The 57,671-nt window shown below is 42.1% G+C and carries 50 protein-coding genes and 1 other RNA gene (1 of these 51 running past the window's edge); 12 read left to right on the forward strand and 39 right to left on the reverse strand.

The genetic code is table 11. The annotated features are described in order from the left end of the window. The coding region (locus tag ACLGGR_RS09890; RefSeq protein WP_410973001.1) for a BclA C-terminal domain-containing protein at window positions 1–968 on the forward strand (968 nt) is incomplete at its 5' end. A gap of 20 nt (window positions 969–988) precedes the next feature. On the opposite strand, the gene ACLGGR_RS09895 is transcribed toward ACLGGR_RS09890, so the two are convergent. The 7 genes from ACLGGR_RS09895 to gltB all read right to left on the reverse strand — a co-directional run bounded on the left by ACLGGR_RS09895 (window position 989) and on the right by gltB (window position 12,660). Next, entirely contained in the window at window positions 989–1,549 is a 561-nt protein-coding gene (locus ACLGGR_RS09895) for a CatB-related O-acetyltransferase (protein ID WP_410973002.1), read from the reverse strand. Between the two features lie 64 nt (window positions 1,550–1,613). Continuing rightward, entirely contained in the window at window positions 1,614–2,981 is a 1,368-nt protein-coding gene (locus tag ACLGGR_RS09900) for an MATE family efflux transporter (protein WP_251216715.1), read from the reverse strand. 25 nt (window positions 2,982–3,006) lie between these two features. Next, a complete protein-coding gene (dacB, locus tag ACLGGR_RS09905) occupies window positions 3,007–4,491 on the reverse strand; it encodes a D-alanyl-D-alanine carboxypeptidase/D-alanyl-D-alanine endopeptidase (RefSeq protein ID WP_410973003.1) in 1,485 nt (494 codons plus the stop codon). Between the two features lie 126 nt (window positions 4,492–4,617). Continuing rightward, entirely contained in the window at window positions 4,618–5,604 is a 987-nt protein-coding gene (locus ACLGGR_RS09910) for a pectinesterase family protein (protein ID WP_323650720.1), read from the reverse strand. Window positions 5,605–5,692: 88 nt separating this feature from the next. After that, window positions 5,693–6,394, reverse strand: coding sequence for a DUF421 domain-containing protein (locus ACLGGR_RS09915; RefSeq protein WP_323650718.1), 702 nt, complete (start codon window positions 6,392–6,394; stop codon window positions 5,693–5,695). Between the two features lie 193 nt (window positions 6,395–6,587). After that, window positions 6,588–8,072: a glutamate synthase small subunit gene (gene gltD, locus ACLGGR_RS09920; protein WP_039179183.1), complete on the reverse strand. Its 1,485-nt coding sequence runs from the start codon at window positions 8,070–8,072 to the stop codon at window positions 6,588–6,590. A gap of 16 nt (window positions 8,073–8,088) precedes the next feature. Continuing rightward, window positions 8,089–12,660, reverse strand: coding sequence for a glutamate synthase large subunit (gene gltB, locus ACLGGR_RS09925; RefSeq protein WP_272510993.1), 4,572 nt, complete (start codon window positions 12,658–12,660; stop codon window positions 8,089–8,091). Between the two features lie 153 nt (window positions 12,661–12,813). Here gltB and gltC point away from each other — a divergent pair, with 153 nt between their 5' ends. The 3 genes from gltC to ACLGGR_RS09940 all read left to right on the forward strand — a co-directional run bounded on the left by gltC (window position 12,814) and on the right by ACLGGR_RS09940 (window position 17,370). After that, complete coding sequence (gltC, locus tag ACLGGR_RS09930) at window positions 12,814–13,716, forward strand: glutamate biosynthesis transcriptional regulator GltC (RefSeq protein WP_034280677.1); 903 nt, start codon at window positions 12,814–12,816, stop codon at window positions 13,714–13,716. Between the two features lie 94 nt (window positions 13,717–13,810). Continuing rightward, a complete protein-coding gene (locus tag ACLGGR_RS09935) occupies window positions 13,811–15,544 on the forward strand; it encodes an ABC transporter ATP-binding protein (protein WP_410973004.1) in 1,734 nt (577 codons plus the stop codon). Then, window positions 15,541–17,370 carry an ABC transporter ATP-binding protein gene (locus ACLGGR_RS09940; RefSeq protein ID WP_410973005.1) on the forward strand — a complete coding sequence of 610 codons (1,830 nt, stop codon included), beginning with the start codon at window positions 15,541–15,543 and terminating at the stop codon, window positions 17,368–17,370. Before ACLGGR_RS09935 ends, ACLGGR_RS09940 begins: the two co-directional genes overlap by 4 nt. Window positions 17,371–17,418: 48 nt before the next feature. On the opposite strand, the gene ACLGGR_RS09945 is transcribed toward ACLGGR_RS09940, so the two are convergent. The 7 genes from ACLGGR_RS09945 to proC all read right to left on the reverse strand — a co-directional run bounded on the left by ACLGGR_RS09945 (window position 17,419) and on the right by proC (window position 24,337). Then, window positions 17,419–17,661 carry a GyrI-like domain-containing protein gene (locus ACLGGR_RS09945; RefSeq protein ID WP_410973006.1) on the reverse strand — a complete coding sequence of 81 codons (243 nt, stop codon included), beginning with the start codon at window positions 17,659–17,661 and terminating at the stop codon, window positions 17,419–17,421. A 31-nt stretch (window positions 17,662–17,692) separates the two neighbouring features. Beyond that, entirely contained in the window at window positions 17,693–17,824 is a 132-nt protein-coding gene (locus tag ACLGGR_RS09950; RefSeq protein ID WP_285846217.1) for a hypothetical protein, read from the reverse strand. A 375-nt stretch (window positions 17,825–18,199) separates the two neighbouring features. Further along, entirely contained in the window at window positions 18,200–19,150 is a 951-nt protein-coding gene (locus tag ACLGGR_RS09955) for an oxidoreductase (protein WP_410973007.1), read from the reverse strand. A 154-nt stretch (window positions 19,151–19,304) separates the two neighbouring features. Further along, complete coding sequence (locus ACLGGR_RS09960; RefSeq protein ID WP_410973008.1) at window positions 19,305–19,964, reverse strand: SDR family NAD(P)-dependent oxidoreductase; 660 nt, start codon at window positions 19,962–19,964, stop codon at window positions 19,305–19,307. A gap of 1,141 nt (window positions 19,965–21,105) precedes the next feature. Further along, window positions 21,106–22,374, reverse strand: coding sequence for a glutamate-5-semialdehyde dehydrogenase (locus tag ACLGGR_RS09965; RefSeq protein WP_410973009.1), 1,269 nt, complete (start codon window positions 22,372–22,374; stop codon window positions 21,106–21,108). A gap of 19 nt (window positions 22,375–22,393) precedes the next feature. After that, a complete protein-coding gene (proB, locus tag ACLGGR_RS09970) occupies window positions 22,394–23,512 on the reverse strand; it encodes a glutamate 5-kinase (RefSeq protein ID WP_410973010.1) in 1,119 nt (372 codons plus the stop codon). A 27-nt stretch (window positions 23,513–23,539) separates the two neighbouring features. Continuing rightward, on the reverse strand, window positions 23,540–24,337 hold the full coding sequence (proC, locus tag ACLGGR_RS09975) for a pyrroline-5-carboxylate reductase (RefSeq protein ID WP_410973011.1): 798 nt from the start codon (window positions 24,335–24,337) through the stop codon (window positions 23,540–23,542). Between the two features lie 470 nt (window positions 24,338–24,807). Between proC and ACLGGR_RS09980 the strand changes: the two genes are divergently transcribed. Then, on the forward strand, window positions 24,808–26,004 hold the full coding sequence (locus ACLGGR_RS09980; protein ID WP_410973012.1) for a cytochrome P450: 1,197 nt from the start codon (window positions 24,808–24,810) through the stop codon (window positions 26,002–26,004). A gap of 130 nt (window positions 26,005–26,134) precedes the next feature. After that, a complete protein-coding gene (locus tag ACLGGR_RS09985; RefSeq protein ID WP_410973013.1) occupies window positions 26,135–28,177 on the forward strand; it encodes a molybdopterin oxidoreductase family protein in 2,043 nt (680 codons plus the stop codon). Between the two features lie 41 nt (window positions 28,178–28,218). Here the strand turns inward: ACLGGR_RS09985 and ACLGGR_RS09990 are convergent, their stop codons facing one another. The 3 genes from ACLGGR_RS09990 to xylA all read right to left on the reverse strand — a co-directional run bounded on the left by ACLGGR_RS09990 (window position 28,219) and on the right by xylA (window position 31,862). Further along, entirely contained in the window at window positions 28,219–28,902 is a 684-nt protein-coding gene (locus ACLGGR_RS09990; protein ID WP_410973014.1) for a glycoside hydrolase family 11 protein, read from the reverse strand. A gap of 87 nt (window positions 28,903–28,989) precedes the next feature. Continuing rightward, on the reverse strand, window positions 28,990–30,489 hold the full coding sequence (gene xylB / locus ACLGGR_RS09995; protein WP_410973015.1) for a xylulokinase: 1,500 nt from the start codon (window positions 30,487–30,489) through the stop codon (window positions 28,990–28,992). Window positions 30,490–30,524: 35 nt separating this feature from the next. Further along, the gene (xylA, locus tag ACLGGR_RS10000; protein ID WP_251216698.1) at window positions 30,525–31,862 is read right to left on the reverse strand and encodes a xylose isomerase; all 1,338 of its coding nucleotides are present in this window, start codon (window positions 31,860–31,862) and stop codon (window positions 30,525–30,527) included. 211 nt (window positions 31,863–32,073) lie between these two features. On the opposite strand from xylA, the gene xylR reads away from it, so the two are divergent. Next, a complete protein-coding gene (gene xylR, locus ACLGGR_RS10005; protein ID WP_410973016.1) occupies window positions 32,074–33,234 on the forward strand; it encodes a transcriptional repressor XylR in 1,161 nt (386 codons plus the stop codon). Window positions 33,235–33,282: 48 nt separating this feature from the next. Here xylR and ACLGGR_RS10010 read toward each other — a convergent pair whose 3' ends face one another. From ACLGGR_RS10010 to csaA, 3 genes are all read right to left on the reverse strand, one after another. Next, a complete protein-coding gene (locus ACLGGR_RS10010; RefSeq protein ID WP_410973017.1) occupies window positions 33,283–34,890 on the reverse strand; it encodes a glycoside hydrolase family 43 protein in 1,608 nt (535 codons plus the stop codon). 24 nt (window positions 34,891–34,914) lie between these two features. Then, entirely contained in the window at window positions 34,915–36,306 is a 1,392-nt protein-coding gene (locus tag ACLGGR_RS10015; RefSeq protein ID WP_142945769.1) for an MFS transporter, read from the reverse strand. A 514-nt stretch (window positions 36,307–36,820) separates the two neighbouring features. Continuing rightward, the gene (gene csaA, locus ACLGGR_RS10020; protein WP_041109443.1) at window positions 36,821–37,153 is read right to left on the reverse strand and encodes a chaperone CsaA; all 333 of its coding nucleotides are present in this window, start codon (window positions 37,151–37,153) and stop codon (window positions 36,821–36,823) included. Between the two features lie 242 nt (window positions 37,154–37,395). Here csaA and ACLGGR_RS10025 point away from each other — a divergent pair, with 242 nt between their 5' ends. Further along, window positions 37,396–37,875: a site-2 protease family protein gene (locus ACLGGR_RS10025; RefSeq protein WP_041109445.1), complete on the forward strand. Its 480-nt coding sequence runs from the start codon at window positions 37,396–37,398 to the stop codon at window positions 37,873–37,875. Here ACLGGR_RS10025 and ACLGGR_RS10030 read toward each other — a convergent pair. From ACLGGR_RS10030 to ACLGGR_RS10060, 7 genes are all read right to left on the reverse strand, one after another. Beyond that, complete coding sequence (locus tag ACLGGR_RS10030; RefSeq protein WP_410973018.1) at window positions 37,865–39,496, reverse strand: YndJ family protein; 1,632 nt, start codon at window positions 39,494–39,496, stop codon at window positions 37,865–37,867. The genes ACLGGR_RS10025 and ACLGGR_RS10030 overlap by 11 nt on opposite strands. Then, window positions 39,489–40,097, reverse strand: a complete 609-nt coding sequence (locus ACLGGR_RS10035; protein WP_410973019.1) for a DUF4166 domain-containing protein — start codon at window positions 40,095–40,097, stop codon at window positions 39,489–39,491. Before ACLGGR_RS10035 ends, ACLGGR_RS10030 begins: the two co-directional genes overlap by 8 nt. Next, window positions 40,060–40,941 (reverse strand): hypothetical protein, encoded by an 882-nt coding sequence (locus ACLGGR_RS10040; RefSeq protein ID WP_323650681.1) that lies wholly within the window; start codon window positions 40,939–40,941, stop codon window positions 40,060–40,062. The genes ACLGGR_RS10035 and ACLGGR_RS10040 overlap by 38 nt, the downstream gene beginning before the upstream one ends. Window positions 40,942–41,089: 148 nt before the next feature. Continuing rightward, a complete protein-coding gene (locus ACLGGR_RS10045) occupies window positions 41,090–41,662 on the reverse strand; it encodes a TetR/AcrR family transcriptional regulator (protein WP_410973020.1) in 573 nt (190 codons plus the stop codon). Between the two features lie 3 nt (window positions 41,663–41,665). After that, entirely contained in the window at window positions 41,666–42,385 is a 720-nt protein-coding gene (locus ACLGGR_RS10050) for an MBL fold metallo-hydrolase (RefSeq protein WP_410973021.1), read from the reverse strand. Between the two features lie 36 nt (window positions 42,386–42,421). Continuing rightward, window positions 42,422–42,895 carry a GyrI-like domain-containing protein gene (locus ACLGGR_RS10055; protein ID WP_142945775.1) on the reverse strand — a complete coding sequence of 158 codons (474 nt, stop codon included), beginning with the start codon at window positions 42,893–42,895 and terminating at the stop codon, window positions 42,422–42,424. A gap of 54 nt (window positions 42,896–42,949) precedes the next feature. Further along, complete coding sequence (locus tag ACLGGR_RS10060) at window positions 42,950–43,882, reverse strand: helix-turn-helix transcriptional regulator (protein ID WP_410973022.1); 933 nt, start codon at window positions 43,880–43,882, stop codon at window positions 42,950–42,952. Window positions 43,883–43,999: 117 nt separating this feature from the next. Here ACLGGR_RS10060 and ACLGGR_RS10065 point away from each other — a divergent pair, with 117 nt between their 5' ends. After that, window positions 44,000–44,524 (forward strand): CcdC protein domain-containing protein, encoded by a 525-nt coding sequence (locus ACLGGR_RS10065; RefSeq protein ID WP_120208079.1) that lies wholly within the window; start codon window positions 44,000–44,002, stop codon window positions 44,522–44,524. Window positions 44,525–44,555: 31 nt separating this feature from the next. Here ACLGGR_RS10065 and czrA read toward each other — a convergent pair whose 3' ends face one another. Beyond that, window positions 44,556–44,885 carry a Zn(II)-responsive metalloregulatory transcriptional repressor CzrA gene (gene czrA / locus ACLGGR_RS10070; RefSeq protein WP_024422670.1) on the reverse strand — a complete coding sequence of 110 codons (330 nt, stop codon included), beginning with the start codon at window positions 44,883–44,885 and terminating at the stop codon, window positions 44,556–44,558. Window positions 44,886–45,071: 186 nt separating this feature from the next. Between czrA and ACLGGR_RS10075 the strand changes: the two genes are divergently transcribed. Next, window positions 45,072–46,397, forward strand: coding sequence for an APC family permease (locus tag ACLGGR_RS10075; RefSeq protein WP_410973023.1), 1,326 nt, complete (start codon window positions 45,072–45,074; stop codon window positions 46,395–46,397). 97 nt (window positions 46,398–46,494) lie between these two features. Next, complete coding sequence (locus ACLGGR_RS10080) at window positions 46,495–47,157, forward strand: lysozyme family protein (protein WP_142945778.1); 663 nt, start codon at window positions 46,495–46,497, stop codon at window positions 47,155–47,157. A gap of 34 nt (window positions 47,158–47,191) precedes the next feature. Here the strand turns inward: ACLGGR_RS10080 and prpB are convergent, their stop codons facing one another. The 4 genes from prpB to ACLGGR_RS10100 form a co-directional block, all read right to left on the reverse strand. Then, on the reverse strand, window positions 47,192–48,109 hold the full coding sequence (gene prpB / locus ACLGGR_RS10085) for a methylisocitrate lyase (RefSeq protein WP_410973024.1): 918 nt from the start codon (window positions 48,107–48,109) through the stop codon (window positions 47,192–47,194). 12 nt (window positions 48,110–48,121) lie between these two features. Further along, complete coding sequence (locus ACLGGR_RS10090; RefSeq protein WP_410973025.1) at window positions 48,122–49,558, reverse strand: bifunctional 2-methylcitrate dehydratase/aconitate hydratase; 1,437 nt, start codon at window positions 49,556–49,558, stop codon at window positions 48,122–48,124. Between the two features lie 2 nt (window positions 49,559–49,560). Further along, window positions 49,561–50,703 carry a citrate synthase gene (mmgD, locus tag ACLGGR_RS10095; protein ID WP_410973026.1) on the reverse strand — a complete coding sequence of 381 codons (1,143 nt, stop codon included), beginning with the start codon at window positions 50,701–50,703 and terminating at the stop codon, window positions 49,561–49,563. A 168-nt stretch (window positions 50,704–50,871) separates the two neighbouring features. Then, complete coding sequence (locus ACLGGR_RS10100) at window positions 50,872–51,411, reverse strand: DUF420 domain-containing protein (protein WP_024422676.1); 540 nt, start codon at window positions 51,409–51,411, stop codon at window positions 50,872–50,874. A 198-nt stretch (window positions 51,412–51,609) separates the two neighbouring features. Between ACLGGR_RS10100 and ACLGGR_RS10105 the strand changes: the two genes are divergently transcribed. Next, window positions 51,610–52,122 (forward strand): GNAT family N-acetyltransferase, encoded by a 513-nt coding sequence (locus tag ACLGGR_RS10105; RefSeq protein ID WP_251216686.1) that lies wholly within the window; start codon window positions 51,610–51,612, stop codon window positions 52,120–52,122. Between the two features lie 153 nt (window positions 52,123–52,275). On the opposite strand, the gene ACLGGR_RS10110 is transcribed toward ACLGGR_RS10105, so the two are convergent. The 7 genes from ACLGGR_RS10110 to ACLGGR_RS10140 form a co-directional block, all read right to left on the reverse strand. Beyond that, a complete protein-coding gene (locus tag ACLGGR_RS10110) occupies window positions 52,276–53,097 on the reverse strand; it encodes a LysM peptidoglycan-binding and 3D domain-containing protein (RefSeq protein WP_323650662.1) in 822 nt (273 codons plus the stop codon). Between the two features lie 234 nt (window positions 53,098–53,331). Continuing rightward, window positions 53,332–55,134: a DNA helicase RecQ gene (gene recQ / locus ACLGGR_RS10115; protein ID WP_142945785.1), complete on the reverse strand. Its 1,803-nt coding sequence runs from the start codon at window positions 55,132–55,134 to the stop codon at window positions 53,332–53,334. Between the two features lie 133 nt (window positions 55,135–55,267). Continuing rightward, window positions 55,268–55,453: non-coding RNA, 6S RNA (gene ssrS / locus ACLGGR_RS10120), on the reverse strand. Window positions 55,454–55,585: 132 nt separating this feature from the next. Then, window positions 55,586–56,086 (reverse strand): TraR/DksA family transcriptional regulator, encoded by a 501-nt coding sequence (locus tag ACLGGR_RS10125; RefSeq protein ID WP_034280603.1) that lies wholly within the window; start codon window positions 56,084–56,086, stop codon window positions 55,586–55,588. A gap of 92 nt (window positions 56,087–56,178) precedes the next feature. Then, window positions 56,179–56,826 (reverse strand): SDR family oxidoreductase, encoded by a 648-nt coding sequence (locus ACLGGR_RS10130; RefSeq protein WP_410973027.1) that lies wholly within the window; start codon window positions 56,824–56,826, stop codon window positions 56,179–56,181. A 175-nt stretch (window positions 56,827–57,001) separates the two neighbouring features. Next, window positions 57,002–57,340, reverse strand: coding sequence for a PH domain-containing protein (locus ACLGGR_RS10135; protein WP_024422682.1), 339 nt, complete (start codon window positions 57,338–57,340; stop codon window positions 57,002–57,004). Window positions 57,341–57,619: 279 nt separating this feature from the next. Continuing rightward, window positions 57,620–57,671, reverse strand: the final stretch of a protein-coding gene (locus tag ACLGGR_RS10140; protein WP_080769829.1) for a DUF4025 domain-containing protein. It continues 86 nt past the right edge of the window; 52 of the gene's 138 nt are visible here — the last part of the coding sequence; the start codon falls outside the window, past its right edge; the stop codon is at window positions 57,620–57,622.

A 57,671-nucleotide genomic window follows, 5' to 3' on the forward strand; every position in this document is an offset into this window, starting at 1 on the left:
CCGGGGCAACCGGCATCACTGGAGCTACTGGACCTACTGGTGTGACGGGTATTACTGGAGCTACCGGTCCTACTGGCGCTACAGGTATCACTGGTTCTACTGGACCAACGGGTGCCACCGGTATTACTGGAGATACTGGTCCTACCGGCGCAACGGGTATTACTGGAGATACTGGTTCTACTGGTGCCACCGGTATTACTGGAGCTGCTGGTCCTACCGGCGCAACAGGTATCACTGGAGATACCGGTCCTACTGGTGTGACGGGTATCACTGGATCAACTGGACCTACCGGGGCAACGGGTATCACTGGAGCTACTGGTTCTACCGGAGCTACCGGTCCTACCGGGGCAACGGGCATCACTGGGGCTACTGGTCCAACTGGTGTGACGGGTATTACTGGTGCCACCGGTATCACTGGAGCTACTGGTCCTACCGGCGCCACGGGGATCACTGGAGCTACCGGACCTACTGGCGCAACGGGTATTACTGGAGCTACTGGTCCTACTGGCGTGACAGGTGTTACTGGTGTCACTGGAGCTACTGGAACAGGTGGTTTTACAGATACAGCACTTTATGCTGCTAATAGTTCTGGCCCAACCATCGTTACTGTAGCAGGAGGAACGAATATTCCTTTGCCGAACTTTCAAAACATTACTGGCTTTACGGTAAACGGCACAAACACTGTTTTTACCGTTCTGGAAACTGGTAAATACTACATTACGTATCAAGTCAATACAACTACAGCTCTTTTAGTTAATACACGTTTGCTTTTAAATGGAGCAACCGCTGTGTCTGGTTCTGTTCAATCACCTGTTATTTCCACTTCACTTATTAACAATACTTTAATCGTCAATTTAACAGCAGGAAGTACCATTTCACTGCAGTTTTTCGGGACAGTTGTCACAGCTGTTTTAGTTGGCGGGGCTGGTGCTGCAGGTGCTACTTTGACCATCATACGGCTCAGCTAAAATAAAAAAGAAAGGCTTTTTCAGCCTTTCTTTTTTATGTCTTCTATTACATTTATACAATGTTCAATATCATGAGATTGCAAAAGGTGAAAAATAGATTGAATGATTGTAAACTCTAAATTCCACCATTCTAATAACTGCAGTTTTTCGATTATTTCGGATGAAAATCGATATTTCATGAGCTGCTGCGGATTTCCTGCGGCAATTGCATATGGCGGCACATCTTTTGTAATCACACTATTTGCTCCGATTACGGCTCCGTTGCCTATACATACTCCGGACATAATCGTCGCACCATATCCAATCCATACGTCATGTCCAATATGAACATCCCCCTTCGATTTGGGGTGTCCTTTAATATGTGCAGCTTCTTTGAAAATTTGATTAAACGGATACGTTGTGACCCAATCTGTACGGTGTTCCCCACCTAGAAAAATTTTCACTTCGTTTGCGATGGAACAAAACTTCCCAATATGTAATGTCGTTCCTTCCCCCCACGTCAGCACTTGGAAATCTGGCCCGGCATAAGAAAAGTCACCGATATTGTGCGAGCTCATTTCACTTCTTTGATTCAAAAACATAGAAGATCCGGCCTCCTTAAAAGTGATAGATCTTCGTATGTATATGCTGCTTTACGCCTTCACATTATGATTGAACAAGCGCTACAATCTGTTTTTTCTTCCATACGAGCTGATAGTAGCTGTATTGGAGGAGTAAGTTCACAAAGAAAGCTGCAGGGTAGCCAATCCATATTCCTTTAATGCCAAGGGATGTATAGTGTGATAGTACATAAGCGACTGGTACTTCTACAAGCCAAATGGAACAAATACTAAAGATCGTCGGCCATAGAACCGTCCCGCTTGCTCTCATTGTGGCTGCAACAATTTGGGCCGTTCCAAAAATGAGATAGCTCCATAATGTAATGACGACCAAACTATAGGCGATGTCTATCGTCTCAGGATCTGTTAAAAAAATTGATAAAATCTGCGGCGCAAAAATATAAACGAAAATAATGATACATCCGCCTATGGCGAAGTTAAGACCTAACCCAATTTTAATGACATCTTTCAGTCGATTCATATTTCCTGCACCAATGAATTGTGCTGCAAAGATCGAGACCGCAATGCCAAGACTCACTGCCGGCATCTGCACATAACTTACGACTTGATTGACAACACCATAGGCAGCTGTCGCCTGTGATCCATAATCGTTGACAAAAGAAATCACAGCAATTTCTGATAAAGAAATGAGGATCATATTAATGCTTGATGGGATACTGAGCTTTAATAACGTTTTTAATAGATCCCCTTTCATCAATAAATGCTTTCTCACCGATGCATCAATGCGAAGCGGATGCTTTGTCTTATATAAATAGATATGTAGAATGACAAACGTCACAATTGTTGAAATCACAGAAGCATACGCAGCGCCGTATAAGCCGAACGCCGGCAGTCCCAACCATCCAAATAATAAAATGGGCAGCATCAAAATATTCGTTGCCGTACTAATCATTAAGAAATAAAATGGCGTTTTCGAATCCCCTGTCCCTCGCAAGAAGGTCGTATATACAAAATAAAGAAATAAGATCGGCATTGAGATGAATAGAATTCTAGCATAGCCCGCACTTTCCTCCACGATATTTGCGGGTGTTCCCATGAGGTTTAAGATATCTGTTGCGAAAAAACCTCCAATGATCGCTAAAGATACCCCGATCAAAAAAGTGAATGAAAGCGTTGTTCCAATAATTTCTTTTAATTTCTGTTCATTTTTTGCTCCATACGCTTGTCCAATAAGGATCGAGCTTCCCGATCCAATTCCAATGGAAAAAGAAACGAGTAAAAAGAAAAGCGGAAAGAATGCAGAAATGGCAGCTACTGCATCCTCTCCAATCCATCTTCCGACAAGAACAATGGACACTAATTGTCCGATCGATTGCAAAATATTACTTAGCAAAAGCGGGATGAGAAAAATGGACATGGTTTTTACTAAAGATTGATTATTATCTAACGTCATGATGGTTCTCCTTCTCTCTCTAAATCTAAAGATTCTCAGCTAATATGCTGACAATACGGTCTTCTATCTCTTTCCCTTTTTCGTCATCAACAAGGTGATTAAATAAGATGGAAAAAGCGAGCGTTTTTCCGCCCTGCGTGTCAATATATCCAGAAAGTGTGCTGACCGTTGTTAACGACCCTGTTTTTGCACGTACTTTTTCTAGTGTAGCTGGTTCCTTCAATCTGTTCCTTAACGTTCCCCCCACCATTCGTTCACTTGCCCCTGCTAAAGGGAGCGCATGTTCATAGGTTTTAAACCATTTTTCCTTTTGAATGTTTGTCAAAAATAAAGTGAACTGGTTAGCAGAGACAAGGTTAATAGGTGATATGCCCGATCCGTCACGCAGCACTGCAAGCGAAGGATCGATGCCAAACGCAGGAAGCCGTTCATTCATGACGTCCAGACCCGCTTCAAAGCTCCCTTTGTTCTTCACTTTTTTCCCAAGTTCCTTTAGCAAAATTTCTGCATGGGTATTGTTGCTTAATTTCATCATAGGAACAAGCAGCTCTGATAATGGCATCGATGTATGGGAGGCAATTTTTTTGGCTTTTTTAGGAACTTGTTTTGATTTCAGCGGTCCCTTTACTTGAATCCCTTCCGCCTTTAACGCTCGTTTCATTAAGTCTAAAGCATAGGCGGACGGATCCCATAAAGCTACCCATTGTTTAGATGAGCTTGCTTTAACCGGAATGGTCCCAGTCAACGTAATCTTGTTGGTTCCGTGAGAGCGCTTAAAAGAGATTTTCTTTTTTCCGCCTTCTGGAACTGTTTTCACTTGATTGATGACTTGAGCGACATCCGTCTTCGGGATCATATCATAGGCGGCTTTCTGTCCTGCTTTTTTCCCTGGTTTTACTTCGAGAATGACGGTCCCTGCATCATAATCTTGATTCGGTGAAGCCGTGAGAGCAGAAATTTGTGCCCCGTAATATTGGTCCTCATCACTCCAAGGCAGATCAATGGAATATCTCGTGTCATCAAACCAAGTGTCATCTGCTGCAAGCTGTCCGCGAATGGTATGTATTCCGGCCTTTTTGACTTGTTTGGCGAGTGCTGCAAAATCCTCCTCTAATAAAGTCGGATCGCCGGTGCCGCGAAGATAAAGGCTGCCATGTAGCGTTTTCTTTTGAATGGAACCATCCATCCAGATGTCTGTAGGGAAAGTGTGTGTTTCTCCAAGTATATCAAGTGCGATGGCTGATGTGAGCAGTTTCATATTAGAAGCAGGAGTAAGACGGATATCGGCTTGATGTTCATAAAGAAGAGAGGTGTCAGAAGTATCGCGGACGCTGATGCCAGAGATCGCGCCGTCTAAATCAGGTGCTGTTCGTATGAATTCGTCTAAAGCTGTGATCCATTGAAGTGAATCGTCACGAGCTTTGAGTTGTTCATCTTTCGCTGAAAAAGGGAGAAATAAAATCGACAGGATACATATTTGTAAAAACAAAAGCTGTGAAAAACGCTTCACGCAATCCCTCCTTTTTGTTGCAGCCAATTTTAGAAGAATATGTTCATTATACACAAAAGAACGTTTGTTCTCAAAGGTTTTTTAAACAGAAAAGTCAGCTTTCTTTGACGAAAACTGACAAGCCCTTTACCTCTTTTCTGGATTCCAGCCATCAGCTCCGCCAAGAACAGCCTGAACTGTGATTTGACTTGCTTCATTTTGGGTTAAAATGGTTGACCATTTCACACGGTTTGCTGGACTGCTTCCCGCTCCTGTCGATCCAAATTCTTTGTACCTGGCCGTTCTTTCGTTGTCACGGTTATCCCAGTTATGCCATCCCTCTGCTTTCACATGATCATCCATTTTTGTATGAAGGAATGTTACAGCTGAATGAGGTCTCCACGGACGTCCTAAATAAACCGATTGCGCAGCTGCCGTCCCCTTTTTCAGCGTAGAGTCCATGAATACATAGCCGTACCTTTGCGCTTCTGTTGTGGATGCTGCAGTAATATACCCATTTCCAAGGCTTTTTATTTCAGCTCTTTTAAACACAGCTGTGGCTGATCCAAAAATAAAATCGACCGTGCCCTCAATATAGCAGTTTTCATAATATTGCCGCCCTGTGCCTGTTGCATAAAGCGTATCTTGATAGCCTAACACACGTATTTGTTTGAACACAGCCCGGTCGCCAGACACATACAGCGCAACTGCCTGACCAGCATGTCTGCCAGCTGTATTTTGAAAGGTGATATTTTCTGCATAAAAATCGTTTGCACGAATCATTGTGCTTGAGCTATTGGTTGTACTCCCAGTGCTTGCATTTGTATCATCATACGTAAGGATCGTGTTGTGCTGATTTTCGCCAATAAAGGATACGTGTGGTTTATTTTGCGGAAGCAATATTTTTTCTTTATATACACCATTTTTAATATAGATCGTTGTTCGTTGTTGATTGTTTGCTGGAATCGCATCAATGGCAGACTGAACGGTGCGGTATGTCCCGCTTCCCTTTTGATCAACGACAAAGACGCGGTTTGTTTCATACTGATGCCCAGCTTCTGCTGCTTGAAGTGAAGCGGATTCAAAAAGAAAGAAAGACAAGACCATGACCACCCATACGTTTCTATATTTCATCACATATCTCCTCCTCATTTTGTGAACGTTTTCATCAAACATTCTTTTTGATCCTATTCCATACACGCACAAAAAAACACCCACGTTTTTATGTTGTGGATGTTTTTTTAGACTTTTCATATTGCATCGCATAAATCCCTTCATTTTCAATCCATTCACAAAATAGAACGTCTCGATAAGAGGAAATATGCTGCTTTTTTAATTGCTCAGTCAGCCAGGATTCATCAAAACCGGCTTCTTGTAGGTCTTTTTTTAACATTTCGCCGTCAATAATAAACGTTCTAGGCAATTTGACTTCTTTTCCCTTCACGTTCACATCTTCTGCTGTGGCTGGTGCGTATTTCATTTTCGGAAGAACGCTGACAGAGCCGTCCGTTTCCAAAATGGCGTATTCAATTTCATTCAGGGCAAAATGACCTTTTGCGCGAACCAGTGTCTGCAGCTGATTGATATCAAGCATATTCTTCTTCAGCCGATTGTAGCGAATCTTCCCCTTATCAATCACAAGAGTAGGTCTTCCTTCTAATAAAGCGCGAATGGATTTAAAGCGCTGTGAAAGCCATTCAACTGTATAAATGAGAACGCCCCATACCGCAACAGCAAATAAAATTTGCAGAATATTGACTTTTGGATCAAAAATGGCGTTTCCGACCATTTCGCCTAAGATCAGCGCAGAAATAAAATCAAACGGCGTGATTTGTGCAAATTGTGTTTTTCCTAATAATTTTGTAATCAAAAATAAAGCGAAAAATCCGATTAAGAGCTCAGTCAAAATACTAACGTACGGCACAAAGATTCCTTCCTTTCTAGCTGCATTTATATACAGCATATACAGGAAAGGAAGGATCTAAACGTTTCCGTCTCTTCAACCCATGTGTCGTACGTATTCACGCATTCTTAATAGTTCTATCTCCAATTCATAAAAAGCCATGACCACACGTTGGTCATGGCTTTTCTATATATTGTAACACCCTTTGTTTGACCTATTTTGGCAGAACCGAACTCCCCATTAAATAACGGTCTACCTCGTGCGCCACTTGTCTGCCTTCATTAATTGCCCAGACAATCAAGCTTTGCCCGCGTCGTGCATCTCCCGCTGCAAATACGCCTTCTACATTTGTTGTATATTCCCCATATTTTGCGTCAATGCGATTGTTTTTGCTGTCCACGCCAAAGTGTTTCACAAGCGGCTGTTCAGTTCCCTCAAAACCAATTGCAATAAAGACGAGCTGAGCAGGCCATACCTTCTCTGTCCCTGGAATCTCATGAAATTCAAACTTCCCTTGTTCGTTTTTCACCTTTTCCATTTGAATGGTATGAAGCTCTTTTAATTTTCCATTTTTATCTGCCACAATTTTTGTGGTTTGAATTGAATATTGACGCGGATCTTCTCCGAATTTTGCTTGTGCTTCTTCATAAGCATAATCCAGTGAGAAGACATAAGGCTGTTCTGGCCACATGTTATCCCCTACACGTGTATCCGGAAGCTTTGGATGCTTCCCGAATTGAACAACACTTTTTGCTTTTTGGCGAAGTGCAGTTGCAACGCAGTCTGCACCTGTATCCCCTCCGCCAATCACAATCACGTCTTTTCCTTTTGCATCAATGAAGTTTTTGTCTTTAAATCCTGAATCAAGCATGCTTTTCGTTGCAAGTGTTAAATAATCCATCGCAAGGTGAATTCCTTTTGCTTCCCGGCCTTCAATCAACAGGTCACGCTGCTTTTGTGCACCTGTACAAAGGATAACCGCATCAAACTGCTCTTTCAGTTCGTCGGCGGTGATATCCACGCCGATTTCTGTGTTCGTCACAAAGTCAATACCTTCTTGTCTTAGAAGTTTGACTCTTCGCTCGACCACTTCTTTGTCGAGCTTCATATTTGGAATCCCGTATGTCAGCAGTCCGCCAAGACGGTCAGAACGCTCGAACACTGTTACAGCGTGCCCTGCCTGGTTTAATTGATCAGCACTTGCAAGTCCTGCTGGTCCTGAGCCGACAATGGCAATTTTCTTTCCTGTACGGCTTGAAGGGATTCTTGGTGTGATCCATCCATTTTCAAAGCCTTTATCAATGATCGTGCGTTCGATATTTTTAATCGAAACAGCTGGGTCATTGATAGCGACTGTACATGACCCTTCACAAGGCGCAGGACATACTCTCCCAGTAAACTCAGGAAAATTATTTGTTTTTTGCAGTCTTTCAAGAGCTTCTTTCCATCTCCCGCGATAGACAAGATCATTCCACTCTGGAATTAAATTGTAGATCGGGCAGCCAGACACGCCGCCCCTGATCTCCATTCCAATTTGACAAAACGGTGTTCCGCAATCCATACATCTTGCGCCCTGCTTCTTCAATACGTCATCTGTATAAGGAGCTGAATATTCTTTCCAGTCATTTTGACGAGTGAGAGGGTCACGTTCATTTGGCTTTTCTCTTTTATATTCCATAAAACCTGTTGCTTTGCCCATTGTCCTCTCCCCTTTCTTAATGAGCGAGGGCTGCTTTTTGCCCGTTTGCCGTTTCTTGATTTTTCGGTTTTGTGTTTGCTTCAAAGGCAAACATCACCGCTTCTTCATGACTGAGGCCCGCTTGTTTTTGTTCTTCAATGCTTTGAAGCATCATTTTGTAATTTCTCGGAATGACTTTGATGAATTGATCCTTTTCTTGCTCCCAGTTTTCAAGAAGTGCTGCTGCTTTTGAGCTGTTTGTATAATCAAGGTGTTCCTTGATCATTTGCTTTACTTCTAGTTCTTCTTCATGATCTGTAAGCTTTTCAAACATGATCATTTCCATGTTACACATTCTTTTGAACTGTTTTGCATCCGATGTATGGATGTAAGCCACACCGCCAGACATACCTGCACCAAAGTTTTTCCCAACGTCTCCTAAAATGACGACACGTCCGCCAGTCATGTATTCACACCCGTGATCTCCGATTCCTTCAACAACCACATGTACACCTGAATTACGAACAGCAAATCGTTCACCAGCACGCCCGTTAATATAAGCTTTTCCGCTAGTTGCACCGTAAAATGCGACGTTACCTACAATGACGTTTTCATGTCCATTTTGTACAAAGTGATCAGACGTTTTGACAGCAATTTTGCCTCCAGAGAGTCCTTTGCCGATATAGTCATTTGAATCACCTGTTAAATAGAGAGACATGCCTTTTGGCACAAATGCGCCAAAGCTTTGTCCAGCTGAACCAGTGAATCTTAGTGTGATTGTATCCTCTGGCAAGCCCTCTTCCCCGTAGCGCTTAGACACTTCACTGCCAGTAATGGTTCCGGCCACACGGTTAATATTGCGAATGTTCAATGATAGATCAACCGGTGTTTGATGATTCAGCGCTTCTTGCACATAAGGAAGGATTTCATTCATATCTAGCGATTCATCAATTTTATGATTTTGTGGTGTTCTGAATGTCCGCGCTCCTTCTGGCTGATAAAGCAGTGTTTCAAGGTTTAGCTGCCCTGCTTTCCAGTGAGCTTTTGCTCGTTCACTGACCGCTAGGACATCCGTGCGTCCGATTAATTCATCCATTGATGTAAAGCCGAGTTCCGCTAAGATTTCTCTTACTTCCTCTGCAATAAACATCATAAAGTTCACAATGTGATCAGGGTTACCCATGAATTTTTTGCGAAGCTCTGGATTTTGTGTGGCAACACCGACTGGGCAAGTATCTAAATGACATGCTCTCATCATCACACAGCCCAGCACGACAAGTGGAGCTGTCGCAAAGCCATACTCTTCTGCTCCTAAAATCGCAGCCATCACAACATCGCGGCCAGTCATTAACTTTCCGTCTGTTTCAAGAACGACTCTCTCGCGAAGACCGTTTAACACAAGGGTTTGATGCGCCTCTGCCAATCCAAGCTCCCAAGGAAGTCCTGTGTGTTTAATACTCGTTTTCGGTGAAGCTCCTGTACCGCCATCATAACCACTGATGACAATGACATCCGCAGTTCCTTTTGCTACACCTGCTGCAATCGTACCAACGCCGGCTTTAGATACAAGCTTGACACTGATGCGTGCATCACGGTTCGCATTTTTCAAATCATGAATCAGCTGTGCCAAATCCTCAATGGAATAAATATCATGATGCGGCGGTGGTGAAATCAATCCGACACCTGGCGTAGAACCACGTACATCGGCCACCCAAGGATACACTTTATTTCCTGGCAGCTGTCCGCCTTCTCCCGGCTTTGCTCCTTGCGCCATTTTAATTTGCAGTTCATCTGCATTGACCAAGTAATGACTTTTCACACCAAATCGGCCAGAAGCGATTTGTTTAATTGCACTTCTGCGGTCATCACCATGTTCATCTACTGTAAAGCGGGCAGGATCTTCTCCGCCTTCTCCGCTGTTACTTTTACCGCCAATTCGGTTCATCGCAATCGCAAGTGCCTCATGCGCTTCTTTACTTAAAGACCCAAATGACATGGCACCTGTCTTAAAGCGGCGCACGATGGATTCAGCAGATTCAACCTCTTCCAGACGGACCGGCTTTTGTTTTGGCTGAAATGCAAACAAATTTCTAAGGAAGCCGATTCTTTCTTCGTCCGCTGCCTTTGTATATTGTTTAAATAGATCGTAATCTTCATTACGGCATGCCCACTGGAGCGTATGGATCGTTTTTGGGTTAAAAGCATGGTGTTCTCCATCTTTTCTCCACTGGAATTCACTGCCTGATTCAAGCGTCTGGTCAGTTGCTGCTTGATACCCTGCTTCATGGCGAAGTTTTGCCTCATGAGCAATGGTGTCAAGATCAATCCCGCCAAGCTGAGAAGCTGTTCCTGTGAAATACTCTTGAATGACGTCTTCACTAATCCCAACTGCTTCAAAGATTTGCGCGCCTCTATAGCTCTGCACAGTGGAAATCCCCACTTTGGACATGACTTTGACGACACCTTCTGTCACGCTTTTACCAAACTTTGTAACAGCTTCATCAAAGCTGATTGAAATCGCTTCGTCTGCAATCAGCTGTTTATACGTTTCATAGACAAGGTAAGGGTGAATCGCATCTGCCCCGTAGCCAATCAGTGCGGCAAAATGATGGACCTCTCTCACCTCTCCAGATTCAACGATCAAACTAACCTTTGTCCGCAGGCCTTGACGCACAAGATGCTGATGAAGTGCACTTAGCGCAAGAAGTGGTGGAATCGGTACTTTTTGTTCTGTCATTTCACGATCTGAAAGGATTAATAAAGAGACACCTTCTCTAATCGCTTTTTCCGCCTCTTCAAACATCGCATCAAGTCCGCGCTTTAAATCATCGGTGAAAAGTGTATGAATCGTTTTGCTTTTAAAGGCATTATGAACAATCGTTTTCAAGCCGTTAAATTGTCCGCTCGTTAAGACCGGTGTATAAAGTTTAATTCTTCGGCATGAATATTCATTTGGATGTAAAATATCGCCTTCGGCACCTAACCAAGTCATGGTTGATGTCACGAGCTGCTCACGAATGGCATCAATCGGCGGGTTCGTGACTTGTGCAAACAGCTGCTTAAAATAATGAAAAAGAGACTGAGCACGATCAGATAACACAGCAAGCGGTGTGTCACTTCCCATTGAACCGATTGGGTCCTTGCCTTCCTCTAGTAAAGGAATTAAATACTTTTGAATGTCTTCGTACGTATAATGGAACGCACGCTGACGTGTCAATAAATCATCCATTATACTAGAATTTTCTGAATTTTCTTCCGAGCGATTGACGTGGACCATTTCTTCATCGAGCCATTTTTGATAAGGAAGTTCATTCGCAATGGTCGATTTCACTTCTTCGTCAGAAATAATTCGTCCTTCTTCTAAATCAATGAGCAGCATTTTGCCAGGCTCAAGACGATCTTTGTACTTAACATCTTCTTCATTTGTGTCGATTACGCCAACCTCAGATGAGAAAATGATATGATCATCATTAGTGACATAGTATCTTGCCGGTCTTAATCCGTTTCGGTCTAAGATGGCCCCAATTTGTTTGCCGTCCGTAAAGGAAATGGCTGTTGGTCCATCCCACGGCTCCATGAGAGAACTATGGTATTCATAAAATGCCCGTTTCTCTTTCGACATGTGCGTGTTTTCCGTCCAAGGCTCAGGAATCAGCATCATTGCTGTATGAGCAGGTGTACGGCCTGCAAGCACAAAGAATTCAAAGGCATTGTCTAAAATGGATGAATCACTTCCGTCTGCATTCAGCACTGGCAAAATCTTGTCTAAGTCGTCTCCGAAGGCTTCAGATACGAATTGTTGTTCTCTTGCTCTCATCCAATTGATATTTCCTCTTAATGTGTTGATTTCTCCGTTGTGAATTAAGTAACGGTTTGGATGGGCTCTTTCCCATGTAGGAAATGTATTTGTACTAAATCTTGAATGAACAAGTGAAAATGCAGAAACAAATGTTTCATCCTGTAGATCAAGATAAAAAGCATCGACTTGATCTGATGTTAAAAGCCCTTTGTATACGATGGTTTGGCTCGAGAGACTGACAAAGTAAAATTGTTTTTCCTCTCTTGTTCCCCAGTTCTCAGCCTGTTTACGAATGACATATAATTTTCGTTCAAATGACAAACGGTCTGTGATGTTGTCGTTTGCTCCGATAAAGACCTGTCTCACAACCGGACAGCTCTTCGCTGCAACAGTACCAATTTTTCCGGCATCGACAGGAACCGTTCTCCAGCCAATTAATGTTTGACCTTCTTGTTTAATGAACCCGTTGATTTTTTGTTCGATGGCTTGACGTGTTTTTTCGTCATCATCTTTTGAAAAGAAGACCATTCCTACCCCGTAACGGCCTTTTTCAGGAAGTGCAAATTCTTTGCAGTTCTTTCTAAAGAAAGCGTCTGGCAGCTGTACCATTAAACCGGCACCATCACCTGTATACGGATCACTGCCTTGCCCGCCGCGGTGATCAAGCTGGCACAGCATTTGTAATCCCTTTTTGACGATGCTATGTGTCGCCTCCCCTTTTAAATGGGCGTACAGTCCAATTCCACATGCATCATGTTCAAATTCAGGACGGTAGAGACCTTGTGGTTGTGGTAGTTGATTATAAGTCATCGTTTCTCTCCCCCGTTTAAAAGATCCGTTTTTACACAGTAATAAAATCTCACAAACTCTGTAACTTATTTTAAGTTTTCAAATTGATATAAACAATATATAATTTAGATCAAAACAATCTCTTTTTGAGATAGATGGGTGTGAAGTGCAAAGATGGAGCTTCGTCAGTTACGTTATTTTGTAGAAGTCGCAGACCGTGAACATGTGTCAGAAGCGGCTGAAAACTTACATGTTGCCCAATCTGCCATCAGCCGGCAGATTGCGAATTTAGAAGAAGAACTTGGAGTGGCCTTATTCGAACGAGAAGGACGAAATATCAAATTAACGAAGATCGGCAGACAATTTTTAGATCATGTCAGAACTGCACTAAAAGCCATTGATTATGCGAAAGAGCAAATTGATGAATACCTAGATCCGCACAAAGGAACGGTGAATATTGGATTTCCTACAAGTCTAGCAAGTCAAGTGCTCCCATCTGTTATCTCCGCCTTTAAGCAGGAATATCCAGAGGTCGATTTTTTACTTCGTCAAGGATCCTATAAATTTCTCATTGAAGCGGTCAAAAATCGAGATATCGATCTCGCCTTTTTAGGACCCGTACCAACAAACGATTCTCAAATAGAAGGAAATATTTTATTTTCCGAAAGCATATATGCCCTTTTACCGGTTAGCCACCCCTTTAGCGGACAAAGGAGTATTCATTTAAGTGATTTAAGAAAGGATCATTTCGTGTTATTTCCTGAAGGATATGTGCTGAGACAAATTGCGGTTGATGCTTGCAAGCAGGCAGGCTATGAGCCTACCATTTCATCTGAAGGAGAAGATTTAGATGCCATTAAAGGTCTCGTATCGGCAGGTATGGGTGTTACATTATTACCCGAAAGCGCCTTTTATGAAACAACACCGCGATTTACAGTAAAAATTCCGATCGATTTCCCTCAAGTGAGACGAACGGTTGGAATTATTGCATCTAAAACGCGCGAAATGTCTCCTTCTGCCCATGATTTTTATGTGTTTGTGAAGGATTTCTTTTCTAAAATTGAACAATATAAATAATTCACTAAAACAAGACATTTCATTTGTAGAAATAATCCCTCTTTGTATATGATGGGTTACAGAACAAAAGACTATATGGAAGAAAGGTATTCGTATGAAATCAATTTTATCGTTTTTAAAGCCGTATCGGCTGTCCGTTGTGTCCATTGTCATTCTCACCTTTTTAAGCAGTATGCTCCAGCTGTATTTACCGACGTTAACAGCAGATATCGTTGATGTCGGTATTGTCCAGGGAGATATTGCTTACATATGGAAGGTTGGCGGCTGGATGGTGGCTTGTTCTTTACTCGCCATTTTGCTCACCATTTGGAAGTCTTACTTGTCATCAAAAACAGCACTTGGCTTCGGGCGTGATATGAGAAGACAACTGTTTGTACATGTCGAAAAATTTTCATTAGAAGAATTTCAAAAGATCGGCACGTCTTCCTTTATTACAAGATCAACAAATGATGTGAAACAAGTCCAAGATGTGACGATCATGATTTTACAAATGATGACGCGGGCCCCCCTCATGCTTGTGGGCGGAATTATTTTAGCTGTTTCCAGGGATGCTGTCCTGTCTCTTATCTTTTTAGCAGCCCTCCCTCTTCTTGGCGGATTTATCTATTTGGTGTCAAGAAAAGCCATCCCGCTATTTGGCCAGCTTCAGAAAAAAACAGACCGGCTGAATTTAATTATGCGAGAATCTCTTTCAGGCATACGCGTCATTCGTGCCTTTAACCGTGTGGATGATGAAAAGGAGCGATTCCAAGAAGCCAACACGTCCTATAAGGATACTGGCCTTAGAGTGAACCGATTAATGGCTTACTTGTTTCCGTTTATGCTGATCATCATGAACTTCACGAATATCGGTATTGTCTGGCTTGGTGCAAACCGAATTGATGCCGGAGAAATGGAAGTTGGAAATCTCATTGCCTTCATTCAATATGCGATGATGATTTTAATGGCACTTATTATGCTGTCGATGAGCTTTATTATGGTCCCAAGAGCACAAGCATCAGCTAAACGCATGAATGAAGTGTTAAACATGGAACCAAAGATTAAAGACAAAGAAGAGTCTATAACTGACCTTCGCAAACCCGCTCAATCCATTCGCTTTGAGGATGTGTCTTTTTATTACTCAAATGCTGAGAAACCGGCCGTTCAAGGTATCACGTTTGAAGCCAAAACTGGTGAAACGACAGCCATCATCGGAAGTACGGGTTCTGGGAAAACAACGCTTCTTCAGCTGATGACGCGCTTTTATGAAGTGACAGAAGGCCGGATTACACTAGATGGTGTAGATATTAGAGAGCTGCCTCAAGAGAAACTGAGAAACCAGATGGGCTATGTCTCTCAAAAAGCTGTTTTATTCAGTGGAACCATTGCCGAGAATGTGCGCTTTGGCAAGCAGGATGCAAGCGATGAAGACATCTGGCAGGCGCTGCGAACTGCGCAGGCCGAAGAATTTGTTTTGCAAAAAGATGGCGGAATTGATGCAGAAATTGATCAAGGTGGTTCCAATCTATCCGGCGGCCAAAAGCAGCGGCTTTCCATTGCAAGGGCGCTAGTGAGAAAACCATCATTCTATCTGTTTGACGATAGCTTTTCAGCACTTGATTACAAAACAGATGCAAAGCTGCGGGCATCATTAGAAGCAGAAAAAGCACATGCAGCCCTCATCATTGTGGCTCAACGAATCAGCACAGTGAAGCATAGTGATAAAATCATTGTACTTGATGAAGGAAAAATTGCAGGTATCGGAACACATGAACAATTAATAAAGGATAATCTTGTGTACCAAGAGATTGTCGCATCACAGGAAGGTCAGGAGGTGGAGCGAGGATGAGTAAGAAAATGTCTTCAGGCATGGGCCATAAAGGCGGTCACCCTAAAGGGCCAGCCCTAAAACCGAAGGAATTTAAGAAAACACTGCTTCGTTTGACAGGCTATTTAAAACCAAGGAAATTACAGCTGATCATCGTCTTCATTGCAGCGATTGGTTCAACTGTCTTTAACGTCATTAGCCCAAAGCTGCTCGGGGATGCCACCTCTTCCCTATTTGACAGCTTTACGAATGGAACAGCCGTTCAATTTGATGTCATTTCACGAATTCTTTTGCTGCTTGTCGTGCTGTACGTCGTTGCTTCCCTCTTTTCATTCGTTCAGCAATATGTCATGGCCGGTGTCTCTCAACAGACCATCGCTGAATTACGGCAAGAAGCAAATGACAAGCTCACACGTCTCCCGCTTCGTTATTTTGATAAAACAACCCACGGGGACACACTAAGCCGTGTGATGAATGATATCGATAATATTAATACATCGCTTCAGCAGGCGCTCACCCAAGTGATTACATCTGTGATTACAGTCATTGGGATTGTTGTGATGATGCTCTTCATCAGTCCGCTGCTTACATTGCTTGTTTGTTTGACGCTGCCACTCAGCCTGTTTGCGATTCGCGGCATTACGTCATTTTCTCAAAAGCATTTTAAAGCGCAGCAAAAAGAGCTTGGGACGATCAATGGACATATTAATGAGATGTTCACAGGACATCAGACAGTTCGTGCGTATGGCTACGAAAAGAAAGCGATCGATACATTTGATCAATTAAATGAAAAGCTGTATGAATCATCAAGGAAAGCACAGTTCATTTCTGGTTTAATGATGCCAATGATGACCTTTATCGGGAACCTTGGCTATGTGGCAGTCAGTGTAGCCGGCGGGATTCTTGTCATTAACGGGAATATTCGTGTCGGGGATGTGCAGGCGTTTATCCAATACACACAGCAAATGTCTCAGCCGCTTGTGCAAGCATCAAGTGTCGCAAACTTAGTTCAATCAGCGATTGCGTCAGCTGAAAGGGTGTTTGAAATCCTTGATGAGGAAGAAGAAAGTACCGAAGAAGATGCGGCAATTGATCTTGCATCACTCTCAGGTGATGTGAGCTTTGAACAAGTTCAATTCGGATATGAAAAAGATCATCCGATTATTAAAGATTTGAATTTAGATGTGCAAGAAGGACAGACGGTTGCCATTGTCGGACCAACAGGTGCGGGAAAAACAACTATCATCAATCTTTTAATGCGTTTTTACGAATTAGATCAAGGCTCCATACGCATTGGCGGTGTCAAAACAACTGACCTCAGCCGTCAGCAAGTACGAGACTTATTTGCGATGGTTCTTCAGGATACGTGGCTCTTTGAAGGAACGATTTACGACAACATTGCCTATGGCAGGCAGCACGTTTCCAAAGAGGATGTCATCAAAGCGGCCAAACATGCCTATGCAGACGATTTCATCCGCACCCTTCCAGACGGATATGACACACTGTTAACAGAAGATGCCGGCAACCTGTCACAAGGTCAGCGCCAGCTGTTAACCATCGCCCGTGCCATTTTATCTGATCCAAAGATTTTGATACTAGATGAAGCAACAAGCAGTGTGGATACACGGACAGAGATGCATATTCAAAAAGCAATGAATGAATTGATGAAAGGCAGAACGAGCTTCGTGATTGCACACAGACTTTCAACAATTAAGGATGCAGACCTCATTTTAGTCATGAAGGATGGCACCATCATTGAAAAAGGATCGCACAGCGAACTTTTAAAACAAAAAGGCTTTTATGCAGACTTATATATGAGTCAATTTGCCGAAAATCAAGTGGGTTAACATCAAAAAAGAGGATAGACCGCATGTCACATGCTGTCTATCCTCTTTTCATTTGTCATCTGCCCGCTTCTTCACTTTTACACTGAGCTTCGTTATATACTCTGCTTCATCTTTAGACATGAGCGAATGAAGTAAATACTCCTCAAATACATCTCCATCCAGCATCATGTTCTCTTTTTCGATTCCATCTAACAGCTGTAAATAGGCTGATTCGAGCTCTTCATATGTTCCTTGGTCATATATCACCGCACAGATACCAGCAGGTTTTTTAACTGCACCTGGTCCTTCCATTCGGCAAAACAGCACATCTGACTGATGAAAGTTACGCTGAAGAAAATTGCTCTTTTTTTAACACAGAACCATTCAATAACGTCGATAAGTTTTTCTTATCGTCGTCAGATTGCAAGGCCGGCATCGCGAGCGTAATCAACCTTTTTCTGTTGAACTTCTTCATCGCTTTGATAATCCGGGCATGTCCGTCGGCGATCGGCGTGCCTTTAAGCTTTCGCGACATATCAGAACTTGGAATGATTTAACTTGATTTTCTCAGGATTTCTAACATATGCCGTAACGAAATCGCCCTTGTCTAATGCAAATTGCGTTTTGAAGTTGACCGATTTGACTGCTTGCCCCAAAAATAGTGATGTTTATAGTCTTCTACCTCCTTGTATTTGGTGAATAAAATCCATCTATTTCTGTTCTTTGATCAGCGTAGCCGTTTCTCACGTCAAAAACGGCTACCTTTTTGGTGATTGATGCCGGATTTATACCCGAATGGAGACAACTTGTTCACTACACCCTTTCTCTTGTTATAAACAAAAGTGCAGTTTCAAATTACAGGAGGCAAGCTGGGGTCGATCCCTGTCATATCAACAGATACATCCCACAGTCGCTTGGCAAGCTTCGGATTTCGCGCCTCCTCTGAGCGAGAGCATTCATGGGAAGGTCCCCGTAACTCGCCTAATCCTGACGGCCCGTAATAGCCGCCTGGCTTTATCTTCCCTGTGGCTGCGTGCAACGCGCCCCAGGCACCCATGGCCGGTTTGGCAAAGAACAGGCCGATCAACGGCATCATTACTTTGCCAGCCATGTTATCGCGTCCAAGGTCCGTTCCCACAAGGCCCGGGTGACAGGCCACGACTGTTACTGGTGATCCCGTCGCCCGCAGCCGCCGGTCCAGCTCGAAGACGAAGAGCATATTCGCGAGCTTACTGGCGCCATAGCGCGGGAGCCATTTGTAGCTCTTTTCTGCGTTAAGGTCTTCCCATTCGATTTTCGCGCCTTTGTGTTGACCGCTACTCGTGACGACGATGCGCGACCCAGGCGTTTCCATGAGCTTGGGCAGCAACAGCGCGGTCAACGCGAAGCAGCCAAGGTGATTGACGCCGAACGTCAGCTCGAAGCCTTGCACAGTGTGTCTCAGCTTCGAACCCTGCACGCCGGCATTGTTGATCAACACATCGATGCGTGGTTCCTTGGCGGCCAATTCAGCTGCGCTCCGCACACTCGCCAGATCCGCGAGGTCGAGCGGCAGGAAAGCTAGGTCAGCTCCCGGGGTCTTCCTCCGAATCCGATCCATGGCTTCTTTCGCCTTCGCATGGTTGCGGCAGGCCAGCAGCACACGTGCACCTCGCGCTGCCAGCACTTGCGATATTTCGAAGCCAATTCCAGTATTGGCCCCGGTGACGATGATGCATTTGCCCGACTGGTCAGGTACATTTGCATCCGTAAATCCTGTGTGACCGATTGCACCGCTTGCCCCAAAAATAGTGATGTTCATGGTCTTCTGCCCCCTTGTGTTATGGTGTCTTGAATAAAATCCTTCTATTTCTGTACCTCGATCAGCGTAGCCGTTTCTCACGTCAAAAACGGCTACCTTTTTGGTGATTGATGCTGGATTTATACCCGAGATGATTGATTTTTATCAACCCGATTCATACTTTATCTTCCGTAATAAATTCTTCGACTCGATCTCTTTTGGTGTACATGTCATACCAAATGTCGGCGATTTTGTCTTGAACTCCCGAATTCGGCTGCATCCAGATTCCGATCGAAATGTGCCCTGCATAAATACCTTTGTCCTTTAATTCACTGTTCAAATTGAAGATATAATTACGAAGACCGGAAACTGCAATTCCAACATTGCCCATCATTGGTACTGGATTGATTGCGGCTCCACCTGTCGTAAATAACAGAGCTCCACTTTGTTTATCCAACATATCCGGAAGCACTTCTCGAATAATCGATATCGCACCTAAAACGTTAAATTGAAATTGGTATAGCGCATTTTCTTCTGTTACATCTAATGCATTTGCAACTGTATCGATACTTGGAGTTGGACTGTATTCAACCACATCAATAAAACCGTATTTCTCTTTGATCGCTGCGAAAGCTAAACTAATTTGGGCTTTATTTAATATATCTGCTTGAAATGACGCTGCTTCAATCCCTAATTGTTCTAGTTCAATAACCAGTTGATTCAACTTTTCTTCATTACGGGCTATAAGCGCTACACGAAATCCGTTTTTTCCGAACTTCTTCGCAATAGACATACCTAATCCTGGTCCTGCCCCAACAATTACAATGTTTTCCATAATATAATTCCCTCCATAACTTCTTAGCTAATTATTTTTTCTAAGAGAGTTCATTTGTTACGATGGGTACTACTTTATTTACTAAGAACCAATCGCCTTTTCAATCTTTTGGGTATGATTCTGAATGATCACAACGATTTGCTTGATTAAGACCCTTCCACAAAAACACGTGTTATTTAAGCAACGTGTGTTGTATAATTGATGATAAGATGAAAAAGAACTATTAACAACCACCAAAATGGCTAATATGTTGTTTACACAACACTTCTATTGTATTGTCGTATTTAAACAACATTATGTACCTAAAAAGGAGAAGAACAGATTGATTATGCCAAAACAAGATCCGAGAATACTTCGTACAAGACAATTGATTGTAGACTCTTTCCTTTCGTTAGCTAGTGAAAAAGATTTCAACAATATAACCGTACGTGATATTTTATCCCTGAGCAGGCTACTATTAACCGCGCGGCATTTTATGCGCACTTTGACGATAAATTTGATTTGTTACATTCTACCATCACCAATACTTTTACGGACAAATTGAAAAAAAGCCTAAAGGTTATCATTCTTTAAGAACTATTATATAAAGTAAAATTAAAGAAGAGTTACAGAAGCTAATAGCTGATCTTTTGCTAAAAGGAGCTAAAAATGGCATGAGTAAATATTTCTTTTAAAGAAACTTATGTTAATTATAAAAAGTAGCGATAAACTTTTGATATTAACTGTTTTATGATAATAAGTTAAAACTCCAGTCATCGTAATTTAACAATCGGGCACTATTGCTGAATAAAATTTAGATTTTCAAACGACTTTATTGTTAAATTTTGTAGTGTAGTGAAGTATCTTACATCAAAAATTTAACAACTATATTTTTAGCCCCGTCCTAAATTTAGAACGGGGTTATGCATGTTTGAGGCTTAAAAATTAAATAACTTTATTGTCATATTAAAGGAGGGCTTATACGGAAAGCTAGAGGTAGAGTTTAAAACAGCGTAATAAAGGCTTATATACCCTATTTACATTTTTTACATCTATATGGCGCTTTTTGGACTTATCTCTTTTAGATATATTGAGGAGTTACTTCTCTAAACACTAAAAACACTACCCCATGAAAAAAGGTAGTGTTTTTAACATTCCATTCTCAGTCTCTAATCTGACCATCACCAGATAGAAGCAGCTTAGTTGTGGTAAGTGCAGGAAGTCCCATTGGCCCTCTTGCGTGCAGTTTTTGAGTAGAGATGCCAATTTCAGCTCCATAGCCAAGTGCGCCGCCGTCTGTAAAGCGAGTCGATGCGTTATGATAAACGGCTGCCGCATCGACTTCGTTTAGAAACGTGAGTGCATTTTTTTCATCTTCTGTCACGATCGCTTCTGAATGTTTTGTGCCGTACTGATCGATATGACTGATCGCTTCCTCGATTGAATCGACTACCTTTACCGCAAGATCAAGACTTAAATACTCATCTGTCCAATCCACTTCCTCCGCAGGAACCACGTTTGAGAAGTAAGACTCTGCTGCCTGATCGCCATGTACAGTGACACGGTGCTCCTGCAAAGCTTCATTTAATGAGGCTGCATACTCTTTCAGCCAATCACGATGAATGATCAGCGTCTCAAGAGCATTACATACGGCCGGACGATTCGTTTTCGCATTGATTACAATCTCAATGGCTTTTTTCACATTTGCGGTTTGATCAATATAGACATGACAGTTTCCTGTCCCTGTTTCAAGCACTGGGATAGTGGATTCTTCCACCACTGTTTTGATTAAGGAAGCTCCGCCACGCGGAATTAAAACATCGATCCATTCTTTTAGTTGAAACATCGCCTGAACCGATGAACGGTCTGTTTGTTCAATCAATTGCACCGCATCACGAGGAATCTTTGTTTGATCCAATGCTTCATGAATCACACTGACGATGGCTTTGTTGGAAGAAATAGCGGAGGAACCGCCTTTTAAAATCACTGAGTTGCCTGCCTTTAAGGCAAGGCCTGCTGCATCGACAGTGACGTTCGGTCTCGCTTCATAGATCATCCCGATCACGCCGAGCGGTACTCTTCGGCTTTTCACATGTAAGCCGTTATCAAGAGTCCATTCATCCAATATTTCTCCAACAGGATCTGTTAATCTCGTCACAAGCCGCAAACTTTCCGCAAACTCATGAATTCTTTCTTCATTTAACATTAAACGATCCATGAGTGCCTCTGAGAAGCCCTTTTCTTTCCCAGCATCTAAATCCTTTTGATTCTCCTGTAAAATGAACCGGCTTTTTTGCTCTAACGCTTCTGCCATTTTAAGCAGCGCGTCATTTTTTTCCTCTGTCTGAAGTAAACCAAGTTTTTTTGAAACGTGCTTTGCTTTTTTGGCTTTTTCTTTGACCGATGTGACAACTTCAGCTGTCAGTGTCATGGAATTCCTCCCTTTTTGGTTAACAAACTGGTATCGATAAATCTAAATGACAAACAAATGCTTCAAGATCGACAACATGCACGATTTCATCTTGTAACAAGTCACTCTTACGTGCGAGTTCATCTGATGCATAATTCACAACGCCAAGCCCTATTTCTCTTCCATCTTGATCTAAAATACGGACAACATCGCCTTTTTTAAACGAACCTTTCACATTGACAATCCCATCAGAATCAAGGCTTCCCTCACGGTGCATGAGGAATTCCCGTGTTTTCTCTTGAACCACGATCTCACCCTTTGGTCCAGAATGAAAGGCAATCCACTGCTTCTTATAGTTGAGGGGCGCTACATTTTCGTCAGCGGTAAAATATGTGCCGTCCTCTGTCCCATTGATCGCTTTGTCTAAAATGTGAGGCGTATCGGCTTTTCCTAAAAAGCCGTTGATACCTGCGGCCATTGATATTTTAAAGGCATCGAGCTTTGATTTCATTCCGCCTGTACCTACGCTGCTGCCTGCGTCTCCGGCAGCTGCTTCGATGTCTTCTGTGATGTCAGTCACTTCGAGAATTCTCTTCGCATTTGGATTTGTATGAGGATTATCTTCATACAAGCCATCGATATCAGATAAAATGGCAAGGAAATCCGCATCAATGAGTCCAGCTACTTTTGCAGACAATGTATCGTTGTCTCCAAACTTCAACCGATTGATCGTCACTGTATCATTTTCATTAATAATTGGGATGATGCCTCGATCTAATAACACGTTCATTGTGTTACGCACATTTTGATAGCGTGTTTCATCAGAAAAATCACTTCTTGTGATTAAGAGCTGTGAAGCAATATAACCGTGTGATAAAAATAAAGTAGAATATGATTCCATTAAAAGCCCTTGCCCGATTGAGGCAGATGCCTGCTTTTCCGGCAGTGTTTTGGGTCTATCGATAAATCCTAGTTTTCGGTAACCAGCTGCAACCGCACCAGATGAAACCAAAATGACTTCGTGTCCTTCATCTTTGAGTTTCACAATTTGATTGACGAGGTTTTCTAGTTTTTTCAAACTAATCTCACCTTGAAAGCTAGTAAGAGAGCTGCTTCCGATTTTCACAACAATTCGTTTTCTCTCTTTATCTGCGTACACCTTATCACTCCTGTACCTGAGCTCTATTTATATAGATACTTTTTGTTTTTGCTGATTGCTTATCTCTTTTGATCGATTGGCAGCATGTTTGACAGCTTGCTTGATCGCTTCTCCCCCACCAAAATTATCTAATGCATTCAGTCCCGCAGCAGTTGTACCATTTGGTGACGTAATTTTCTCTCTTAAGGCAGAAGGATTTTCCTCTGTTTCTTGCAGCATTTTTGCCGCACCGAGGAGTGTCTGCGCGCCAATTTGGCGAGACAATTCCTTTGATAAACCTGCCTCTTCTCCTGCTTCTTCGATTCTTTCCATTAAGAAATAAAAGTAGGCTGGCCCGCTTCCAGCAATTCCAGTGAAGATATCCATTTGCTCTTCCTGAATGGTATAGACTTCGCCCATTTCAGCTAAAAGAGCCTGACTTATGCTCATATGATCGTTTTTCACATAACGTCCAGCAGATAAAGCAGTCGCTGACGCCCCGATCGTACTTGATGTATTTGGCATGACCCTCATAACAGGCTGGCCTTCGTGCAGCATGTCTTCAATATACGATAGCTTCACACCTGCAAGGACAGACATGATGAGCTGATCTGGCTGAATACGTGGTTTTAATGATTCAAGTGCTGCTTCAGCATCCTTTGGCTTCATGGCCAGGATCAACATATCCATTTCTTCAAAAGGAAATGAATCCATTGCGGCTGTTTGAATTCCGTATTGTTTCGTTAGTTCATTCAATCGAAGTTGATTTTGTCTGTTTGTTGCGTAAATTTGGCCTAGCGGCATCTGTCCTGATCGCACAATCCCTGCGATCATTCCTTCCGCCATAGAACCTGCTCCAATGAAAGCAACTTTCTTTTGATCAATGATATTGATCCTCTCCCTTGTTCGCTTTTTGTTCGTGTTTTTCGCACGTTAGTTATCGTAACATGTTGAGAAATCGTGTCAAGAAAGAGCCAGCGCTTTTCAAAAGTCCCGAATGCATGGCCGGCAGCTTGCTGCAAGTATGTTAGCCGTGTTTTTCAAATACAGTAATTTAGATCAAAAGAACTATGATTATTTGAATCATAGGACCCTTTCGTTCGACTCAATTCACCATTTTATTTTTGGTTTCGGTGACTTCAATTCTATTTTTTAGAAAGCGCTCTCATTTTAATGACTTTCTATTTTCCTATATGGTGAATGTGCTTGAATCTTTCGATTAGACTATTGACATATTTTAGAAAACATGTCCGTTGAAATGATATTTTACTGGTGATACCGTGAAAGAGATATCATGTGAAAAAGGAGCGTTCATAATGAAAGTGAAAGAAAACTATGTCAATGTGATTCCAATGAAAGAAATCCGTTCTACCGATGACCTTCTTTTCCCATTCCCTATTTACAATGAGCTGCGTGCAGAGAGTGATATTAGATATGATGAGACAAGAAAGTGCTGGGATCTCTTTCGATATGCGGATATCCAGTCTGTTCTAAAGCAGCCTAAAGTGTTCTCTTCACAGCGAGGAAGAAGCACATCTAAAACAAGTATTTTAACGATGGATCCTCCAAAACATACAAAGATGAGAGCGCTTGTGAATAAAGCATTCACCCCAAAAGCGATCAAGCAATTAGAAGATAAGATCAAAGACCTGACACATGATCTATTAAATCAAGTCAAGGATCAACGTACGTTTGATATTGTGCAAGATTTAGCGGCTCCCCTGCCAGTGATGATTATCGCTGAGCTTCTCGGTGCAGAGGTGCAGGACAGAGAGCTGATTAAAAAACATTCTGATGCCCTTGTGGCAGGTGCTAAGGATGAATCAAAGGAAGCCATTCAGGCTGTTGTAGATATGCAGAAACGCGCTGAAGAGGAGCTGTCCATTTATTTTGCTCATTTGATCCAAAAACGAAAAGAAACGCCTGCCGATGACTTGATCTCGCTTCTCATTCAAGCGGAAATCGATGGAGAGCGTTTAACGGAGAATGAACTGCTTGGCTTTTGTATTCTATTACTTGTTGCAGGCAATGAGACAACGACCAATTTAATAACCAATGCCGTACGACTGCTGACAGAGCAGCCGCATATCGCTGAATCAGTTCGGCAGGATCCCTCTCTTATTCCTCAATTGACGGAGGAAACACTGCGGTATTATCCGCCTGTTCAAGCCATTGGCCGAATCGCCGCAGAGGAAGTTGAAATTGCAGGCGCACGCATTGAAAAAGGAGACTACCTCATCAGCTGGGTTGCTTCAGCAAATCGGGATGAACTGAAGTTTGAAGATCCAGATACGTTCCGGCTTGACCGGAAATCAAATCCGCATATGAGTTTTGGATTTGGCATTCATTTTTGTCTCGGTGCACCGCTTGCCCGGCTTGAAAGCAACATTGCGCTTGACGTTTTACTCCATACGTTTCAAGACATCACCTGCGTGGCAGATCAGCTAAAACCTATACAAAGCACGTTTGTTTTTGGGGTAAAAGAATTTCCTGTACAAGTCACCCGTTTTTAAAAGTCCCTTTTCAGGGGCTTTTTTTCATTTTCTTCAATTCATCATCTCTTTCTTACCTTCCTCCTCCGAACATGCTAAAATAAAATCCATACAAAGTGATAACGGAATGCAGAAAGGAAGCCGAAAACCCATGACCGATTATACAGCGATGAAAGACGGAATATTCAAATCAGTTTGTTCGTTAGATTGCCCGGATCAGTGCGGTCTTTTAATACATAAAGAAAATGGAAAGATCGTGAAAGTGCAGGGAGATCCGGACCACCCTGTCACACAAGGAAACATATGCAACAAAGTGCGTAATGTCACAGCCCGTTTATATGATGAAAAAAGGCTGACCACTCCTTTAAAACGTGTTGGCCAAAAAGGCGAAGGTCAGTTTGCGCCGATTACGTGGGAAGAAGCCATTGAAACCATTCGTCAAAAATGGACAAAGCTCATCGAAGAGAAAGGGCCAGAAAGCATTCTGCCATATAGCTTCTATGGGAACATGGGCAATCTCAACGCAGAAGGAATGGACCGCCGCTTTTTCTATCGTCTTGGTTCAAGCCAGTTAGACCGGACGATCTGTCAGTCAGCAGGAACGACTGGCTATAAATATACAATGGGCGCAAGCATTGGGACAGATCCTGAAGACACCATTCATACGAAACTATTTATTTTTTGGGGCATCAATGCCGTGTCGACCAATATGCACCAAATCACCTTGGCACAAAAAGCGCGAAAGCAAGGAGCAAAGATTGTCGTGATTGATGTTCACAAGAACCAAACAGGGCGGATGGCAGATTGGTTCATTCCGCTTCGGCCTGGTACTGACAGTGCGCTTGCACTTGGCATCATGCATGTCCTTTTTAAAGAAGAACGTACAGATGAAGCTTTTTTAGAGACTTACACGGTCGGCCATAAAGAGCTACGCGAGCATGTAAAGCAGTATGATCCAGACACAGTTGAGCACATCACGGGTGTCCCTAAAGGCGACATTATTACACTTGCGAGAATGTACGCTGAGACATCCCCCTCTCTCATTCGCATTGGGAATGGTTTACAGCACCATGATAATGGCGGGATGAGTATTAGAACCATTTCCTGCCTCCCTGCCCTGACTGGTCAATGGCTGCACAAGGGCGGCGGAGCAATGAAATCAAACTCTTCTTTTCTCAGCTATAATGAACCAGCTCTTCAGCGGCCGGATTTATTAAAAGAACGCACGCCTAGATCATTTAATATGAATCAGCTGGGCAGCGTACTGACAAGCGCAGAGCCTTCCGTTGATTCTCTCTTTATCTACTCGTGCAACCCAGCAGTTGTGACACCAGAAGCGAATAAAGTCAGAGAAGGTTTGCTGAGAGAGGATTTATTTACAGTGGTTCATGATTTATTCCTGACAGAAACAGCGGCGTATGCAGACATTGTCCTGCCGGCGACATCAGCCTTTGAAAACGAGGATTTCTATACGTCATACTGGCATCATTATATTCAAATTCAGGAGCCAGTGATAGAACGCTACGGAGAAAGCAAATCCAATACTGAAGTATTCCGCCTGCTTGCCCATGCGATGGGCTTTGAAGATGAAGCCTTCCGCGAGACAGATGCTGAATTGATGGAACAAGCTCTTCAACATCCAGAAAATCCGCATTATGAGGACATTTCATACGAGGCATTAAAAGAAAAGAAATGGATTAAAGCAAAACGTGGATCTTTCCAGGAATTAAAGCTTCAAACCCCAAGCGGGAAAATTGAGCTTTATTCTGAACAAATGAAAAAAGACGGGTACCCAGCCCTTCCAACCTATGTGCCCCTTTATCAGGAAAGCGATTATCCGCTTACCTTTATACCGGGACCGAACCATAATTTCCTGAATTCTACCTTCTCACTTCATGAAAAGCATCAAAAGCTTGAGAAATTTCCGAAGCTTCACATGAATGAACAGGATGCAAAGGAAAGAAAAATTGAAGATGGTGACATGGTGCGTGTGCTGAACGATCGAGGAGAGTGTGAGCTTGTCGTGTCAGTCGGTCAAAATGTATTATCTGGTGTTGTGGTCAGTCAAGGATTATGGGCAGATCAAAAAGGCAAAAAGCATTTAGTGAATGGGTTAACACCTGATCGATTGGCAGATATGGGCGGCGGCGCGACGTTCTTTTCTGGCAGAGTAGAAGTTGAAAAATTATCATAGAAAAAAGCCAGCTGTTTTTTGCTGGCTTTTTTCATATGCTTTTATCGAATAATCAACTGGTTGGTCATCACATTCGCACTTCCGCTGCTTTGGTAGCCTTCTACAGTAAATGCCGTTTCATACATTCTGCCCATTGGCATCCCTAAGCTTTCCCATTTATTAAAATGCGCACTGACGGAGACCGTTCCGCTTGTACGCTTTGTTTGACGTACACTCCAATATTGCTTGAAGGTCGCGATCCCGATAATGGAAGGCTGATTGACGCGGGTCGTTTCATAAATGTCATATGTGCCTCCATCGGCATAAAATGATCCTTTATACGCTCCTGTTGGACGATACGTGCCCCATGAATCAACAATGTAGTATTCTGCTAGTGGAGATTGTGTCCAGCCATAGACACATAAATAGGAATTCCCGCCCGGGTTAAAGGCTGCGTTGTAATTGATGGAGATGTTGCCAAGCTGATGATGAGTTTTAGTGGAATCAAACTTCTTTCCTTTTCGAAATAAGGCATTTCCGATATTGTTCCAGCCTGCACTAAATGCCCCGCCGTTATTGAGTGTCATCGAGGTGTTTCCATAATCTTTCCATAATTCATAATCGTACCCGTCATGTGTGCCCATTTCATTATTATAAATCGTTCTCGCATGAGCTGGCACAGCAGTCAGTACCAGCACAAATCCAATACACATCACAAACAACAGCCTCAATCTTTTCAAATTCATTTTCCATCCCTCTCCTTTATTCATCCGTATTGTTCTGTCATCCCTAAGGTGAAAAACCCATCACCTCCTTTCATGCAGCCTTCTCAGTTAGATGGAACGATACTGCTCTAACCCAGCATGGATGTCTCTTGTTTGTGTATAAATCCTTTGATACAAATGAAATAGATCGGCGTATACTTCTGCATGCTGCTGCTCTGGCTCATAAACAGCGGCTTGATGGATCAAATGATTAGCACATGCTTCAAGTGACGGATACCATCCGCATCCAACCGCGGCAAGCATCGCTGCACCTAAAGCAGGCCCTTGTTCGTTGTCTAACTGGATGACTTCAGCCTGAAAAATGTCTGCTTGCATTTGAAGCCATGTCCGGCTTCTCGCACCGCCGCCAATGGACACAATAGAATCTATGTTTTTTCCTGCCTGCCGGAATAATGCGATAGATTCATTCAGTGAAAAGGTAATTCCCTCTAACACAGCCCTGACAACATGTGCCCTTTCATGCCTGCTGTCTAACCCAATCAAGCTTGCGCGAATGATCGAATCCGCATGAGGTGTTCTTTCCCCGACTAAATAGGGTGTAAAGAGCAATCCTTTCGCTCCTGGCGCTACATGAGCCGCACCTTCTAAAAGTGATTGAAACGATTCCTCAGGAGCCAGTAAGTGTTTTGCCCAGTTCAGGCTATATCCTGCTGAAAGGGTGACACCCATTGTGTAAAAAGCGTCTTTTTTTGCATGATGAAACAAATGCAAGTTCCCTTGAAGCTCCCTTTCATGATCCTCTTCGTAGGAGAGAATGACCCCGGATGTGCCGATGCTGCATAACGTGCGGTCAGGGGTTAAAATTCCAGCACCAATTGCTCCGCAGGCATTATCTGCCCCGCCGGCAAAAACCTTCGCTCCTTCTTTCATCCCAACTTCACGTGCAATGTGCGGCAAAAGTGTACCAACCTCCGCCTCTGATGTGACAAGCGGCGGGCAAATATGAAGAGGAATATCAAATGCCTGACAAATCTCCTCACTCCACGTCTGTTCACCGATATTTAACAGCAAAGTGCCAGCCGCATCAGAATAATCAATATGGACAGCGCCTGTTAAACGAAATCTAACATAATCTTTTGGGAGTAAAAACATGTCGATTTGCTGATCGATATGTGGTTCATGTTCCTTTACCCATAATAATTTTGGCAGTGTGAATCCTTCTAACGCCTGGTTTTTTGTGATCTTTTGCAGCCGGTCCCCCAGCTTTTTTGTGATGCACGTACATTGCGCTGTCGTTCGTGTATCATTCCATAAAATTGCAGGGCGGAGCACTTCGCGAGATTCATTTAATAGAACTAAACCATGCATCTGTCCGGAAAAGCTGATGCCTTCGACTTCTCTTGAATGAACAGGCTGCTTTGCCATCAGTTCTTTCATCACAGCGATTGTCTGCTCTACCCAATCCTCCGGTTGCTGCTCACAATACCCCGGTTTTTCTTGAATGAGGCGGTACGGCTTAGAGGCTTCGCAGCACACCTTTCCGCTCTCATCGACTAATATCGCTTTGACCCCGCTCGTTCCAAGATCAATTCCCATCACATATTTCATGTTTTCACTCCTTCAAAACAGGTCCGCCCCTTCAATTAATCTTCTAACAAGTATTGATTTAAACGGGCTTTCAGCTGTTCCTCTCTTCCCGATTCGTTTCTGATCAAAGGATGTTTCAGCGCATATTCTTCTAATGTATGAAAGTTTGCCTTCCCTTCTGAAATGTCACGTCCAATTCCTTCAGAAAAGCTGCGATACCGGTGCTTTATGACATCCTCAAACACACGATCTTCTATGAGTCTATGAGCGACCCGCAGTCCTTTTGCGAATGCATCCATCCCGGCAATATGGGCATATAAAATATCTTCAAGTTCAAATGAAGCTCTTCTTACTTTTGCATCAAAATTGAGACCGCCAGCCCCTAGCCCGCCATTTTGCAAAATTTCATACATGGCAAGAGTTGTCGCATACAGATCGGTTGGAAATTCATCTGTATCCCACCCAAGAAGCGAATTTCCTTGGTTTGCATCAACAGAACCGAGCAGCCCATGAATTCTTGCGACACGTAATTCATGCTCAAACGTATGGCCGGCCAGTGTCGCATGATTGGCCTCGATATTTAATTTAAAATGGGAATCTAATCCGTATTGTTTTAAAAAGGCGATGGAAGTCGCTGCATCTGTATCGTATTGATGAGTTGTTGGCTCCTTTGGCTTTGGCTCGATTAAAAATTGGCCAGTGTACCCAATTTCTTTTGCATAATCAACAGCCATGTGCAAGAAAGCTGCCATATGATCAAGCTCTTTTTTCATATCTGTATTGAGCAGCGTATCGTACCCTTCTCGTCCACCCCAGAAAACATAATTTTCTGCACCGAGTTCTTTAGCGGTTTCGATACCTTTCTTCACCTGTGCGGCCGCATAGGCAAAGACATCTGCATGACAAGATGTCGCAGCGCCGTGTACAAATCTAGGGTGCTTGAACATATTGGCCGTGTTCCACAGCAGCTTTACTCCGCTCTGCTTCATGTATTCTTTCATTCTTTCTAAAATGATGTCTAATTGTTGATTCGTCTCTTGAAGCGTCTCTCCCTCTGGCGCAATGTCACGGTCATGGAATGAAAAATACGGAACATCCAATAGGTCAAAAAGCTGAAAAGCGACTTCCAATCTAGCTTTTGCTAAATCCATTCCGCTATAGGAGTCCCATGCTCTTTGCATCGTCCCAGTTCCAAACATGTCTGTTCCATCAGCAGTCAATGTATGCCAATAAGCAACTGAAAAACGCAGGTGGTCTTTCATTGTTTTTCCGCCAATCACTTCGTTTGGATTATAGTATTGAAAAGCGAGTGGATTTTTTGATTGTTTTCCTTCATATTGAATTTTGCCGATTCCTTCTAAGCTGTGTAACGTTTTCATATTTGATTTGGTCATTCTTCATTCCTCCTGAGTACACTTTGTAAGTTGATGCAACAAACTAATGATCAATCTATGAAAAAATCACTTTGAATTTTCCATATTTTTTAGTTTTTTAGAAATATTTTCGTTATAATAAAGTTAAAATCATCTTTCTTATCGAATACATTGCGAAAAAAAGCAGTTCTTCTCAACTTAATCTAAAGACGAAACAAATGGAGTGGATAACGTGGATATCGCTGATCAGAACTTTGTCAAAAAAATAAATCAAAAACTTTTATTAAAAGAAATTCTCCAGCATGCGCCCATTTCGAGAGCAAAATTATCTGAACGCACTGGATTAAATAAATCGACTGTTTCTTCTCAAGTAAGTACGTTAATGAAAGAACATCTTGTCTATGAAATCGGTCAAGGTGAGTCCAGCGGCGGAAGAAGACCGGTTTTATTAATGTTTAATAAACGTGCAGGCTGCTCTATCGGGATTGATGTCGGCGTTGATTATGTTAATGGCATATTAACAGACCTTGAAGGGTCCATTCTTTACGAAGAGCAGATCAAGCTCCCATCCAGCTCTCCTGATGTGACGATACGTAAATTAATTGAATTAATACAGCAGCTCATCACACAAATGCCCTCTTCCCCGTACGGGCTCATTGGCATTGGCCTATGCATACATGGGTTAGTGGATGCAGATGAACAAATCGTGTTTACACCCCATTCCAAATGGAAAAATGTTGATCTGAAAAAGGCGCTCCAAGACACGTTCCAAGTACCGATCTTCATTGAAAATGAAGCAAATGCCGGTGCATATGGTGAAAAAATCTTTGGTGCCGCTAAACATTATGACCATTTGATCTATGCAAGCATCGGCACTGGCATCGGGATCGGAATCATCATCGATCATCATTTATACAGAGGGGCGTACGGCTTTTCTGGTGAAATGGGACATATGACGATCGATTTTAACGGACCAACATGCAGCTGCGGGAACCGCGGGTGCTGGGAATTGTATGCTTCTGAGAAAGCCTTGTTTCAGTCTCTTCAAACAAACGATCAGCACATCTCCCATCAAGATCTGGAACAGCTGGCCAAGTTAAATGATATGAAAACGCTCAATGCCCTGCGCAACTTTGGTTTTTACCTTGGGGTCGGACTCACAAACGTCCTGCATACCTTTAACCCGCAAGCCATTATTTTAAGAAACAAAGTGATCGAATCACATCAGGCGGTTCTAGATGTGATTGGGGAGGAAGTATCCTCGCGAATGGATACGCAATTCAGCTCACATATAGAGCTGCTCCCTTCATCATTAGGACACAATGCACCAGTATTGGGGATGACATCTCTTGTCATAGAAGCTTTTCTGCAAGATGCCACCCTCTCAACATGACCTATTTATTTTCCAAAAAAAGACAGCCTGTAGCGCGTTGTCTTTTTTTTATTCATCTGTTTCCTCATAGCGAAAATAGTGAAAATCAGCAGGAAGATGCTCGCCGCTCGTATCTTGGCACTGCATACCGACAAATGCCCCTGTAAAAAACCCCCCACCTCGAATGAAATCATCGGATAAATGGATGGAATCAAGCGGTACATCAATTTCCTTCCACTCTTTCTGATCAAAAGAATAAGAATATTTATATGTCTCTTTCCGAACGGTCACTTTTAAATAGACATATGTGACCTCGTCAGGAATGATGATTTTATGTGCCAATGGCTGAGAAAAGGCAAGGTTTTGACAGACTGATAGTTCAAGCGTGCGGCCAAGTTCCTCATCGTATGTCACCTGGAGTGCTGTCCAGTTTTCCGTATTATAATAATTCACAAGACCAGCTGCTTGCTGAAAGTTTTCTGGGAAGAACGAAACAGCTGTCTCTGCTTCAAAATAAAAGCTTTGCCAGCGCCTTGCAACAAAAGCTTGGGTAAACTTAGACGTTAAAGATTCGTGACCGAATAATCTTAAATGCTGCGGTTTCTCCGTTAACGAACCAATCTGATCTGAAAACGGAATTCTTAATGTTTGGAAGTGTCGATTTAGTGTTGATTCTTTAAATTCATCGACTGTATGATAGGTTGGTGCAAAAACCTTTTCTTCGATCTTTGGTGCTTCAACCTCAAGCGTCCCCTCTTTTCCGCCTACAACATAAGGCCAGCCATCCTTCCATTCGAGCTTTTGTATCGCTGTTTCTCTTCCTAAAGGACACCAGCCTCTCTGTTGAAAAATAGATTCCTTGCTTGATTGAATTGGGCGGCCAGTGAGATGAGCGAGATACCATTCATTTGTATGCGTTTGAACGATTGAAGCATGCCCGCATTTTTGAAGTGGATGGTCAGGCGCATGGAAGGCACTTAAGATCGGGTTATCAGGATGAACCTCATAAGGCCCTTCAATATGCGAGGAGCGGGCGATCGTTGCTGCATGCTCATACCTAGTACCTCCTTCTGCCGTTAATAAATAGTAGTAGTCACCGATGTGATACAGATGCGGCGCTTCTGTCAGTTTAATCGGTGTGCCTTTAAAAATGACCTTCCTTTGACCGATGAGCTTCTTTTCAGCCACACTATATTCCTGCAAGGCAATACCTGCAAAGGAATGGTGCTTTTCTCTATGATCCCACAGCATATTTAAGACGTATTTCTTCCCGCTTTGATCATGGAATAAAGATGGATCAAAGCCAGAGCTATTGAGCCGGATCGGTTCACTCCAATCGCCGTCCACTTCGCTTGCCGTGACCAAATAATTATGACCGTCTTTAAACGGACCATCCACTACTTTGATATCTGAATAAATAAGCCAAAACTGCCCATCCGCATAGCTTAAGCACGGCGCCCATACTCCGCCAGAATCAGGATTTCCCTTCATATCTAGCTGCGACGTTTTTTGCAAAGGACGCGCAGCAAGGCGCCAATGGACGAGATCCTTCGAATGATAAATTTGCACCCCTGGAAACCATTCAAATGTAGAGACGGCCATATAATAATCTTCTCCAACACGGCAAATACTTGGATCGGGGTTAAATCCTTTGAGCACTGGATTGGTAATCTTCATTGAACTTCCTCCTCTTTCAGAGACCTACATTTTAAAATCGTCCATATGATCGATATATACCTTGTCTCTATTCTCAAGCTCTCGTACGACTTTTTGATGTTTTTCTTCATCTAGGTTATAAAAATTAATATCAATCATCGCTAAAATCAGTAAGCATACAGGAATCACCGTTGTCGTGATTAAAATACCCAGTAATGCTTCTGGTGTTTGCATTTGGTTCGCAATATAGCCAAAGCGATCGAGTACAAGCCCTGGCACAATCCCGCCTAATGCCATCCCAAATTTAAAGAAGAATCCGATGATGGCATAGATGAGTCCGCCCATCCTTTTCCCTGTTTTATATTCGCCATATTCAACGGTTTCAGGAATAAGCGCCCACATGTAAGCACCGGCTGTAATACTCCCTGCAGCTGCGACGAGCCTGAAAACAAGTATTAAAGTGACTTGACTCGGCGGTATCACAAGTAATGCAAGAAGACCTACAATATTCAGCAATAATGAATAATTCAGCAGCTTTTTCTTTCCTAACAGCTTGTGCAGTTTTGGAATAAACGGCAGCACCATTAAAGCTGGCAGACTCCCAATGAGTCCGTACCATTTCACTAAATCTTCTCTGCCAAGGTTATACGTCACATAATAGATTCCGACAGAGTTACTGATCGAGTTCACGCCAAAAATAATAATAAAGAAAATGCTTAATACAACAAGCGGACGATTCACACGTAACTGAACAAAGATATCACTGAACTTAATTTTTTCCTCAGGCTTTTGAAGCGTGACACGTTCATTCGTGCTTTTAAAACAGAAAATAAGTAATGCACCGCCAAGAACGCCGAGAAAAGCCATCGTCATCTGCCAGCCGAGTGCTGTATTTCCTGTTTTATCACTCAAAAAAGTCGCAAGAAAAGGAACAAAAAAAGCAACAACTAGACCTCCGAGATTAGCAAAAAGCATACGAACCGACGTAATACTGACAACCTCTTGGTTATTTCTTGTCATTGCGGAAGTTAAAGCACCATAAGGAACATTGATGAATGTGTATGTAAGCGATAAACCAACATACGTGATGTAGGCATAAACGAGTTTACCCATTTCAGAAAAATCAGGTGTTGTAAAGCAAAGGATGGCAAGTACCACAAAAGGAAACGCACCGAATAACAAATAAGGTCTGAACCTGCCAAAACGGCTGTTCGTTCGATCCACCATTGCACCAATAAACGGATCTGCAAGCGCATCAATGGCGCGGACAACTAAAAACATCGTCCCTGCTGCCGCCGCTGATAAACCATACACATCTGTATAAAAAAATAATAGATACGTAGAGACAGTTGCATAAATTAAGTTACATGCGAAATCTCCTGAAGCATATCCCACTTTTTCAGACATACGAATCTTTTTTAAATTCTCACTTACCATGAGCTTTCTCCCTTCTTCTCTTAGCCTCTTCTAATGAACAGATGATGGAGGGCAGCAGCAGTCAATACAAAGAATATAAAGCGCTTTCAATTTGTTGTAAAAATGAAGCTGAACATCTGATCTTTTCAGCTTAGCCCACATACGCAGCAAATGATTTGAATGACGGAATCATCCCCTTTAATGGTCGGATCATCACTTGGAATTCATCTTAGTTTATCGACTAAACAAACTAAGATGAATTCATTTTATAAAATCTGATCTGACTTTTCAATATTTTTTGAAAAAATAATCCAAATAATTGATTTCTTGTCATTTTTCCGGCTGAAATGACGTAAAAAACTGAAGTGAATCATTTAATGGTTGCAATTCAGCTCACCCCATGCTATATTTATCAAGCGATGAGCTGAATTGTGTAAGTCGGGTAACATGTCTCCTTGAGACACACACGAATGTGGCGTGTGGTTATTCCGCCTCAATACGCAAAAGACATCTTCTCAGGAAGATGTCTTTTTTCTTATCCTATTTTTGTCCCATTTTCAACAGGCTCATCTGTAGCTAGTAAAACCACGTCTTCTTTTGACGGCATGCCCCCTAAGACAAGCACTTCTGATTTGAACCCTGCAATTCTTCTAGGCGGAAAATTGACGACTGCTACGATTTGTCTGCCAGTGAGACTCTCAGCCGTATAACGTTTTGTGAGCTGAGCACTGGATTGCTTTAGACCAATCTCTTCACCAAAATCAATCTTGAGTTTCAATGCAGGTACTCTTGCCTCTGCAAAGAATTCTGCTTCAATGATCGTTCCAACACGTATATCTAACGCCAAAAACTGTTCAATATCTGCCATCTGTTTCTCTCCTCTTCTTTCAAGGGTAAGTTCATTTACTAGAGTCATCTATTGTTTTTTCATTGTAGCACATTCATCTCGTAAAAAAGTGAGTCAAAAAGCCGATTCACTGCAAAAGCTTTTTTAGTTTACATAATAATTTTATTGTCGTGTATTAAATGTTTGCATCCTGAAAATGAATTCAGTAAAATGGCAAATAATCCTACTGCTTCCTCCCAAATATATTGGGGAGGGGTTAACACTTGTTTACATTATCGGATATGTGGACGTTTTGCTGGTCGTTTTTCGTCATTCTTCCTATCGTTGCCATCCTGCATCAGCTTGGCCATATTATGGTCGCGTGGATGTTTGGCGCAAAGGTTTCTTTTGCTCTTGGCAGAGGCAAAAAAGTATTGAAAGTAGGCGTTGTTGAAATTAGACGAATCTATTTTCTAGATGCATTTTGCCACTATGAAGAAATGAGGAAAAATAACCGATTCTCACACATTCTTGTCTACCTAGGCGGATCATTATGCAACCTGCTCAGTGTTCTCATACTGAATACAATGATCGCCAATGACATCCTGCCAGAACATCAATTTTTCTATCAATTTGCTTACTTCTCAGTCTACTATGTATTTTTTGCACTGCTGCCAGTCCAGTATGCAGATCATCATCCGAGTGATGGGCAAGCGATTGTGAATATCATTCGGCACGGTGAACCATGTGACATCATTGACTAACAGGGTGACTTTCACTGTCAATTTGATAACGAATCGTTAAAAAGAGAATACCGAATAGCTTCATTTGATGAACCGCTGTGAGACTTTTATCTGTCTCCGGCTTCATATGAAAGCTTTCTTCCATTGGCAGTTTCATGGTGATAAAAGGCGTATGCAAATACAATCCTTCGTCACCGGTACTGCCTTTTGGACATGCACTTTTTAATAGAAAATCTTCTCTTTCATTAAAAGGTTTTAAAATGGCGGTCATCTGAGAGTATGGAAGCGGCAGCGCAATATTCATATAGCCCGCAGCTGCATCGTGATGATGAGCATAAAGCGCAAAAAAGACCTGCTCCCCTTTTTCGTTGTGACGAATCCACGCCCTGACATCCTTTCGCTCTTCTTTAGGATGTTGAAATGCAGTCAGACGTCCCTTCATTTCATACGGCTTACGAGATGTTCCCAAATAGAGCTGCCCTAGTTTCTTAAAAGTGGGCTGAAGTAAAAAAACAAACGGCCTCACCCACCAATGAAAACAGACTGCTGCTTTTAACGTAAATGCCGCCGGATTTTCATAAAACCTTCGAATCACAGGTGACACCCTTTCAGCTGAAAACGTCGTTCCATTTAAATCATCAAGTGAATCGACTAAACCGAGCTTCTCTCGATCTTGCATTCTTTCCTTTTGAAAAGAGATCAACTGAAAACGGCCATGCACTCTTGATATCGGAAAATCCTTCTGCTTCAATTGATCCTTCGGTCCTTCGATCAGCCATCCAATCAGACCTGGTAAAATAACAAAAAAGGCATTGATACTGCCATGAAACCAAATCATCTGATCAATGCTGATGTAGGTCACGCGCATGAGCATGCCAGCGGAATAAAGAAAAGATAGCACGATCGTCCCCATTAAGACGCAGCCAGAAAACACAATCAGCACTTTTGCCACAGTCGATCGAAATCTTGTTTTCATACAAAGAATGCCGTACAAATAGAGGGCAATGACATATAGCGTGACGCTGAACGTATCAAATAGACGGGAGAAGCTAATCCCAACAGCAATCATCACAGGCGACAGCAAAATCACCCAGCCTGCCGCTTTGTATAAAGCTGTCTCTTTTTCTCGCTGTCTCCCTAATAATCCATAGAAAAGCGGGATAAAAAAAGCAGAGTAATGAAAATGAATAGCGGTCAAAAGCACAATGATTGGTGAAAAGCTCATTACCTGTATATCTGCTGTGTAAAGCCAAAACCAAAGCCCTCCTAAAGCGATATACATCCATGCACCACCCGTCATCAATTCATGAAGCGGAAAGATTCCCCTTTTCAGCAAACGAATAAATCCATATAATGCCAAAATGATCGTATACAAAAACCAGCCCGATGCAAACAAGGCAGAGTGATAGATGAATGCAGCCGTTGCACAAAGAGCAGCTAATGGAAAGGCTTTCATTAAAATGCTGATCAGTATCCCCGGCTTACTCTCCCTCTCTTCCTTCGCAAAAAAAGATAAAACTGCAGGAAGGAAAATCAGAATCGCTATCAGTACAAAAAACTCCGCTACTGGACCTGTCATTAAACGGGTGCCGATAAAACAGCACATGAGACCAAGGCTTGATATCAAATGCCATTTATTCATCATGAGACACCACCCTTTCAATAAACCGGCCTTTATATGTAAAAAGAGTTCCAAACAGTCGATTTTTCACATGCACATCAATGGTATACTCACCCGCATGCTCCTCGTAGCCTTCTATGACATCTGACACACCATAAAGCCATGAAGGCAGCGGCCATTCACGTCCAAACATCAACAGCTTCTGCCGGCCGGATTGAATGTGAAGGAACCCATGCTTTGTTACTGTAAAATGGAGCTCTGACATAAGAAGTCTAGGCTTTCCAAAATAGTCTAGTACTTTATGACTCTTCTGATCAATGATCATATCAGCATCAAAGTGCCGTTCCTTCTTTGGGAAATAAAACGTACGAAACCAGTGCATACCTTCCTCTCCCTTATTTGTCATAAAGGGTTTATTGACAATTCGGAAGGGAATGTTTTTTCCTCTCTCAGGGAAAAAACAGCGAAACAGCGGACCGATTTTGAAGAAAAATCGAATGAGCCTCGACCCGCCTCCTATTTCTTCCATGGTGCCTTCAGCGGTAAACGCACGGTTGTATCTCTCTTTTAATTTTGGATGCAGCTTATCGTAATCCTTTACTTGATGACGATGAACGACCATGTCTACCTCCCCTTTTTCGTTTGATCGAAAATACATCTAGACAATCTTTTAAATTAATCATCCCTGCAATGGATAGGATTAAAAATGCACTCATCACAAGCGGCTCATGAAGTGTCGTTTGTGGGGATAGGATCCCGATACAAAGCATCATCAGCAGAAACACGCTTTGAAGAATGAACAAATATTTCTTTGATAGCTTAGGTATCAGCCATGCTACGCCTATAAGGGCATAAAACAACCGGAATCCGGTGGTATGATCAAAAGCAGAATGTGAAAAAGGGATGACCGCTTGGCATAGCCAGACGATGGCAAACAGCAAACAAATTCCATAATGGGCAAGTGTTCTCTCCAGTAACAAACGAGGGTGCGTACCCTTTTCAAGCCACGTCTTTAGTGCGCCAAAACTAAAGGCCGTCATAAACCCAATCATCGGGCGAAAAAGTAATCGATCTGCCCACGCCCATCCTTTTCCTTCTTTCGGTTCATAATCAAATTGAGTTTGAAACACAATTTGATCGTTCGTTTTCACATATTTCCAATAGCCGCCGCCTTCTTTGATAAAAGACAGCGGGTGTGACGATTTGAATTTAAGCGAGGATGCCCGTTCATTCCGTTCATCCATCATTCTAGTTCGATATGCTCCTGTCCCTGTGACACTTACACCAAATCCAAGGTGCTTTTCATACAAAAAGGTTTGGGGCTGTTCATCTTGAGGTCCATTTAATGAAATGGTTGAAAAACGCAAATCCCACTGTTCATGAAGCTTTGGATTTTGCGTATATTCCCATACTTTCTCTAAAGGTGCATGAATGGTTGTTTCCACATAAACAGGCTTTCTTTTCATCTGCCTCGACTCCTCTATGTGAATTATTTCACATAATAAGCATACCATGTTTCACAAAACTGTCAAATCTTTATTCGTTTTCTCACAAAAAAATGGTTCCAGAAGGATGCTTCTCTATGATATCGGTTCACTGTAAAAAAAAGACCTGTCAAATAGACAGATCTTCTTTTTGCAATACACCTGTGATATAGAGCCGAACCGCATAACTCACACTTTCTTCAAGCTGTTCTTTTCGTTGAAATCCCTTTTTATTAGAAATATCACCGAAGCCGTGCAGTAAGCTTCTCAGTCCTCTGACGACATGCGTCATTTCCTCTTCCTTTACACCAAAGCGTGACATAATGGATTGGACAAACTGAACAAGGCGCTCTGCTGCAATACGTACTTCTTTTTCGTTCATATGTGAAAAGGCAGCTTCATAAAGACCGGGGTGTTCTCGGACAAATTGCACATATTGTCTGGCAAAGGCTAAAACAGCTTCTTCTTTTTCTAGCCCCTCTGTGACTTGCATCCCTTCCTCACAAAGCATGGAGAGCCCCTTTACTGCGAGTGCTGCCTGAATCTCATGAAGGCCGGCTACGTGATTGTAAAGAGAAGGCGGCCTGATATTCAGCCTTTTAGACAATGTAGCAATGGTCAAAGCGGAGAAGCCCTCTTCATCAACAAATGCAGCCGCTGTATCCATAATTTTTTCTTGTGTAATTCCCATTCTTGGAGACACGGTTTACTGCACCTCTTTCTTTAGTTGGTGCTGTCTTTTTCTAACGGCGGCTTGAAGCTTTTCATGAGGCTCTATGATAAGGTCACCATGTCCGGGAGCAAGACAGGATATGCGCAGTGTCAGTAACTTTTCAGCGCTTTTTAGTGCGGTTTCTGCATCCCATGTGGCAAAAGCAGGGAACGGGAAGCTCCACCGAAACTCACCCGTTACCGATAAGCCGCCTTTTGTCACAAGTGCATCCCCTGCAATGACAACTCCTGACCTTTCATCGTATAAAGAAATGCTGCCAGGTGTATGCCCTGGTGTTGCAATTACTTTGAACGGCTCAATCTCATCTCCTTCTTCGACAAGCACATCTGGTTTTGTATGAATATTTTTAATAAAACTGCCTTTGATTTTTTGCTGGGGTTCACCAGGGAGCAACGAAAAGTCACCTTCAAAAAGGCGTGCATCACGTTTTGATAAATAGACGACTGCCTCGGGAAAAGCCTTCTTCACCTCATCTAATGCGCCGATATGATCCATATGACTATGAGTGAGAATAATCTTATGAATTGGTTTGTTCTTTTTACGGGCAAATTCGATGATCGAGTTCGCCGCTATTTTTAAAGCAGCATCAATTAAGATGAGTCCTTCCTCTTCCTCAAATACATAGCAATTTACCGGAAATAGTAGCGGCATCAATGTGAGCTGGTGCAGGTGGTCAAAAGTTGTTATTCTCATGATTGTCCTCCTAAAACTAATATCGTTAGTTTTATATTAACTAATATCATTAGTTTTAGCAAACATTTTTTCATCAACCGCGATATAAATATCAATTTGCGCTTCTTTTGGATCAATAGATCTTTCATCATACCATTCAAAATCACCTGTATAAGTGCGGAATTGGCGCTGATTCCACGTCCAAATCTTGTGCCATGTTTCAAGCACGACCTCTTCAATCGGTCCTTTTCTCGTTTGAAATCTTGCGTAGGCAGACGCAGGAATCTCTTTTACATGTTCGATCTGCTGATCCGCGAACTCTCCAGCTGTAAATAAATAAGAACCATGTTCATCTTTTTCATAATCTGAATACAGCCCTATGACTGGGGCTTGTCCCCCATGAAGCTGCTGCGCAAAAAATTCCTGCCAGAGCGGTGCAATCTTCCGCTCTTTTGTTTTCTCTATTTCGTTTGTTGTGCGAACAGACAACCCTTTGATCCATTGTTTCTCTAATGTTACGATATCGTACATACATTCTCATCTCCTTTTCTCCCATCATATAAAAAGAAACCTGACAACTGTGTGTCAAGTTCCTAATCGCTTCATAAATTGTTTTAATTGGAGATCAAATGCTTCCTTGATATGCTGCGGTGAAAGAATGTCGACGTCCGGTCCTAAATGGAATAGGAAACTGTGCAGCCAATCGTCTTGCGGCACAGTCATTGCTGCCAGATAGGTTCCGTCTGAACATACGATCAATTCGTTCTCATCCACCCATTCCTTCACTTTACCAACTGATGCTTCCGTTAACCTGAGCGTGAGCGTTGTGACTGAAGGTTCTTCATGCCAAGAGTCATTCCAAGGCTTCTCTTCATTTTTGATTCTTTTCGGCCTGAAATATGCTGAAATGGTGATGAGGTCTGTCATTCTGGTCAGCTTGAACAGACGAAAAGCATTTTTCACACAACAAAACGCATACAAATACCAATGCCTTCCTTTTAAGACAAGCGTATAAGGCTCCACTTTCCGTGGAAGTATTTCACCTTTCGCATTGCGATAGGTAAACTGAATGTATTGTTGCGCGGAGGCAGCTGTATGGATCAGCTGGAGTTTCTTCTCTGCCTGGCTGTCTTTCCCCCATGAGCTTAAATCAATAAAGACATGGTGCTGTTTCTCGCTTTCATCAATATTTGGCGGAATGAGAGATTTGATTTTTTTCAGCACATGTTCGCTTTCTTTAAAGGAGTATGCACTCGTCATGCTTTCAAGGGCAGTTAAAATAAGCTCAATGTCATCATCGGTAAATAATTTTTTCTCTAAACGATAGTCGTCAACAAGCGAAATGCCCCCGCCTGCTCCTTGTGTTGTCACAACAGGAATCCCGGCTTGATTGATGGTCTCAATATCGCGATAAATCGTCCTCACACTCACTTCGTGAAGTTCAGCGAGGTCCTTCGCTTGTACTTGCTTCTTACTAATGAGCAGCATCACAATAGACAAAATACGATCAATTTTCATGACTTTTCCTCTTTTTCATAAATGTAGGTTTTGATTTGATAAAAAAAGAAAGAATGGTAAAGATAAGGAACAGCCAGCATCGTTTACATCCCTGCACATGCAGGAGGAGGTTGCATCATGACACATCACGTGTGGCAGTTATTCATCATTGGGAGCATTATGCTGATCTGCGTCATCTTTCGAATGAATCGAATGAGACGCTATCAGCTTGTGCGCCCGATCAGTCTTTTGATGAGAATGTATGTATTTGGACTCACTGCCCTTATTCTCTTATTAGAAGGCTGGCAAAATCACAGCATTTTCATCTACGCCGCTATTGGTATGCTCTTTGGAAGCAGTCTGGCCATTCATGCCTACGAGACGATCCGCATGAAAGAAGAAAGTGGCCGTCTTTATGTGAAAACGAGTAAATGGATTGAAAGCTTCATTTTATGCTTATTTTTATCTAGACTTAGTTTTAAGCTGGGTGAGCTGACGAACCATTCGCTCACAAAAATTGGTGTCGTTGAACTGTATCAGCATATTGTGAGTGATGATGCCCTGACCATGCTCAGCTTTTTTCTGTTAGCTGCTTACTATGTTGTTTTTTCTTATCAAATGATGAAAGCAGGTAAACGAACAGCACATACGCATCATGCGTAAAAACCTTCCTATATGAGTAGGAAGGTTTTTATTAGTCATGCTGCGCATGATGAATCATTTGTTCAAGTACTTCCATCACATGCTGATCTTCAGGGCTGTAAAAAATCGATGTCCCTGCTCGTCTAGATTTCACGAGACGAAGATTTTTTAAAAAACGCAGCTGATGAGAAACAGTTGATTGCATGAGATTCAGCGTTTCTGCGATATCATTTACCGAGTATTCACCTTGAGACAGCAGGTGCAGAATACGAATACGTGTCGGATCAGATAAGGCTTTAAAAGTTTGGGAGACAAGAAATAAACTTTCTTCATCCAGCTCCATCCGTTCCTGTTCTTGATTTGTATTCAGTTCTTCCTTCATTTCGCTTCACCTTTCTTGTTAGTCAAATCACGACTTATTCTATGTATCATCATATACCAAAACGTGCGGCGTGCAAAGCGGGCACACTTTAGAAAAAAGATTTATTCAAATAGCATTGACACTTGGTAGCATTCTTTTTAAAATGAGCATTATTTATTCATTTTTTTAGAGGAGCTGATAGGCAAATTGATTGAAGAGCCAAGACTAAAACGCAGCCTGACTGTCTTTCCACTTGTTGTGATCGGGCTTGCTTATATGGATCCACTTGTCGTATTTGATTCATACGGCATTGTTGCTCAGCTGACGAAAGGACACGTAGCTGCTGCTTATATATTTACGTTACTTGCATTACTATTGACAGCGCTTAGCTATGGGAATATGGTGAAGGCTTTTCCAAAAGCAGGATCTGCTTATACATATGCGCAAAAAAGTATTCATCCTCATGTCGGCTTCCTTGTGGGCTGGACACTTTTACTGGATTATTTATTTCTGCCTATGGTGAATTTTGCGATCGGAAGTGCTTATTTAACCGCAGCCTTTCCTGATGTACCTCATTACATTTGGATCATCATACTTGCTATCGCCATAACGACTGTCAATGTAATCGGTATTCGGCTTACAGCCAACATTACGGCGCTATTTGTGACGTTCCAGGTCATTGTCGCTGTCACCTTTGTTGGGTTTGTTATTTATGGACTCACGCAAAACGCTGGCAGTGGAGAGTTATTGTCAGCCCGGCCTTTTTATTCAGCGAGCTTAGATCCAGCGCTTATTTTTTCAGGAGCGACCATTTTATGTTTCTCCTTTCTAGGATTTGATGCCATTTCGACGATGTCTGAGGAAACCATTAAACCCAAAAAGACGATTCCGCTTGCCATTTTCTTAACAGTTGCGATTGGAGGCGTACTGTTTACTTTGACGTCTTATTTTTTGCAGCAGGTGTTTCCAAATTTTCAGCAGTTCAAGCATCCTGATGCAGCCTCACTTGAAATTGCGGAATTTGTGGGCGGCGCCTTTCTCCACTCGTTCTTTTTAGCTGGCACAATGGTCGCTGTCATTTCTTCCTCCTTATCGTCACATGCAAGTGCAGCAAGGCTTTTATATGCAATGGGAAGAGATCAATCGTTACCGAAGCGTTTCTTCGGGTATATTCATCCGAGATTAAAAACCCCTGTTTTTAATATTTTATTAATCGGAGCTTTCTCCTTAACCGCAGTCGTTGGCGAACTTGAAGTCATTTATTCCTTTATCAGCTTCGGCGCGTTAATTGGATTTACCTTTGTGAATTTGTCTGTTTTTGCGTACTTTTTCGTCAGACAAAAACAAAGAGGTGTCCTGAATACATTGAGATATGCAGTGATCCCTCTATGCGGGACGGCGTTTTGTATTTGGCTGTTAACGAGCATCAGCACAAATGCATTAATCATTGGCATGATTTGGCTGATTATCGGTTTTGTTTATTTCTGCTTCAGGCTGAAAACACGACCTGAATTTACGTTTGGGTATGATTGATTATAAGGTTTTCACTTGGTATCCTGCACAGGATATGGCATAATATAAAGGCTGTACTTCCCTTTTAAAAGCGGGGCAAAACAGGGGTGAACTGACCTTGAAAAAGAAAAAAACAGGATGTTTTGCCATTTCAGGCTGTTTCACGATTTTTCTCTTTGTTTTCGTATTAGCAGCCATTGCCATCTCCTTTAATCAAAAGGAGTTAAAAAAGCTGCCGATTGATACGGAATCAATTGTTTTGTCGAGATTGGATGATTACAAACCGCTTGTAGAAACAGAGTTAAGAGATCAAGATTTAGATCAGTATACCGCGTTAATCCTCGGTATGATGTATCAAGAATCAAAAGGCAGAGGCGGAGATCCAATGCAGTCCTCTGAATCTCTTGGTTTGAAACGAAATGAAATCGATGACCCTCAGAAAAGCATTAAACAAGGAGTCCATCATTTTTCGACTATGTACAAGCATGGGAAGAAAAAAGGCGTTGATTTGGAAACCATTATTCAAAGCTATAACATGGGAATCGGCTATATTGATTTTGTTGCAAAAAACGGGGGAAAACATTCCGAGAAATTGGCAAAGCAATACTCCAAAAAGCAAGTGAAACGAAACCCCAAGGTCTATACGTGCGGCGGCAACAAAGATAACTTCCGCTATCCGTATTGCTACGGTGATTTCACTTACGCTGAAAAAGTAAAAGAAAAAACGAAAACAGTTGAAGAAAAGATGAAATTGGCTTCTTCATCCTCACCATCATCGTAAAAAAAGCACTTCCTTGACGGAAGTGCTTTTCATTTTATCGCTGTTCTTTCCCAATTTCCGGCAGGATCGTTTTCGCTAAATGCTGATCCATTTCCTCATATTCATCATAATGAATCGTTTCATACAGCTCTTTTCTCGTTTGCATATCCTCCAGTATCCCCTGCTGCGTTCCCTTTTCCATGATTTCTGTAAATAAACGCTCATATGCTTTCGCAGCAACTCTGAGTGATGATACAGGGTAAATGACCATTTGAAAGCCAAACATAGAAAATTCGTCTGCATGATAATAAGGCGTCTTACCAAACTCCGTCATGTTTGCAAGGAGCGGACCTTTAATAGAGTTTGACGCATGCGTGAAGTCCTCTGCTGTGATGAGCGCCTCAGGAAAAATAGCGTCAGCTCCTGCTTCTACGTACAGATTGGCCCGTCGAATGACATCGTCCATCCCATTTACGGACTTTGCATCAGTTCTCGCAATGACCAGTAGCGTTGGTGCCGCTTGTTTAATGGCTTTAATTTTTGCGACCATTTCTTCTACTGGAACGAGTGATTTCCCGTTTAAATGCCCGCATTTTTTCGGCATTTGCTGATCTTCAATTTGAACAGCTGCCACCTTGCTCTCAACCATTTCTTTTGCCGCTCTTGCTGCATTTAAAACACCGCCATAACCTGTGTCCATATCGACCAAAAGCGGCAGCTGGGAAGCTCGAATAATCTCCTTCGCTTTTTCTGCCATTTCTGTTGAATGGATCATGCCGAGGTCTGGCAGTCCTTTGCTGGCACAAAAAGCGGCACCTGATAAATAGAGCCCTTGAAAGCCCATTTTTTTCGCATAGAGCGCAGACATTCCATCGTGAACGCCTGGAATTTGAAATAAAGCTGATTTGTTCATTTGTTTTTTAAAAGCTGCGGCTAAATCAGCCTGACTTGTTTCTTCATTCACGATCCACACGCTAGCTCCCCCTTATATGACGAATAAGTCCATAAATACTGGTACTGTTGTTGTTTTTAATTGATTTGGATTTTGGCAGAGTGACACAATTTGATCCACTTGTTTTTGTGGAAATCTTGTCTTTAAATGATAGACCCATTTCTTTTCAAGGAGCGGAATGCCTTCCTGTCTTCTTCTTCGATGACCAAGCGGGTATTCAATTTCAATTCGGTCTGTCATTGTCCCGTCTTTAAAGAAGATTTGTACACAGTTTGCAATCGATCTCTTTTTCGGATCTAAATAATCCTCTGTGTAACGTTTATCCTCTTTCACAACCATTTGATCACGAAGACGATCAATGACCGGATTTTGCGCCGTTTCTTCTTCATAATGGTCAGCTGTCAGTTCACCATAAATCAGTCCTATGGCTGTAATATACTGCAAGCAATGATCACGGTCTGCCGGATTATAAAGCGGCCCTTTCTTATCAATAATCCGAATCGCTGACTCATGTGTCGTAATCTCTACCCGGTCAATTTCATCTAAACGATCTTTTACAGCGTCATGCAGCATCACAGCCGCCTCTGCAGCAGTCTGTGCATGAAACTCAGCAGGATAAGCAATTTTGAAAAGAACATTTTCTATGACGTATGATCCAAGGGGCTGGGCGAGCGTAAGCGGTTTTCCTTTCATAAGAACATCTTCAAAGCCCCACTTTTCTGCACTAAGCGGCGTTTGATAGCCCATTTCCCCTTTACGAGTCATCATTGCCAGTCTCACACCGCGGCTTGTGGCGTCTCCTGCTGCCCATGATTTCCTCGATCCTGTGTTTGGGGCGTGGCGATATGTCCTAAGAGGGGAATTATCAACAAACGCTTGTGATAAAACATGCTGAACCTCTTCCTTTGTTCCGCCTAGCATTGCACATACAACCGCACTTGTTGCCACTTTGACAAATAACACATGGTCCAATCCATTTCGATTCAGACAATTTTCTAAAGCGAGCACACCTTGAATTTCATGTGCCTTGACGATTGCATGCAGTACGTCATTCATCGTTAGCGGCTCTTCTCCGTTTGCAAGGCGAGTTCTGCTGATATAATCACTTACAGCTAATATTCCGCCTAAGTTATCTGACGGATGCCCCCACTCCTGTGCAAGCCACGTGTCATTATAATCTAACCAGCGAATCATACAGCCAATATCAAAAGCCGCTTGAACAGGATCTAGCACAAACGAAGTGCCGGGAACTCTTGCTCCGTTAGGCACAACAGTTCCAGGTACGATAGGTCCAAGGTGCTTCGTACATTCTGGAAAATTAAGAGCCAGCATTCCGCACCCAAGCGTGTCTATGAGCACATAACGCGCAGTTTCAATGGCTTCCTTGCTCGTAATTTCTCCGTCTACTGCATAGGCCGCGATTTCTTCTAATAGCTGGTCTGTTTGATTGGCGACTGCTGTTTTGTTCATGTTCATTCCCCCGTTTTTCCATCATCATTTGATACCTTTAATCCTCTTGGCCCTAAATACCGGACTCTCGGTCTAAAAATGCGATTATGCAAATGCTGTTCAATCACATGTGCGGCTAATCCGCTAGCTCTTGCAGCAAAGAAAATGGGTGTATAAAGTGAAATAGGAATTCCGAGCACGTAATAAATAGGTGCGGCATAATAATCAAGATTCGGATAAAGGTTTTTCTGCTCTTTCATGTATGCCTCTCCTGCTACACACATGTCATATAGTGTTGTATCTCCTTTCGATTCCGTAAGCGTTTTCAATGAACGTTTTAAAAGAGCAGCTCGTGGGTCCATTTTTCTCATGTATACCCTGTGGCCAAAGCCCATCATTTTTTCTTTTGCGGCTAATTTTCGTTCAATGAGCGCAAGGAATCCTTCTGTTGTTTTTCCTTCAAGAAGCATGTGCATGACAGCTTCATTTGCTCCTCCGTGGAGGTCACCTTTTAATGAAGAGATCGCTCCAGTAAAAGCACCATACATGTCAGAATGCGTGGATGCAATTACTCTAGCCGCAAACGTTGAATTCGGCAGCTCATGTTCGCTATATAATGTGAGTGTTTGGTCAAAAGCGGTAATTTCGTCTTGTGTCGGGGTGCGTCCTGTTAGCATGGATAAAAAGTTTTCAGTGTAGGATTTGGTCTGATCTGGAGAAATAGCGGCGTCTTTTGTGAGAATATAATAGCTTCCAGCAACAATGGCCGGCAGCTGGCCTAACAATCGAACTGCACGCCTTACTTGGCACGCTTCAGATCGATCATGTAATGCGTCATCATACCCTGCAAGAGCAGATAAGCACGTTCTCATCGCATCCATAGGGTGAGTGGTTTTGGGCAGCGTAGTTAAAATGGTTTGAATAGTTGGATGTAAGCTGGTTTGTGAGGATATATCTTGCTGAAATTGGTGATATTCCATCTTATCTGGTAATCTTCCATAAATAAGCAGATAGGCTGTTTCTAAATATGTCTTGTTTTGAGCTAGCTCAATGAGGTCGTACCCGCGAATCACAATTTCCTCTTGCTCCACATCTAAGTATGATATGGACGTTTCGCTTGCCACAATGTCTTCAAGCCCCGGTTTATACTGCAATTGTTCAGTCATCATATAACCCCCGTTTCGTCCAATTGTTGATCTCCAAACGAGCAAACGGCCAGAAATGATGCGAATCTATAGATGGGAAGATACCGTGCAAGTCGGATACCCAATTCCCATTTTATCCAAAGCACTTCATCTTGTAAATAAAAGAACGTATGTCCAGTTGGACATACGTTAGCTGTAATATGGAGAAATCATGATATATACAATGACGCCAGTGAGACTAACATAGAGCCAAAGCGGCATCGTCCAGCGGGCAATTTTACGGTGACGCTCGACCTGCATCTGTGCGCCTCTAAATAGTGTAATCAGAGCAAGCGGTACAATAATAGCTGAGAGCACAATATGTGTAATCAAAATAAAGAAGTAAATTGGACGGATGATCCCTTCTCCTCCGAAGTGTGTATCAGCTGCCATTGAATGATACGTCACATACGAAATTAAAAAGACAAGTGTTGTTGAAAATGCAGCAAAGATAAATCGTCTATGTGCTTTAATGTTCTTTTGTTTAATCATAATGAGTGCTGAAAGTAAGAAGATAAACGTAAAGCTGTTCATCACGGCATTTAGTAACGGCAGAAATGTAATATCCAGATGACTAAATTTATCTGTTTTTGGCATTAAAAATAATAAAGCGATTAAGCCGTTTATGGCAATTGTTAAAATGACAACAATGCCGGTGAAATTTTTCGGTTTTTGATTCTGTTCGTTCATGTTTGAAAACCTCTCTTTATTAGTTCCGACTAAGAGTATGTTATTTAACTTTCTCTATAAAGTCAATGAATTCGCTGTCTTCGTCGAATTTTAGACAAACTTGCCGAAGATCGGCATTCTAACGGCTTGAAAGATCCATCCACTTCCTTTAAAATTGGAATTTATGTGATTTTTATCATTTCTTATATGAAAGGAGTAATGGACTTGTCAATCTTACAGGAAACACCCAAAGATGTGAAGACGTTAGAGCAAGAATTACAGCAATTGCAGTTCCAAATGTATCGAATGCAAGAAAATATGAAAGATATTTCGAAAAAAGCAAAGATCATTGGCATTGATCAGGCTAAAGAAAATGAATGGATGATTGTCTCTGCCATTGAAAGTGCTGATACATGTAAAATCATGCTCAGCGATTGTGAAAAAGCTTTTCGCGGACAATCTGATTTTTCCTTAATTGCGGAATATCCTGAAGAAGGAAAGATTCATATTGCTGATATTAAAGGCCCTCCCGATAACGGGTACGGCTCAATCTGTATGAAGCATTTAAAAGAAATTGCAAGAGAGCAGAACATTCCAGTTATTACAGGTGATCTCGTCAAAAGAGATTGGAATCACGTGGACCGCTTGATTCACTTTTATGAAAAGCACCAATTTGATGTCCAAATCAATTGGAAAGAACAAAGCGGAGAAATTTATTGGGTGGACAGCTAACGACAAAAAACCAGCGTGTATGATGGAATATACGCTGGTATTTGTCGAAAATGCAAATTTTTCTGAAAAATATGTGTTTTTTTGACCAAAAAAAGGGTACAATAAAAGCATCAGGCCGCCACCTGATGCTTTCTTCCAAAACACAATAAGTTACTAGTTAAGTACTTTCACTTTGACTGATTTTACGCCCCAATTTTTTGCTTGGGATTTGCTTGGTACATGTACATCAATTTTGTTACCTTTAATTGCGCCGCCAGTATCTGCTGCGATGGCTTCACCGTAGCCTTCAACATAAACCTTACTTCCTAATGGAATGACATTAGGATCTACTGCAATCACTTTTGCATTTGGGTTTTTGTTTAAGTTTACCCCAGTTGCAGTGATACCTGAGATGCCACCATCATTTGCTGTATAAGCCGTAGCCGTTACAGTCATTTCTTTTTGTACACTTTGACTAGCAGAAGATGATTCTGCTTTAGCTGTTTCCTGTTTAGGAGCAGCTTTTTTCGTTGCTTCCTTTTTAGGAGCAGCTTTTTGTGTTGTTTGCTCTTTTTGGACAGGCTCCTGTTTTTGTACAGGCTCTGAGCTTACCGGAGCTGAGCTTTGACCAGCAACACTTAGTGTTGAACCAATCATAATTATATCTGAGTTTAAGTTATTCCAAGACTTAATATCGCTAATTGACACATTGAATTTTTGAGCGATTTTCCAGAGGCTGTCCCCCTTCTGGACTTTATACTGCTCCTGAGTTTTCTCTTTTGAAGAGATTGTCAATTTATCACCTACATAAATCATGTCAGTAGATAAATTGTTCCAACCCTTTAGGTCCTTTAGAGACACATCATTTTTTTGAGAGATTCCCCAAAGTGTATCACCTTTCTTCACAGTGATTTCCTTTGCAGAAGCTTGCTGTGCTCCAAATGCTGTTGTTGAGATTGCTGCAACAGCAACCAAGGACATAATAGTCTTCTTCATAAAGTAAATCCTCCCTTGTTAGCTTTTTATGGCGGCTAACGAGTGCTATCGTAACATATGTAAATGTCAATTCAATAACAAAACGATATGTTTTAGATTACAGTTCCTTTACATGAAACATCTCTCTCCATTGGTAAATCAGACCACAAAACAGCTCAATTACCCGCCATATCAAGGTTTTGAAAGGATCAGAAACTTCCTGATGAAAACGTGTCCAAACGCAGCGAAAAAAATTTATTTTTCTTCTTCAATCTCTTTATTTTTCTCTTTTTCTATAAATAAACGGATTTCTTCTAAAAAAACATCCCCGTATTTCTCTCTTTTTTGAGCGCCTATTCCCTTAATATGGAGAAGTTCTTCTTCTGTTTTAGGCTGAACGGCTGACATTTCCTTCAAGGTTTGATCAGAAAATACAACAAATGGCGGAACGCCCTGCTCTCTCGCTAGCTTCATTCTCACCGCTCTCAGCTGCTCAAATAATGCATCGTTTTCTTGAATCGCCTCTCTTTTCACTGCCTGCTTTTTATATACAGCCTCTTGTCCAACTAACACTTTCTTTCCTTTATGTGTCACTTTTAATGTTGGATAAGCCCCTTCAGACATGTGCAAATACTCTTCTGTAATTAAAAATTCAATGAAATCACTGATTTGCTGGGCTGATTGCTGCTTCATTAAAGCGTATGTAGGAAGACGATCGAAACCGAGGTCAAGCACTTTTTTATTTTTAGAGCCTGCCAGTACTTGAGCAATCATCATTTTTCCAAAGCGCTCGTTCATTCTAACTGTACACGATAAAACCATTTGTGCTTCTCGAGTGACCTCTTCACGCTCTCTCTCATCAAGGCAATTGCTGCATTTTTGGCAAGGGGTACTTGCTGTTTGATCAAAGTAGTCCATCACAAATTGCTGCAGACATTGCTCAGTGTGACAGTAATCCACCATTTGCCTTAGTTTAAGCAGTTCATGCTGATAACGCACTTCATCCTCTGTTGACTGTTCAATGAGAAAGCGCTGCATTCGTACGCCCTGCGGCGAAAACAGTAAAATGCATTCACTTTGGAGCCCATCTCTGCCGGCTCGTCCAGCTTCTTGATAGTAGCTTTCAATATCCCTCGGAATTTGATGATGAATCACAAAACGGACATTTGACTTATTAATTCCCATGCCAAATGCAGATGTAGCGACCATAACCTGGATGTCATCATTTAAAAACAGGTTTTGCTGCTCTTCTCTCACATCATCATCTAACCCGCCATGATAAATGCCAGCTTTGATCTTTTGCTTCTTTAGCCGATTGTAAATGTTTTCAGCTTCTTTTCTTGTAGCAGTATAAATAATGCCGGACTCAAGCTTATTTTTCTTCATATAATGTGTGATAAAGCGGTCACTGTTTTCTCCTTTGACCACCTGAAAAGATAAATTCTCTCTAGCAAACCCAGTAAAAATGGTTTCTTCTTCGTTCATGCCAAGCTGTTCACATATATCCCGGTGAACCTTTTTCGTGGCTGTAGCCGTTAATGCGACAATCACTGGCCTTTTTGTGAGCTGATTTAAGCATTCTTGAATAAAGCGGTAGCTTGGCCTAAAATCATGCCCCCACTCAGATATACAATGCGCTTCATCAATTGCAATTAAAGGGATCGTTAACCGATCAAGCAGCTGAAAAAAACGTTCATTTTGTAAACGTTCAGGTGTGATATAAAGCAGCTGATATTCCCCATCTTCACATTTTTTCAGCCTTTTATTCATTTCAGCTGCGGAAAGTGTGCTGTTTAAGAAGGATGATCGTATGCCCATCTCATTTAGCGCATCGACTTGATCTTTCATTAAAGAAATTAACGGGGATACTACGATCGTTGTTCCTTCCATCATCAGGGCAGGAATCTGGTAGCAAACCGATTTCCCCCCACCTGTCGGCATAATGCAGACGGTATCCTTCTGTTTGTTCACAATCGATTCAATGGCTTGTTTCTGTCCCTGCCTAAAGGCGTCAAAGCCAAAGTATTGTTTCAGGAGTGCTTCTGCTTGTTCTAACATCCAATTCCCTCTCCGTCTTTTGTTTTGTCTATTTTAACATACATTCATACCTCTTCCGGCTGTCTATTCAATTTCGTTTTTTCACAAAATAAAAAGCCATTTTCCGAAATGGAAAATGGCTTGAATGATCCTAGGAAAAGCTGCGGATGCCGTAATCTAAGTAAGAAAGTTTTAAACCACCACTCCTCAAAGTGGGTGTTTGCAGAAACGTTCCTGTCTTCCTCGCTAAGGAGGCATGACATTCCGGCTTCAATATAAAACTCCCTATTACAGCTTAAAGGTTAAAACTTAATTAACATTACGCGCATCGCAGCCTTTAAACTATATTACACGAAAGTTTATTAAATTTCAAGAGATCTTTTTTCTATGAAATACTCATGTATACAAGTTATTTGTTCATGTGTACATAAGAAAAAATTATTCTGAAAAAATTTAACCTTCGCTTATGACCCTATTTTTCCTCATCTACATCAACATCCTGCTCTTCCTCTAATCTTTCATACGTATCTGAATGCATCTGATCCATTGTTTCTCTATTCGTTAAATCTCGCATTTGATCGGAGAATGAACGGTCAAACTCGTTTGGGTCTTGAGTGGTTTCTTCATTTTTCTTTGCATCGATTGAATACCGTGTATATGGAACTGCTTTTAAACGCTCGTATGGGATCTCTTTCCCTGTTTTCTCACATATACCATATGTTCCGTCTTCCATTCGTTTCAGTGCTGCATCGATTTCACCTTCAAGCTGATCATCGACTTGATCCAGCGTTTGTTCTGTCATACGGTCTAAATAGATACTCCCATGATCAGCGATATGATTCCCAACACCATTTGAAATCTCACTCGATTCAACGAGCATCGATTCTTCTTTCTTTTTTGATCCCTTCACATCTTCTTTTAATTGAATCAATCTTTCGTATAAATCAGCTTGTTGTTCTTTCGTTAAGCCCACGGTCAATCACTCCTTTCTCATTACCTTCCCGCTGAAAGGGAAAAGAAAACATCAAAAAAAACCGCCGCCTATTTGGCAGCAGCTTTCTTCTCTTACAGATTGCGAAGTGCTTCTTCTACTGATTTATCGCCTTTCATCAAGTCAAAGGACTTATTTTTCACATTGGATTCTGTTAAGCTTTCCACAAGAACAATGGCTACGTCCTCTCTTGAAATCTCGATGTTTTGATCATCGGGAATATGTTCGGCAGCTTCAATCTTTCCTGTCTTCTCCTCATGCAGCAAGGCACCTGGACGGACAATCGTATAGGAAAGACCAGACTGTTTTAAGTGCTCATCGGCTTTTCTTTTCGCTTTATAATAAGTTTCCATGCTTCCTTGCCCTTTTCCTTGGTTCGGATCATCAGCATTATAGGCACTAAGCATAACAAAATGCTGGATGTTTTCTTTTTTCGCTGTATCAACGAGGCGTTTTGCACCTTCTTGATCGACCGCAATGGTCTTATCTGCACCTGTTTTTGAGCCTGAACCAGCTGCAAAGATGACAGCGTCTGCTTGTTTCACAGCATCTGTCACATCGTTTTCAAGATCACCGATGACAGGTGCTGCACCAAGTTCTTTTAGCGCATCAGCTTGTTTTTCATCTCGAATGAGAGCAAGCGGCTCATGTCCTTTTTCTTTTAAATAACGAATGACAAGTCTACCTGTATGTCCATTTGCTCCTGCAACCAACACTTTCATTGTTCATTCTCCTTTCCGTATCTGTTTCATCTTTATCCTTTTTTTCTATCATTCAAACACTTAAGCAGAAAAAAGCCCTTCCCATCAGATGGGAAAGGCTTAGCAATGTGCGATCTATGAAAATAAGAACGAAGAATGAGAAAAGTGCATATGATCTATGTAATCGCAAGATTGATCAGCAAAGATGTTTTGTCAAAATGGCTTGCACATCACTCAAATCCGTCTCTTTAGAAAAGTCGAGTTCAAATACTTTTGAGCTTGTGACAAGCAGCATACCTGTGTCCTGATCAAACACGCCAGCTTCTTGTATGGCAAAACTTTCAATTGATCGATACGGCAAGGAGACCCTGACTTTCTTCTTAGAAAATACGCGGTTATCGCCAAAGATCAGTCGTTTATTGGTAAAGCAAATTTGGTCGTGACGCAGTCTGTAAACAGCCTCAATTCTTTCCCCTTCAATTAATAAGGATTCGAATTTCTTATCATTTTGTTTACTGACAGAAAAAATACCCACGTAAACCCCCTCTTCCTGCATCAAATTCCTTTATGACAAAACGGCCACACGGCTCTGTGGGTACGTTTTATTCTCACTTATAGAATACGCTATAAATGGTTGTTATTCCATTACGAATAGATTAAATTTCATTTAACTTTTTCTTTTTGATCCGATGCTCTTTCCTCTACTTATTTAGACTGTTAAAGCAGGAAAAAAGTTTCAGTTCTTTTCGAGAAAAAATGCTGCATCATTCCAATAAAAAAACAGTGATTATGCCAAATCACTGTTTTTAAATGACTATTCGTCTTTTGGTGTATCAATCGTTCCCTCGGCATACACATCGGAAATC

Origin of the sequence: Bacillus sp. BD48, assembly GCF_046566805.1 — a bacterium.
Classification (GTDB): Bacteria; Bacillota; Bacilli; order Bacillales; family Bacillaceae; genus Bacillus; species Bacillus safensis.

Bases quoted from the DNA above. Each gene is read 5' to 3' on its own strand.
- ACLGGR_RS09895 (WP_410973002.1), bottom strand. From the start codon at position 1,549: ATGTTTTTGAATCAAAGAAGTGAAATGAGCTCGCACAATATCGGTGAC.
- ACLGGR_RS09900 (WP_251216715.1), bottom strand. From the start codon at position 2,981: ATGACGTTAGATAATAATCAATCTTTAGTAAAAACCATGTCCATTTTT.
- ACLGGR_RS09910 (WP_323650720.1), bottom strand. From the start codon at position 5,604: ATGAAATATAGAAACGTATGGGTGGTCATGGTCTTGTCTTTCTTTCTT.
- gltD (WP_039179183.1), bottom strand. From the start codon at position 8,072: ATGGGCAAAGCAACAGGTTTTATGGAATATAAAAGAGAAAAGCCAAAT.
- gltB (WP_272510993.1), bottom strand. From the start codon at position 12,660: ATGACTTATAATCAACTACCACAACCACAAGGTCTCTACCGTCCTGAA.
- gltC (WP_034280677.1), top strand. From the start codon at position 12,814: ATGGAGCTTCGTCAGTTACGTTATTTTGTAGAAGTCGCAGACCGTGAA.
- ACLGGR_RS09935 (WP_410973004.1), top strand. From the start codon at position 13,811: ATGAAATCAATTTTATCGTTTTTAAAGCCGTATCGGCTGTCCGTTGTG.
- ACLGGR_RS09940 (WP_410973005.1), top strand. From the start codon at position 15,541: ATGAGTAAGAAAATGTCTTCAGGCATGGGCCATAAAGGCGGTCACCCT.
- ACLGGR_RS09945 (WP_410973006.1), bottom strand. From the start codon at position 17,661: ATGGAAGGACCAGGTGCAGTTAAAAAACCTGCTGGTATCTGTGCGGTG.
- ACLGGR_RS09950 (WP_285846217.1), bottom strand. From the start codon at position 17,824: ATGAAGAAGTTCAACAGAAAAAGGTTGATTACGCTCGCGATGCCGGCC.
- ACLGGR_RS09955 (WP_410973007.1), bottom strand. From the start codon at position 19,150: ATGAACATCACTATTTTTGGGGCAAGCGGTGCAATCGGTCACACAGGA.
- ACLGGR_RS09960 (WP_410973008.1), bottom strand. From the start codon at position 19,964: ATGGAAAACATTGTAATTGTTGGGGCAGGACCAGGATTAGGTATGTCT.
- ACLGGR_RS09965 (WP_410973009.1), bottom strand. From the start codon at position 22,374: ATGACACTGACAGCTGAAGTTGTCACATCGGTCAAAGAAAAAGCCAAA.
- proC (WP_410973011.1), bottom strand. From the start codon at position 24,337: ATGGCGGAAGGAATGATCGCAGGGATTGTGCGATCAGGACAGATGCCG.
- ACLGGR_RS09980 (WP_410973012.1), top strand. From the start codon at position 24,808: ATGAAAGTGAAAGAAAACTATGTCAATGTGATTCCAATGAAAGAAATC.
- ACLGGR_RS09985 (WP_410973013.1), top strand. From the start codon at position 26,135: ATGACCGATTATACAGCGATGAAAGACGGAATATTCAAATCAGTTTGT.
- ACLGGR_RS09990 (WP_410973014.1), bottom strand. From the start codon at position 28,902: ATGAATTTGAAAAGATTGAGGCTGTTGTTTGTGATGTGTATTGGATTT.
- xylB (WP_410973015.1), bottom strand. From the start codon at position 30,489: ATGAAATATGTGATGGGAATTGATCTTGGAACGAGCGGGGTCAAAGCG.
- xylA (WP_251216698.1), bottom strand. From the start codon at position 31,862: ATGACCAAATCAAATATGAAAACGTTACACAGCTTAGAAGGAATCGGC.
- ACLGGR_RS10010 (WP_410973017.1), bottom strand. From the start codon at position 34,890: ATGAAGATTACCAATCCAGTGCTCAAAGGATTTAACCCCGATCCAAGT.
- ACLGGR_RS10015 (WP_142945769.1), bottom strand. From the start codon at position 36,306: ATGGTAAGTGAGAATTTAAAAAAGATTCGTATGTCTGAAAAAGTGGGA.
- csaA (WP_041109443.1), bottom strand. From the start codon at position 37,153: ATGGCAGATATTGAACAGTTTTTGGCGTTAGATATACGTGTTGGAACG.
- ACLGGR_RS10030 (WP_410973018.1), bottom strand. From the start codon at position 39,496: ATGAATAAATGGCATTTGATATCAAGCCTTGGTCTCATGTGCTGTTTT.
- ACLGGR_RS10035 (WP_410973019.1), bottom strand. From the start codon at position 40,097: ATGGTCGTTCATCGTCATCAAGTAAAGGATTACGATAAGCTGCATCCA.
- ACLGGR_RS10040 (WP_323650681.1), bottom strand. From the start codon at position 40,941: ATGAAAAGAAAGCCTGTTTATGTGGAAACAACCATTCATGCACCTTTA.
- ACLGGR_RS10050 (WP_410973021.1), bottom strand. From the start codon at position 42,385: ATGAGAATAACAACTTTTGACCACCTGCACCAGCTCACATTGATGCCG.
- ACLGGR_RS10055 (WP_142945775.1), bottom strand. From the start codon at position 42,895: ATGTACGATATCGTAACATTAGAGAAACAATGGATCAAAGGGTTGTCT.
- ACLGGR_RS10060 (WP_410973022.1), bottom strand. From the start codon at position 43,882: ATGAAAATTGATCGTATTTTGTCTATTGTGATGCTGCTCATTAGTAAG.
- ACLGGR_RS10065 (WP_120208079.1), top strand. From the start codon at position 44,000: ATGACACATCACGTGTGGCAGTTATTCATCATTGGGAGCATTATGCTG.
- czrA (WP_024422670.1), bottom strand. From the start codon at position 44,885: ATGAAGGAAGAACTGAATACAAATCAAGAACAGGAACGGATGGAGCTG.
- ACLGGR_RS10090 (WP_410973025.1), bottom strand. From the start codon at position 49,558: ATGAACAAAACAGCAGTCGCCAATCAAACAGACCAGCTATTAGAAGAA.
- mmgD (WP_410973026.1), bottom strand. From the start codon at position 50,703: ATGACTGAACAATTGCAGTATAAACCGGGGCTTGAAGACATTGTGGCA.
- ACLGGR_RS10100 (WP_024422676.1), bottom strand. From the start codon at position 51,411: ATGAACGAACAGAATCAAAAACCGAAAAATTTCACCGGCATTGTTGTC.
- ACLGGR_RS10105 (WP_251216686.1), top strand. From the start codon at position 51,610: ATGGACTTGTCAATCTTACAGGAAACACCCAAAGATGTGAAGACGTTA.
- ACLGGR_RS10110 (WP_323650662.1), bottom strand. From the start codon at position 53,097: ATGAAGAAGACTATTATGTCCTTGGTTGCTGTTGCAGCAATCTCAACA.
- recQ (WP_142945785.1), bottom strand. From the start codon at position 55,134: ATGTTAGAACAAGCAGAAGCACTCCTGAAACAATACTTTGGCTTTGAC.
- ACLGGR_RS10130 (WP_410973027.1), bottom strand. From the start codon at position 56,826: ATGAAAGTGTTGGTTGCAGGAGCAAATGGACATACAGGTAGACTTGTC.